The 57671-nt window shown below is 61.3% G+C and carries 49 protein-coding genes and 2 pseudogenes (2 of these 51 running past the window's edge); 17 read left to right on the forward strand and 34 right to left on the reverse strand.

Annotated elements, in window-relative coordinates; translation table 11 throughout:
• Both AC0NID_RS29630 and AC0NID_RS29635 read right to left on the reverse strand, forming a co-directional pair.
• Positions 1 to 375: the beginning of a class-III pyridoxal-phosphate-dependent aminotransferase gene (locus AC0NID_RS29630; protein ID WP_473457022.1), read on the reverse strand. It extends 918 nt beyond the left edge of the window; 375 of the gene's 1293 nt are visible here — the first part of the coding sequence; the start codon lies at positions 373 to 375; the stop codon falls past the left edge of the window.
• Positions 368 to 1393 carry a phosphotransferase enzyme family protein gene (locus AC0NID_RS29635; RefSeq protein WP_473457021.1) on the reverse strand — a complete coding sequence of 342 codons (1026 nt, stop codon included), beginning with the start codon at positions 1391 to 1393 and terminating at the stop codon, positions 368 to 370. Before AC0NID_RS29635 ends, AC0NID_RS29630 begins: the two co-directional genes overlap by 8 nt.
• Positions 1394 to 1696: 303 nt before the next feature.
• Here AC0NID_RS29635 and qhpR (AC0NID_RS29640) point away from each other — a divergent pair, with 303 nt between their 5' ends.
• Complete coding sequence (gene qhpR / locus AC0NID_RS29640) at positions 1697 to 2764, forward strand: AraC-like transcriptional regulator QhpR (protein ID WP_473457020.1); 1068 nt, start codon at positions 1697 to 1699, stop codon at positions 2762 to 2764.
• Positions 2765 to 2788: 24 nt separating this feature from the next.
• On the opposite strand, the gene fabG is transcribed toward qhpR (AC0NID_RS29640), so the two are convergent.
• The 7 genes from fabG to AC0NID_RS29675 all read right to left on the reverse strand — a co-directional run bounded on the left by fabG (position 2789) and on the right by AC0NID_RS29675 (position 10590).
• Positions 2789 to 3571: a 3-oxoacyl-ACP reductase FabG gene (fabG, locus tag AC0NID_RS29645; RefSeq protein ID WP_473457019.1), complete on the reverse strand. Its 783-nt coding sequence runs from the start codon at positions 3569 to 3571 to the stop codon at positions 2789 to 2791.
• Positions 3572 to 3588: 17 nt separating this feature from the next.
• Positions 3589 to 4404 (reverse strand): ABC transporter permease, encoded by an 816-nt coding sequence (locus AC0NID_RS29650; RefSeq protein ID WP_473457018.1) that lies wholly within the window; start codon positions 4402 to 4404, stop codon positions 3589 to 3591.
• 3 nt (positions 4405 to 4407) lie between these two features.
• Positions 4408 to 5265, reverse strand: coding sequence for an ABC transporter permease (locus tag AC0NID_RS29655; RefSeq protein ID WP_473457017.1), 858 nt, complete (start codon positions 5263 to 5265; stop codon positions 4408 to 4410).
• A 13-nt stretch (positions 5266 to 5278) separates the two neighbouring features.
• Positions 5279 to 6343: an ABC transporter ATP-binding protein gene (locus tag AC0NID_RS29660; RefSeq protein WP_473457016.1), complete on the reverse strand. Its 1065-nt coding sequence runs from the start codon at positions 6341 to 6343 to the stop codon at positions 5279 to 5281.
• A 90-nt stretch (positions 6344 to 6433) separates the two neighbouring features.
• Complete coding sequence (locus AC0NID_RS29665) at positions 6434 to 7597, reverse strand: ABC transporter substrate-binding protein (protein WP_473457015.1); 1164 nt, start codon at positions 7595 to 7597, stop codon at positions 6434 to 6436.
• A gap of 261 nt (positions 7598 to 7858) precedes the next feature.
• Positions 7859 to 8299 (reverse strand): diol dehydratase small subunit, encoded by a 441-nt coding sequence (locus AC0NID_RS29670; protein ID WP_473457014.1) that lies wholly within the window; start codon positions 8297 to 8299, stop codon positions 7859 to 7861.
• Positions 8296 to 10590, reverse strand: coding sequence for a propanediol/glycerol family dehydratase large subunit (locus AC0NID_RS29675; protein ID WP_473457013.1), 2295 nt, complete (start codon positions 10588 to 10590; stop codon positions 8296 to 8298). The genes AC0NID_RS29670 and AC0NID_RS29675 overlap by 4 nt, the downstream gene beginning before the upstream one ends.
• Positions 10591 to 10811: 221 nt before the next feature.
• Here AC0NID_RS29675 and qhpR (AC0NID_RS29680) point away from each other — a divergent pair, with 221 nt between their 5' ends.
• The 3 genes from qhpR (AC0NID_RS29680) to AC0NID_RS29690 all read left to right on the forward strand — a co-directional run bounded on the left by qhpR (AC0NID_RS29680) (position 10812) and on the right by AC0NID_RS29690 (position 13536).
• Entirely contained in the window at positions 10812 to 11990 is a 1179-nt protein-coding gene (gene qhpR, locus AC0NID_RS29680; protein WP_473457012.1) for an AraC-like transcriptional regulator QhpR, read from the forward strand.
• 251 nt (positions 11991 to 12241) lie between these two features.
• Positions 12242 to 12961 (forward strand): hypothetical protein, encoded by a 720-nt coding sequence (locus tag AC0NID_RS29685; protein ID WP_473457011.1) that lies wholly within the window; start codon positions 12242 to 12244, stop codon positions 12959 to 12961.
• A 329-nt stretch (positions 12962 to 13290) separates the two neighbouring features.
• Complete coding sequence (locus AC0NID_RS29690; RefSeq protein ID WP_473457009.1) at positions 13291 to 13536, forward strand: DUF982 domain-containing protein; 246 nt, start codon at positions 13291 to 13293, stop codon at positions 13534 to 13536.
• A gap of 448 nt (positions 13537 to 13984) precedes the next feature.
• Here AC0NID_RS29690 and AC0NID_RS29695 read toward each other — a convergent pair whose 3' ends face one another.
• The gene (locus AC0NID_RS29695) at positions 13985 to 15268 is read right to left on the reverse strand and encodes a glycosyltransferase (RefSeq protein WP_473457008.1); all 1284 of its coding nucleotides are present in this window, start codon (positions 15266 to 15268) and stop codon (positions 13985 to 13987) included.
• A gap of 371 nt (positions 15269 to 15639) precedes the next feature.
• Here AC0NID_RS29695 and AC0NID_RS29700 point away from each other — a divergent pair.
• A pseudogene (locus AC0NID_RS29700) lies at positions 15640 to 16126 on the forward strand (transposase); the annotation flags it as partial.
• Between the two features lie 6 nt (positions 16127 to 16132).
• Here the strand turns inward: AC0NID_RS29700 and AC0NID_RS29705 are convergent.
• The 3 genes from AC0NID_RS29705 to AC0NID_RS29715 form a co-directional block, all read right to left on the reverse strand.
• The gene (locus tag AC0NID_RS29705) at positions 16133 to 16297 is read right to left on the reverse strand and encodes a hypothetical protein (protein ID WP_473457007.1); all 165 of its coding nucleotides are present in this window, start codon (positions 16295 to 16297) and stop codon (positions 16133 to 16135) included.
• A gap of 140 nt (positions 16298 to 16437) precedes the next feature.
• On the reverse strand, positions 16438 to 16833 hold the full coding sequence (locus AC0NID_RS29710; RefSeq protein ID WP_473457006.1) for a DCC1-like thiol-disulfide oxidoreductase family protein: 396 nt from the start codon (positions 16831 to 16833) through the stop codon (positions 16438 to 16440).
• Complete coding sequence (locus AC0NID_RS29715; protein ID WP_473457004.1) at positions 16820 to 18541, reverse strand: hypothetical protein; 1722 nt, start codon at positions 18539 to 18541, stop codon at positions 16820 to 16822. The genes AC0NID_RS29710 and AC0NID_RS29715 overlap by 14 nt, the downstream gene beginning before the upstream one ends.
• A 668-nt stretch (positions 18542 to 19209) precedes the next feature.
• Here AC0NID_RS29715 and AC0NID_RS29720 point away from each other — a divergent pair.
• Positions 19210 to 21360 (forward strand): GDSL-type esterase/lipase family protein, encoded by a 2151-nt coding sequence (locus AC0NID_RS29720; protein ID WP_474033364.1) that lies wholly within the window; start codon positions 19210 to 19212, stop codon positions 21358 to 21360.
• 411 nt (positions 21361 to 21771) lie between these two features.
• On the opposite strand, the pseudogene AC0NID_RS29725 reads toward AC0NID_RS29720, so the two are convergent.
• From AC0NID_RS29725 to AC0NID_RS29745, 5 genes and pseudogenes are all read right to left on the reverse strand, one after another.
• Positions 21772 to 22601: pseudogene (locus tag AC0NID_RS29725) on the reverse strand (IS5 family transposase).
• A 191-nt stretch (positions 22602 to 22792) separates the two neighbouring features.
• Complete coding sequence (locus AC0NID_RS29730) at positions 22793 to 23803, reverse strand: alpha/beta hydrolase (RefSeq protein ID WP_473457002.1); 1011 nt, start codon at positions 23801 to 23803, stop codon at positions 22793 to 22795.
• A complete protein-coding gene (locus AC0NID_RS29735; RefSeq protein ID WP_473457001.1) occupies positions 23800 to 24342 on the reverse strand; it encodes a flavodoxin in 543 nt (180 codons plus the stop codon). Before AC0NID_RS29735 ends, AC0NID_RS29730 begins: the two co-directional genes overlap by 4 nt.
• Positions 24343 to 24393: 51 nt before the next feature.
• The gene (locus tag AC0NID_RS29740) at positions 24394 to 25383 is read right to left on the reverse strand and encodes an aldo/keto reductase (RefSeq protein ID WP_473457000.1); all 990 of its coding nucleotides are present in this window, start codon (positions 25381 to 25383) and stop codon (positions 24394 to 24396) included.
• 14 nt (positions 25384 to 25397) lie between these two features.
• On the reverse strand, positions 25398 to 26402 hold the full coding sequence (locus AC0NID_RS29745) for an aldo/keto reductase (protein WP_473457091.1): 1005 nt from the start codon (positions 26400 to 26402) through the stop codon (positions 25398 to 25400).
• 305 nt (positions 26403 to 26707) lie between these two features.
• On the opposite strand from AC0NID_RS29745, the gene AC0NID_RS29750 reads away from it, so the two are divergent.
• Positions 26708 to 27595 carry a LysR family transcriptional regulator gene (locus AC0NID_RS29750; protein WP_473457089.1) on the forward strand — a complete coding sequence of 296 codons (888 nt, stop codon included), beginning with the start codon at positions 26708 to 26710 and terminating at the stop codon, positions 27593 to 27595.
• Here the strand turns inward: AC0NID_RS29750 and AC0NID_RS29755 are convergent.
• The 4 genes from AC0NID_RS29755 to AC0NID_RS29770 form a co-directional block, all read right to left on the reverse strand.
• Positions 27560 to 28273 carry a DUF4405 domain-containing protein gene (locus tag AC0NID_RS29755; protein WP_473456999.1) on the reverse strand — a complete coding sequence of 238 codons (714 nt, stop codon included), beginning with the start codon at positions 28271 to 28273 and terminating at the stop codon, positions 27560 to 27562. The genes AC0NID_RS29750 and AC0NID_RS29755 overlap by 36 nt on opposite strands.
• Positions 28274 to 28283: 10 nt before the next feature.
• Positions 28284 to 28766: a cytochrome P460 family protein gene (locus tag AC0NID_RS29760; RefSeq protein WP_473456998.1), complete on the reverse strand. Its 483-nt coding sequence runs from the start codon at positions 28764 to 28766 to the stop codon at positions 28284 to 28286.
• Between the two features lie 78 nt (positions 28767 to 28844).
• Positions 28845 to 29297 (reverse strand): (R)-mandelonitrile lyase, encoded by a 453-nt coding sequence (locus AC0NID_RS29765; RefSeq protein WP_473456997.1) that lies wholly within the window; start codon positions 29295 to 29297, stop codon positions 28845 to 28847.
• A 44-nt stretch (positions 29298 to 29341) separates the two neighbouring features.
• On the reverse strand, positions 29342 to 29704 hold the full coding sequence (locus tag AC0NID_RS29770; protein ID WP_473457088.1) for a carboxymuconolactone decarboxylase family protein: 363 nt from the start codon (positions 29702 to 29704) through the stop codon (positions 29342 to 29344).
• Between the two features lie 447 nt (positions 29705 to 30151).
• Between AC0NID_RS29770 and AC0NID_RS29775 the strand changes: the two genes are divergently transcribed.
• Entirely contained in the window at positions 30152 to 30586 is a 435-nt protein-coding gene (locus AC0NID_RS29775; protein ID WP_474033484.1) for a tyrosine-type recombinase/integrase, read from the forward strand.
• 717 nt (positions 30587 to 31303) lie between these two features.
• On the opposite strand, the gene AC0NID_RS29780 is transcribed toward AC0NID_RS29775, so the two are convergent.
• The gene (locus tag AC0NID_RS29780) at positions 31304 to 32374 is read right to left on the reverse strand and encodes a class I SAM-dependent methyltransferase (RefSeq protein ID WP_473456994.1); all 1071 of its coding nucleotides are present in this window, start codon (positions 32372 to 32374) and stop codon (positions 31304 to 31306) included.
• A 149-nt stretch (positions 32375 to 32523) separates the two neighbouring features.
• Here AC0NID_RS29780 and AC0NID_RS29785 point away from each other — a divergent pair, with 149 nt between their 5' ends.
• Positions 32524 to 33555, forward strand: coding sequence for a GlxA family transcriptional regulator (locus AC0NID_RS29785; protein ID WP_473456992.1), 1032 nt, complete (start codon positions 32524 to 32526; stop codon positions 33553 to 33555).
• Between the two features lie 213 nt (positions 33556 to 33768).
• On the opposite strand, the gene AC0NID_RS29790 is transcribed toward AC0NID_RS29785, so the two are convergent.
• From AC0NID_RS29790 to AC0NID_RS29835, 10 genes are all read right to left on the reverse strand, one after another.
• Entirely contained in the window at positions 33769 to 35415 is a 1647-nt protein-coding gene (locus tag AC0NID_RS29790; RefSeq protein WP_473456990.1) for a GMC family oxidoreductase, read from the reverse strand.
• Positions 35412 to 36926: an FGGY-family carbohydrate kinase gene (locus tag AC0NID_RS29795; RefSeq protein WP_473456988.1), complete on the reverse strand. Its 1515-nt coding sequence runs from the start codon at positions 36924 to 36926 to the stop codon at positions 35412 to 35414. Before AC0NID_RS29795 ends, AC0NID_RS29790 begins: the two co-directional genes overlap by 4 nt.
• A 26-nt stretch (positions 36927 to 36952) precedes the next feature.
• On the reverse strand, positions 36953 to 37795 hold the full coding sequence (locus AC0NID_RS29800; RefSeq protein ID WP_473456986.1) for a class I fructose-bisphosphate aldolase: 843 nt from the start codon (positions 37793 to 37795) through the stop codon (positions 36953 to 36955).
• On the reverse strand, positions 37768 to 39498 hold the full coding sequence (locus tag AC0NID_RS29805; RefSeq protein WP_473456984.1) for a glycerol-3-phosphate dehydrogenase/oxidase: 1731 nt from the start codon (positions 39496 to 39498) through the stop codon (positions 37768 to 37770). The genes AC0NID_RS29800 and AC0NID_RS29805 overlap by 28 nt, the downstream gene beginning before the upstream one ends.
• Positions 39499 to 39516: 18 nt before the next feature.
• Entirely contained in the window at positions 39517 to 40512 is a 996-nt protein-coding gene (locus AC0NID_RS29810) for an aldo/keto reductase (protein ID WP_473456982.1), read from the reverse strand.
• Positions 40509 to 41489, reverse strand: coding sequence for a sugar-binding transcriptional regulator (locus AC0NID_RS29815; protein WP_473456980.1), 981 nt, complete (start codon positions 41487 to 41489; stop codon positions 40509 to 40511). The genes AC0NID_RS29810 and AC0NID_RS29815 overlap by 4 nt, the downstream gene beginning before the upstream one ends.
• 29 nt (positions 41490 to 41518) lie before the next feature.
• Positions 41519 to 42508: an ABC transporter permease gene (locus AC0NID_RS29820; RefSeq protein ID WP_473456978.1), complete on the reverse strand. Its 990-nt coding sequence runs from the start codon at positions 42506 to 42508 to the stop codon at positions 41519 to 41521.
• A 19-nt stretch (positions 42509 to 42527) separates the two neighbouring features.
• A complete protein-coding gene (locus AC0NID_RS29825; RefSeq protein WP_473456976.1) occupies positions 42528 to 44069 on the reverse strand; it encodes a sugar ABC transporter ATP-binding protein in 1542 nt (513 codons plus the stop codon).
• A gap of 85 nt (positions 44070 to 44154) precedes the next feature.
• A complete protein-coding gene (locus AC0NID_RS29830) occupies positions 44155 to 45186 on the reverse strand; it encodes a substrate-binding domain-containing protein (protein WP_473456974.1) in 1032 nt (343 codons plus the stop codon).
• Between the two features lie 279 nt (positions 45187 to 45465).
• On the reverse strand, positions 45466 to 46809 hold the full coding sequence (locus tag AC0NID_RS29835; protein WP_473456972.1) for an SGNH/GDSL hydrolase family protein: 1344 nt from the start codon (positions 46807 to 46809) through the stop codon (positions 45466 to 45468).
• Between the two features lie 232 nt (positions 46810 to 47041).
• Between AC0NID_RS29835 and AC0NID_RS29840 the strand changes: the two genes are divergently transcribed.
• A complete protein-coding gene (locus AC0NID_RS29840) occupies positions 47042 to 47167 on the forward strand; it encodes a hypothetical protein (RefSeq protein ID WP_473456970.1) in 126 nt (41 codons plus the stop codon).
• Between the two features lie 554 nt (positions 47168 to 47721).
• On the opposite strand, the gene AC0NID_RS29845 is transcribed toward AC0NID_RS29840, so the two are convergent.
• Entirely contained in the window at positions 47722 to 48819 is a 1098-nt protein-coding gene (locus tag AC0NID_RS29845; protein WP_473456968.1) for a nucleotidyltransferase family protein, read from the reverse strand.
• Between the two features lie 563 nt (positions 48820 to 49382).
• Between AC0NID_RS29845 and AC0NID_RS29850 the strand changes: the two genes are divergently transcribed.
• The 7 genes from AC0NID_RS29850 to AC0NID_RS29880 all read left to right on the forward strand — a co-directional run.
• Positions 49383 to 50798: a DUF1254 domain-containing protein gene (locus tag AC0NID_RS29850; protein WP_473456966.1), complete on the forward strand. Its 1416-nt coding sequence runs from the start codon at positions 49383 to 49385 to the stop codon at positions 50796 to 50798.
• A gap of 16 nt (positions 50799 to 50814) precedes the next feature.
• Positions 50815 to 51843: a DUF1254 domain-containing protein gene (locus tag AC0NID_RS29855; protein ID WP_473456964.1), complete on the forward strand. Its 1029-nt coding sequence runs from the start codon at positions 50815 to 50817 to the stop codon at positions 51841 to 51843.
• Between the two features lie 207 nt (positions 51844 to 52050).
• Positions 52051 to 52812 carry an IS5 family transposase gene (locus AC0NID_RS29860; RefSeq protein WP_473456962.1) on the forward strand — a complete coding sequence of 254 codons (762 nt, stop codon included), beginning with the start codon at positions 52051 to 52053 and terminating at the stop codon, positions 52810 to 52812.
• A gap of 604 nt (positions 52813 to 53416) precedes the next feature.
• On the forward strand, positions 53417 to 54136 hold the full coding sequence (locus AC0NID_RS29865; RefSeq protein ID WP_473456960.1) for a DUF4956 domain-containing protein: 720 nt from the start codon (positions 53417 to 53419) through the stop codon (positions 54134 to 54136).
• The gene (locus AC0NID_RS29870) at positions 54114 to 54917 is read left to right on the forward strand and encodes a polyphosphate polymerase domain-containing protein (RefSeq protein ID WP_473456958.1); all 804 of its coding nucleotides are present in this window, start codon (positions 54114 to 54116) and stop codon (positions 54915 to 54917) included. Before AC0NID_RS29865 ends, AC0NID_RS29870 begins: the two co-directional genes overlap by 23 nt.
• 53 nt (positions 54918 to 54970) lie before the next feature.
• A complete protein-coding gene (locus AC0NID_RS29875; protein ID WP_473522318.1) occupies positions 54971 to 55879 on the forward strand; it encodes an esterase-like activity of phytase family protein in 909 nt (302 codons plus the stop codon).
• A gap of 206 nt (positions 55880 to 56085) precedes the next feature.
• Positions 56086 to 57671: the 5' portion of a sensor histidine kinase gene (locus tag AC0NID_RS29880; protein ID WP_473456956.1), read on the forward strand. It continues 76 nt past the right edge of the window; 1586 of the gene's 1662 nt are visible here — the first part of the coding sequence; the start codon lies at positions 56086 to 56088; its stop codon lies beyond the right edge, outside the window.

The following is a 57671-nucleotide window of genomic DNA, read 5'->3' on the forward strand; positions in this document are numbered from 1 at the left end:
GATGGCCTCGGCGCCGCCGGAGGCATACATGGTGTAGTGCAGATCGCCGCCGCAGATTTGCGCCAGCCTTTCGGCCAGTGCAGTGCGCGCCTGCGACGGAAAGTGGTGGTTGCCCATATCGAAGCGCTGGGTGCCTCGATTGAGAATTTCGATCAGCTCCGGATGCCGGTGACCGATATTGTAGGTGCCGCCGTTGAGATGGAGATCGATCAGGCGTCTGCCGTCCATATCCCACAGCAGGTAGCCTTCACGCCGGTCGATGACGAGGTCGACGCCCATATCCTGCCAGGCCTGGGTCTTGCCTGGATTCCAAAACGTTTTCGACTTGGCGATGAACTCGCGCTTTTGCGGGCTCTGCGGTTTCGGATCAGCCATATTGGGCTCCGGGTCCAAACGACGAATACTTGCTGAGGTAGCGTTCGGCGAGTTCGCAGGTGCCGGTGCTGTATCCGGGACCCTCGCTGCGGGCGAGCTCGGTCTCGCTGTGCGATCCCATCCACGCAAACAGCGTCATGCGTCGCATCAGGATGAAGGTCCACAGCTCATCCTCGTCCTCCCTGGGCACAATGCGGTGGCGGCGATAGCCTTCTTTCCAAGCCTCCATCAGTTCCGGCACGTCGGCGCGATCTTCGAAGAAGCTCACCGCAGTTGCGGCGTCGTAGAGGAACCAGCCCAGGCCGCAATCGTCGAAGTCGATGACCCGGACGTCTCCATCGTGAACAAGGAGATTGGCGAGCCGAAAATCTGCGTGAATGAGACCGTAGCGCTCGCGAGCTTGGCCGAAGCGCTCAAGACGCCGCTCCATAAGATCGACGGCTCGCTGCAGCAACCGGATGCGATCCGGCGTGCAATCCGGCCCGTCCTGCCAACGCCCCCAATTGGCCCGAGCACCGAGGGAGTGCTCGAAATCCCAGCACAGGCGATCGAAATATGACGGCCGCTGCCAGATCTGACTGTGATTGTGACAGCGCGCCGTCACCTCGCCGAGCGCACGGAAGGCTGGGACGAGATTGTCCTGAGGCGGCTCGACACCGTCGATGAATTCGAACAGCACGCAATTGCGTGCCATGGCCAGAGTTGGGTGTTCGACCCACTGGATGTCGGCCCCATCATTGCCAGTGATGGCCTGGGGCGTGTTGACGCCAGCATCGGCCTTGAGGGCACGCATCCATGCGAGCTCACTGCGGATACCGTCCGTGCTGTGGTAGGCATGGCGATGGACCCGCAGGATTACCGGGCGCGGGCGAGCCGGAGGCTCAACGCGATACGTCCAGTTTTCGGAGTGATTGATCAGGGTGAGGCCGGCCCCTTCCAGGCCCCAGCGCGGCAACGCCGCAACGGCCAATTGGTGCGTCGCCTGCAACAGCTCTTTCGTTGTGAGCGCGCCGCTCATGCATTGTTCTCGCTTCGGCGATGAAGAGAAGCGGCTCCGATCAAGGACGTCTCGCCCGGCTCCACTGCTCTTTGGACGAATGTCCCTGATTTGTCTCCCACGCTAGACTGCCGTCAGGCAGCGTGCTTGACCGGTGAGGCAGCGATCTTGACACCTCGCGCAAAGAGCCCGGGCACCCAACGTGGACAATCACAAGTCTCGCTTTGCGCTGGCTGGGTCTCGGCCTTGGGTCATTTCCCTTGAAGCTGGCGCACGGGTCGTGCAATTATTTGATCGATCCATAGCTTGGCCAGGACGTTGGAAGTGACATCCGCTCTGCTGGAACGAGAGTCTGCAGCTGCAAGGAATAGCGCGCCGATCGTGCTCGCCGCAGCAGCGACAGGGCTTGTCGACTTCATCGAGGCGCAAGGCGGCGATGTGGATTCGATCTTCGGCAATTCCGGGATAGCCCCGGACATGGCCGGCGCGCCGACCCTGAAAGTCAAGCTCGCCTCCTATTGCCGCTTGTTCGAGGAGGCCGCAAAGCAGGTCCGCTCCGGACATTTTTGTGCCGGGAATTTCGGTCTCTGGTTCGGCCAACAGTTTCAGCCGCGCGACCTCGGCATGTGGGGTTATGCGGCAATCTCCGCGCCCACGCTGGGCGCGGCGCTCGACAATCTGGTGCGGCTGTTTCACCATCATCAGGAATCGTCCTGGATGCAACTGGCAAAGCACAGCGACGGCCTGATGCATCTCGAGTACCAGATCTACTCCTCTGAGATCGTCGAACGCCGCCAGGATGCCGAACTGTCGCTCGGCATGTTTGCAAACGTGATCAGGGATTGCGGCGGGCCGAGATGGTCCCCGGTGGAAGTTCACTTTGAGCACCCGCGACCGGAATTCTCAAAGGAGCACGAGGCCGCCTTCGATGCGCCGGTCCACTTCAGCCAGCCCACCAATGCACTGCTGTTTCGACCAGAACTTCTGGACCGGGCCATGCCCGGCAGAGATCTGCAATTGATGAGCATGATGGAGACTTGCCTGGAATCCCTCGGCTCGCATCGGGCAGGCGATGAAGGGCTCGTCGATCGGGTCAAGACCGCGGTTCGAACCAACCTGCCCAATGGGTATCCAAGCCTCGACCGCATTGCGCATGAATTGCGCGTCACCGCCGCCAGCATCCAGCGCGACCTTACAGAGCAGGGCATGACCTACAAGGACGCGGTCGAACTGACGCGGCAGACCATGGCACGGACATATCTCGACCAACGCCAACTTCCGCTAACCGAAATCGCCTTCCTGCTTGGTTATTCGGAGCTTTCTGCCTTCACGCGAGCCTTCACCCGCTGGACCGGCGTCAGCCCGAGCACCTATCGCAAGCGCGGTCACTGAGGCGGCCGGCAAGAACCAGGTTCGTCACATCTGCGAAAGCGCATCGGGCGATTCCGGCAGAATCTGGCCGCCGTCGACGATGATGGTCTGTCCTGTGATGTAGCGGGCCTCGCGGCTAGCGAAAAACAATGCCGCGTGGCCGATGTCCTCTACATCCCCGAGATGGCCCAGAGGTACTGCCGCGGCCATGCCCTTCATATAGTCCGGCCCAAGCCCCTCCAGGCCCTCGGTCACGATGTTGCCGGGCATCACAGCGTTGATGGTGATGCCATATTTCGCCAGTTCCATGCAGGCGGTTCGCATGAAACCAAGCTGCCCCGCCTTGGTCGCGCCATAGTGGCTCCAGCCGGGAAAGCCGGTCACCGGACCGGTGATCGAGGACGTGATGACGATGCGTCCCTCTCCGGTTGTCTTGAGGTACGGCACGCAAGCCTTGACCGAGAGGAAGGTGCCCTTGAGGTTGGTGGCCTGGACTTCGTCCCACATCTGCGCGCTCATGTCTTCGATCGTCGCCTGTGGGAACATGCCGGCGTTGGCACATAGGACATCGACCCCGCCGTAGCGGTCCACGGCGGCCTTCGCCATCGCTTCCATATCCTCAAGTCTCGTCACATCAGCGGAAAATCCGCTGGCCGTATGGCCCATCTCAGTCAGCTGCCTCGCTGCGGCTTGCGCCGAAGCGAGATTGCGACCGACGACCAGGACCTTCGCGCCATGTCTGGCAAAGACGCGGGCGATACCCTTGCCGATGCCTTTGCTGGCGCCTGTCACGACGACCGACTTGTCTCTGATTGATTCAGCCAACATCGCACTAACCCTCCAACTCAATGGCCGCCATCGGCGTTTGCGCGGCGGCGCAGGACGATAATGATGAGATAACCCAGAAACAAAAGCAGCGCGGCGCCAAGCGTGGACACGGTGCCCAGCACGGGCACGCCTGGCGTATAGCCGGCGACCATCTTGGCATACAGATACTCCGGCAGAGTGGTGTCCGCGCCGGTGGTGTAGAGCGAAAGCGGGAAATTGCCCCAAGAGAGCAGGAAGGCGAACAAGGCGCCGGAGAAAATGCCCGGAAACAACACAGGCAGCGTCACTTCCCGAAAAACCTGCCACCGCGTGGCGCCGAGATCGAAGGCTGCCTCCTCCAAGGCCGGATCGAACGAATAGACCTGGATGGAGATCACCAGTGTGCAAACCGGTATGATCCATACCAGATGAGCAAATACAGCGGTCTGCCATGACATGGTGAAGCCCAGCGCGTTGAACCACAGCAGCAGTGCGAGGCCGAGCACCGTCTGCGGAAAGAAGATCGGCAGCAGCACGATCTTCTGATAAGCGGAGCGGCCTTTCCATTCATATCGCGCAAAGGCCAGAGCGCCCAACAACGCGATCACGACGGCGATCAGCGTGACGCACAACGCGATGCTGAGGGAGGTCCTGAAGAGCTGGTGCACTTCCAGCGAGGCGAATGTCTTGTACCACCAATCGAGGCCCCATTTGGTGATGGGAAACATGAAATAGCGGCTGGACGTGCTTGAGGCGAGCAGCAGGCTGATTGCGGGCAGGTACATGAAGACGATGACCGCGAGAGCCCATGTCCAGATCAAAGCGCGCCGCACATGATCACCAGGGCTGTCCATCGATCACCTCCGGCCCAGGATGGAGTCGAGGTCGAAGCGTCGCAGCACCACCAGCACCAGCGCGCCAACAACCAGCATCAACAGCACGGAGAGCGCGGCTCCCAGCGGCCAGTTCTGCGCGTAGGTGAACGCGATCTCGATGTCATGTGTGATGGGTATGATGCGCTGACCACCCAAGACTTTGGCCTCGGCAATGGCTCCGACCGCCAGCACGAAGGTCAGCAGAAAGCCGATGACGATGCCGGGCATCGCGAGCGGCAGATCGATCTCCTTGAAAACCTGCCAACGTGTGGCGCCGAGATCGAAGGCGGCGTCGCGGGTCTGTTGCGGCACCATGGAGACGCCGAGGGTCATCGGAAACAGCATGAACGGCAGGTATACATAGACCATGCCGAGCAGCGTCAGGCCGGTGGTGAAGAGAACGCTTTCCGGCTCGTAGCCGAAGGCGGTCTTCAGTGTGCCCAAGAGCACACCGTTCTTGATGAAGAACAGGATCCAGCCATAGATCCGCACATTCTCGGAGACGAACAGGGGCAGCGTGAACAGGAGTGTTATCAGGGTCGCATATCTTCCGAACACGCGCGCCAGACCAAAGGCCACGGGATAGCAGACAAAGGCAAGGATCACGACCGTGAGTGCGGCCAGGCCGAGCGACCACAAGAAAGTGATGTAGCTCGATGAATTGAAGATTTCGACGTAGTTCGCGAAGCTCCAGTCTTGCCAGAGGCTGAACGTGCGCGTCGGCACGAAGCTGAAGCCGATGACCGCCAGCAGCGGGGCGACAAAGCCGCAAAGCAAGAAGACAATGATGGGGATTGCGTGACGCGCCCCGGGAACGAAAATCTCGCTGAGCGTCTTCATCAGCGCCACCACTTCAATCGGTCACCAGGATGCTGTCGCGCGCATCCCAGCCGATCAGCACGGTGTCGTCTCGCTTGCCCAAAAAACTCTGCTGCCGCAGCTTCTCGATGATGAAGACGTGGTCGCCGACCCGCACCTGGTACTGAATGCGCGAACCGAGGACATATTCGTTGTAGAGCAGGCCTTCGAGACAATTGTCCGCCTCGGCCCGGCTGGCGACGAAGCGCAGCGATTCCGGGCGAACCACCACATAGCCGGAGGCAAAGCCAGGCGGAACCGGCGGGCTCTTGAGTTTCACACCGAGGTCGGCGGCGTTGACATGGCCAGGCTCATCGGTGGTGACAGCAATGACGTTGACGTCGCCGATGAACTCGGAAACGAATTTGGTGCGCGGGGCGGAATAGATCTCCTGGGGGGATCCAACCTGGACCAGCTTTCCCGAGCGCATGACACCGATCCGGTCACTCATCACCATCGCTTCTTCAAGGCTATGGGTGATGTAGATGAAGGTCTTGCCGGTTTCGCGGTGGATGTCCTTCAGCTCCTTCTCGAGCGTCTTCCTGAGCTTGTAGTCGATGGCCGAGAGCGGCTCGTCAAAGAACAGAATATCTGGTTCATATGCGAGCGCCCGTGCCAGCGCGACGCGCTGGCGTTCCCCACCGGAACACTTTGTGACATTCTTGCCGTAATAGGTTTCCGGCAGCCGCAATTGGGCCATGAGCTCCAGCGCGCGAACCTTTCGCGCCGTGGAATCGACCCCCTTCATCTTGAGTGAGAACTCGATGTTCTGGCCAACCGTGCGATGTGGAAACAGCGCCAGCGACTGGAACACCATGCAGGTCGGCCGCTTGTTGGCGGGCAGCTCGTTGATGCGTTTGCCACGCAGCAGGATATCACCTGAGCTGGCGAATTCCATGCCCGTCAACATGCGCAGCAGGGTTGTTTTGCCGCTGCCCGAAGGGCCGACGATGGTGAAGAACTCGCCCTCTTGGAAGTCAAGATCAATGCCGTCTACAGCAACAAGCCCGCCAAACGCTTTGGTGAGATTGCGCAGCTGCAAGATTGGTAGGGCAGCCATGGACCTCGCATTCCACAGTGAGAAATGGATCGGGTCGCCCGACTGGAAAAGCTTGGGCGACCCGGCAATCAGTGCCATATCACCGGAGCGTCAGCCGCCGGAGGCTTCGCGCTTGGCAGCGCTCATGATATCGAGCAGCTTGTCGTAATCCGGCACGATGTCATATTCGACGGAACGCGACATCTCCTCCTCGAGGCTGTCCCACTGGATCACTTCGAGCTCTTCCTTTGTGAAGAGGTCGAAGCAGGCGGGATTTCCCATCTGGGTGACCGGATTGAAAGTTCCCTCGGCAAAGGCGACCGTATGCGACATTTCCGGCGACTGGACATATTCAAGGAAGTCTTCAGCATGCGTCGAAAGATCGGGGTTGTTCACCACCGAAGTGATCTCGATCCAGGAGATGCCGCCCTTGCCGCCCGCCATCGGGCCTTTGAGCGGCGTGACGGCGCGGATGTTGAGATTGCCGTCGGCACGCGCAGGCGAGCAGGAATAGGTGCCGCCGGTCAGGTAGAAATCGATCTCGCCGGAGACCAGCGCCTGGTTCATCGTGGCTAGATCGCCGACCATGCGGGCACCCTTGAACACGCGCTTGGCGGTCTCGGTGTATTTCGTCACTTCCTCATCGGTGTGCTCCCGAAACGGATCGAACCCTGCGATGCAGCACAGATCGAAGACGTTCCAATCATCCGAAGCCTGCACACCGTACTTTTTGTCGTTGGCGGCATCGTTCCAGAGATCCCAGCCCTGGTCCTCTGCGGTGGCGCGGCTGATCTTGTCGGTATTGACGACAAAGCTGTAGGGGCCGAAGCGCTGTGCCATGCCGAGCAGTTGCTGGCCGGCATCGTCCATGGCCCATTTGTAGGGCGGCTTGAAGTCCGGCAGCATCTTGTCAAAATACGGCTCGAAGCGGGCGCGGTCGATCGGCTTGATCAGCTTTTCCGGGAACATGATCTTTCGCGCCCACGGATTGTTGACGTTGATCAGGTCCCAAATATTGGTCTCGCCCGCGCGCAGGCGGTTGATCATCGTCGGATCATTGGTCAGCGACTCGGCGCGCACGGTTGCGCCGGTCGAGGTGCGGAACGGGTCAAGCACCTGGGCAGAGTTATAACCTTCCCAGCACAGAATGTTCAGCTCGTTGGTGCGGGCCGCCGCAGCAGGGCGCAAGCCGGCTGCGGCGCCGACAGCCAATGCGGCCGTCGCTGCCGCGGAAGTCTTCAGAAAATCGCGTCGCGTGTGCGAGAAATCGCTCATTGAACCCTCCATTGGCGCGATCCTGGGACTCACCCTCGATCCCCATCGGTCGCTTTTTTATCAACCATGCTGACCGCAGCCTCGCGCCGCAGTTAGCGGTCATTATCTGCCTTGGATCGCCTGCCATTCGCGTGCAGGTTCTTGTTCTTCGGTAGCTTTAGCTCGCTTGACGATAAGGACCGCCGGCCGGCCAGTCTTGACATTAACGCCGGTAATCTTGACAGCCTGGCAAACGGAGGCCACGGCTAGCCATCTGCAGCCTCAGAACCGGTAGGAGAACAGGCCTCGCCGTTCGTAGACCTCCGCCGCTTCCTCGACAAAATCCGCCATGCGGCTTGCACCGTAGGCAGTCCGCAGAGTCGCTGCGGCCGAGAGCAGCGCCATCTTGTCGCGCGCGCGGCCTGGCCGCAGCAGCTCATAGACCTCGAGCACGACATCCTGCGGCACATCGATCAGTTCGGCCGCGCGTCGGAAGTTGCTGCCAAGCGTTGGCCGGCCGGCATCGTCTGCGATCTGTGCCTGGTCGAGCAGCGCCTGTGCCGTGATGCGCAAGTCGGCGAGTTTCACGTCGCCCGACTCGACCGCTGCCAGCGTGAGATCGTCGAGCGACTTCCCGTTCGCAGTTTTCACCCAGTCGGGACGTTTCTCGGCGAGCGGATAGTCGATGATGCCAAGCGGACGTTTTTGATCCTCGTCAGTCATCCCGCCCTCTCCAGATCAGTTATCTCTATGTCTTCCGGCGGAGCACCCGATTGCGTCGCCGCTGTTTCAATGGCGTACAGAAAGGCCACCTGAGCATGATATCGCGCGCCCAGCGCGATCCCCTGGCTCGGGACGACCACGGGTTGGGGCATGTCTCCTCGAGCATAGATTGCAGCGTTCTCGCCCAGCGCCCTGTAATGCGCCAAAGTCGTGACGGGAGCGTTGGAAAAAAGCTCTAGGTTGTGGTGTGGAAGCCGGTCGGCCTGATGGATCACCGCTGTTCCCTTTGCCTGGATGCCGATGCCGATGCCGGAGCCAGCCAGGCGCGCCGCTGAAAGGCCAAGGAAGGATGTATCGGCAGTGTGGCGCATGCGCACGACACGCGGCACGCAGCCATTGGCGCGGATGCCGTCCGAAAGCGCACGCAGCACGGCCGACAGCGGATGGCCGGCCAGCGTCTGGTACAGCTTAACGCCAAACGCCGGGCTGACGCCGATGACGATCTCGTTTCGCGGCCCGTTTTGCCCCGCCGGTCCCAGCGTCTTGTAGGCAATGCGTCGTGCTTCGGCGCCGGCGAATGCGGCCTCGGTGCGAAGGACTTCATCGCGCGTAAGGACATTGCGGATGGCGCCCAGTTCCTTGCGCCGCGCATCATTGAGACGATAACCCGTGCCGGGGCCAGCATAATCATTGGGGTCATTGACCGCGCTGATGACGTGGCCGTCACGCACCACCGCAGCCGTCTGGAGGTAATCGCCGGAGACGCGCAACCGCACCACATTCAACAAGTTCTGTGCCTCCTCGCGGAAGCCGCGCCTCGCCAGGGCCTTGATCACGTCGAGCACGGTGATACCGCGCGCTTTGATGCGGTCGCTGATCAGAGCCACGTCGCGCGGTGTATAGCTGTCCGTGTCGTTGGAGCCCGACGCGACGGCGACGCTCAGTTTCATTGCAGCTGTCGGGGCGCCGAGCTCGAGTTCGGCATAAACCGCCGTCAGCGCATCGATGGCCCGCCGGCGAAGCTCCAGCGCGCCGGCTTCATCGATGGATGTCAGGCCGCCATCGGCTTCGAAATCGCGCTGCAGGACGAGAAAATCCTCCATCTCCTCACCATTGAAGGAGGAGGGATTGAAGGAATTGTCGTATTTCAGAATAGACCCCATGCCGGAGCAGACCAGATCAGAGCCGGCAATCAGGAACGGCAGGATCTTGGCGCCAACTCGGATCTCGGATTCCGAATGCCGCGCGTCATTGCCCGTGGCGCATTCAAGGTCGAGCCAGACGGCGATCAGGTTCTCCGCCATCAGCTCGCGCACACCGCCAGGCATGCTGGAGGCAAGTGGGGCACCGTCTATGCCGCCGTTCTGGGTGCCCTGAACACCCATCGCGCGCTGCAAGCAAAGGCAGCGGGCCTCCAGGTAGAGCAGTGACTTCGATTCGTGAAATCCCATCAGGAGTTCCGAGGCAGCTCCTGAGGTGCAGCGCATCTTTATCCCGCGCGATGCGTAGGCCGCGGCCAGAAATCCCTTTGACCACGGCGTGTCGTCGCCGTCGGTGAAAGCGCGCTCGGTACCATAGACCGAGACCGTTTCTGCGTAAGATGTGAAGCCGGCCAGGCCGATCTGCAGTTCCTCGGCTTCTTCGCTCGCGCACTGGAACAGCGTGCCCCAGCGCCCCACCGCCGCACCCACGGCGCAGGCAAGCGCGTTAGACCAGGCATTGCGGGCGACACGCATGGTTGTCTCGATTTCATCGAAGCCGAATGCGACGGCGATCGCCGCATCCGCAGCCAGCTGAAGCGGGTCATCCTTGGCGTTTGTGACATGGCCTTGGTTGCCCGGAGTCTTGCGTGTCCGCATCTTGGAAAAAGCGAATGCCAGCTCAATGGAGGAGAGCTGCCCCACAACCTCTGCCAGCTTGGCGGGTGTCAGCCCGTGGGCGAGCTCGGCAAGCTCCGTGCGAGGCACTGAAACGTCGATCAGCATGCGCGCGATGTGCGCCGAATCCATCGCCATCGCCGTCTCGGTCCGTGCCAGATCCAGGTGATGATTGGCGATGAAGTGGTCGATCATGTCAAAATCGGCGGCTGCCGTGCCGTCCATGCTGACGATCCGGCCGCGTTCGACGATCAATCCGGGCTTCGGGTCGCGCGCGCCACGGAAGGCGGCAAAGCCGTTCTCGGCATCCTCGACCGCAAACTTGTCGAGCCGCAACGGCCGCTCGTCCCAATCCGCGAACCGCTGCCACCGGTTGGCGCCGTGATGCGGCTCGGGCCGGATGTCTTTGGTCATCGGCGTCTGCCCTCCTCAACGTCGGCGCAGCGCCGCGCCTATACGTCAGCTCTGGATCGCTGTCTCTGGCATCGTCTTTGCATATACTTGACCACACGCCGCCGGCTTGACCGGAAGCGTATCAGTTTTGACAGGAGGCGGTCACATCGCCTTGCGGCACCAGAGCTGGCATGCCATCATTTGCGATCCGCAGCCGATGTTGACACTTGTCGAGGAACAGCATGGCTCTGGCCGAGCCCTCATCATCAGCTGCGTTGCAGGGCGGCGCGGTCGCGCCCGTGGTACTGGCGGCTGCTGCGGCTGGCCTGACCAGTTTCATTGGGTCGCAAGGGGGGGACGCAGACGAGATCTTCGAACATTGCGGGCTGGCGCTGGACATGGTCACCGCGCCGACGCTTCATCTTCGGCTGGACACTTTCTGTAACCTGTTCGAGCATGCTGCGGAGCGCACCGGATGCGACAATTTCGGCCTCCTTTTCGGCCAGCAGTTTCAGCCGCGCGATCTTGGCATGTGGGGATATGCAGCGCTCTCCGCGCCCACCCTTGGATCGGCCCTGGAGACGCTAGCCGATCTTTTCGGCTACCAGCAAAGCTCGTCGACGATGCGCTTCAGGCGCGAAGATGAGAAACGCGTTCGGCTGGAATATCAGATACTGACGCCCTCAATCGTAGCTCGACGTCAGGACGCCGAATTGTCGCTGGGTCAATTTACCAACCTCATTCGCGAATGCTGCGGCCGCAATTGGTCACCGGCCGAGGTCCAGTTCGAGCACCCGCGCCCTGCCGACTGGCGCCAGCACGCCCTCGTATTCGGCGCACCGGTCTTCTTCGGCTGCCCCAGCAATGCGATCATTCTTGAGTCCGAACTTTTGGACCGGCCGATGCCAGGACGTGATCTCAAATTGCTCTCGATGATGCGTCATTGCCTGGAGATCGTCGGCTCACGAGGAGAGACGGACTCATTGTTTGACCGGATCCGCAGCACCGTACGCCAGCATCTCCCGAACGGCTCGCCTACACTCGAGGCCATCGCAGAGACGTTGCGCACGACGCCAACCGCAATTCGCCGCACTTTGGCTGATGAAAGCCTGAACCTGCGAGAAGCGGTTGACGCGGTGCGCTTTCAATTGGCGAGGCACTATCTACTCCAACGCCACTTACCGTTGACTGAGATCGCATTGCTGCTCGGCTACTCCGAGCTTTCTGCTTTCACGCGCGCTTTCACTCGTTGGGCCGGCACATCTCCGCTGGGGTACCGCAATGGGTGTCTGCGGCACAGTGCCATGGACATCGAGGGCCGAGGTGAGGCCTTCAAGGCCGGAACTTTTGTCGAGAAGCCTGCGAACGAACGCGTGCTTGCAGATTTGGCGAGTTCGCTGGCCACGCACCGCGCACCCTGATCACTTGGGCCGTTGTTCTCTTGGTTGAGTCGTCGTGCCGAAAGGGGCGGCGGACTTTTGCTTTGACGGGCACAAGCCCAATAGGCTTTCTCTTGCGTTCTTTAAATTTGATTCGAAATAGGTCGCTGCCCGTAAGGCATGATCGCAAACATTGGTGCGTGTTAGCAATTCAGAAAGTCTCCGAGTTCGTTATCCCTAATGTAGCAAGCACTGAAACTGCTGCTGTCAGGTAACGAGCGAAGGAGAGTCTCATGGCAAATTTCGTGAAGAGTTTCGCCACAGCTTTAGCCAGTGGTGCACTTATTTTATCTCTGTCTTTCCCTGCCAGCGCGGGCGGCATTAGCGTCGGCGCAGGCGCATCGGTTGGAGGCGGAGGCGGTATTGGCGTCGGCGCCGGCGCATCAGTTGGAGGCGGAGGCGGTATAAATGCCGGCCTCGGCGCCTCGGTCGGCGGCAGTGGCGGCGTCAATGCGGGAGCCGGCGCTTCGATCGGCGGTAGCAGCGGGGTGAATGCGGGAACCGGCGCCTCGATCGGCGGCAAGAAACGCATTACCGCGGGTGTCGGCGCTTCGATCGGCGGCCGAAGCGGGGTGAATGCCGGCGCCGGTGCATCGATTGGCGGCAGCAAGGGCGTTACCGCGGGTGCCGGCGCTAATGTGGGTGGTACTGGTGGTATCACTGCCGGCGCAGGCGCAAATGTGGGCGGCACCGGCGGCATCACAGCGGGTTTGGGTGCCAATGTTGGTGGGACAGGCGGTGTGGGCGTGGGCGTCGGTGTTGGCGTTGGCGGCGGAACTCTCGCTGGAACCGGGACGGCTGGAACACCCGGCACTCGCGGCGCGAGCGTGGTCGCGCAGATGTCCAACAGCCAGTTACTACGGATGAAGAAGCGCTGCGTCGACGTGCTTGGGAGCGGCGGCACATACGATCGCGACCTACGTGAGCTTTGCTTGCTGATCTCGCGCCGCTGAGGAGACTGTTTCGCGAATGCGAGTGTCGCATCGGCCGCGGAGGCTTTGACAACACTCTGCTGATCTCAGCGGGCCAGCCCGCCACCGGCAAGGTGGCGGGCTATGGCAACTCTTTTGTTCGTCCCTGCGGTGTTCGTGAGACTGAAATGGACGGTGTCAGGCATGGCTGCAACGATGCGAAGGCAGCCCTTGAGCAGCTCAAGACGTGGACCCGGAGAGGGCCTCGCTGGCGGGCGATCCGATTGACCCTCACGTGATACGAATGGCTTTTGAGGCCGCTGCCAAGGAAGGAAGCCAACGTGTCATCTTTCTCCTGACTAGGAAGTCTTATGGCTATCCATTGGTTTCACTCTCCGGTCTATATCGAAACCGACCGACCTGGGTTCACCTACGTCTGCACCAATGTCGAGAGTGCCGCTGTGGAACTCATGAAGTGGACCACGCGGGGACCCAAGTGGAAGGAGGCGGTCGAGGTCTGCATGGCTCTCATTGAAGGCGAGCGCACGACCGACGACGTGAGGAAGGCATTCGAGGCCGCTGCCGAGGAGGAGGGGTTGCTGCGCTCCTCTAAATAGTAGCTCGATTGCTGCCGCTGTTCCTTGACCATGCGCCTTGGTGCCGAGGAAGACCTTCGGGCCTTCGGGCCGCCTCGCTGCAGGATTTTCAGGGAAGAGGTTGAAGACCGCGCCACATTGAGCGGCCCGACGGCCGCTCAAAGGATCGAGAGGCCGTCGGGCCTAACCGGCGAGGGTTTTAGCGGCGGGGCAGCGCCGGCCGGGGAGTCTTATAGGCCCTCCATGCGTTGCTGCTAATTTAGTAAAATTGTCATGTTCCGTTCCCCCCCGCCGTCAAATCGGATGAGCCTGGAGGCGACTCCATGCCTAAAACGAGTGTGGTAGCCGGGCGTCGGCCAGGTGTGGCCTGCTTCTTGCTATGGCCATGCAAGCTGGCGGGCTTCTCAAACCGTCAGTGGCGCCGTGCCATCGGGTGCTGGCTGCCGCACCCCCTAAGGTCCCGCAGCCGTTACTTTGCGGGGTCGCTGCGCGTCGCCACCGCGTCCTTGACGGCATTCGCAAGGTTGGCGAGGATTCTCCATTCCTGCTTGAGACCTTCGAGCGTCGCCTCAAGTGAGCGAGTGCCGAGAGCTCGGGTACCGCCATGGCTCGCGACAGCGCGCGAATAGAGATCGACGGTCTGCTGCGCGGTCGAGGATCGTGAATAGGAGGCCGCAGTCAGTCTGGCTTGTTCTTGCAACATCGCTCGACCCCGTGGCGTGATCGCGCGGACCTTGGCGAGAGCTTCGGAGAATTGGGCTGGGGAGGCATCGGCTGACAGGAGGCGGCCGTTCTTTCCGTTGCGTACCACTTCACGCACTCCAGGTTCATCAAGCCCGACCACGGGAACGCCGGCTGCCATCGCCTCGACGAGCACGAGACCCTGGGTTTCGGAACGCGACGAGAAGGCGAAGACGTCCATGGCGGCATAGACGTCGGCCAGATCGGCGCCTTCGACCACGCCCAGCAGATGGCATCTATCCTGAAGGCCAACATCGTCCAGCATCCGGCGCATTTCGGACGCTGACGAACCCTCGCCGGCGACGATAAAATGCGTGCGCTCATTTTGCGAAAGCAACAGGCAGACTGCTTCGGTGAGGTATGTCAGGTTCTTCTCCGGCGCCAGCCGGCCGACGTGCCCGACGATGAAATCGGTTTCCGCTATTCCCAGGCGGCTCCGCAACCTCTGCCGATCTCCGTTGGAGAACCTGGCCAGATCAATCCCTGTCGGGATTACGGCGATCGGCTTGGTGACATCGTGGTGGCGCAAGAGGTCGGCAATGCTGAGCGTTGGGGCGATGATATGGTCGCACAGATCACAGTAGCCGACCGCGAGGCTGAGCACGAGCCGTTGGAGGACCGGAGCGTCCTGGGCAACGTAGTGTCCGTAGAGTTCGTAGCGGGTGTGATAGGTGAATATGGCCGGCAACGCTCGTGACGCGGCGGTGCGAAGGGCGGTGTCGCCGAGAAGAAACGGGTGGTGCGAATGGATAATATCCGGCTCGAAGGCACTCAGCGTCTTTTCGAGGGAGCGGGTGAACGGGATCGGCACTGAAAAATCGCTCCCGTTAAAGTTCTGGATCGCAGGAACGCGAAGGATGTCGCTTTCCGATCGACCTGCTTCCGCATAGTCCGGCGCGACGATCAGGACCGCATGCCCCAACTCACGCAGCGTCTGCGACAACCACGCGACGCTGTGTGCAACGCCGCCGACATGCGGACTGAACGTGTTGGTAAACATCACAATGTTCATGCAAGGCTTATCCAGTACCGCGTCCATCGATCAAAAGGGCGCGGCCGCCTAAGAAACCGCCGCGTCCGGCCTGTCGCGCTATCGGATTTCGACCATCGTGAACCTTGCGACACTGCCGATTCCAAGTCTCATTGCGCCTGTAACGTGCTTCGGCGCTTTTGCTTTACGCGTTTGTTGCACGCGTTCGCGCCTCTCCTCCGTTATACTGGATTGCGTATAAATCAGAAATATACGCCAACGCGCATATTGAAAGCCTATACTGCCCAGCATTATTTTCTGGCTGCTGGGTGCCACGGGCGGACACGCCAAGAACTTCAGCCTCTTTTTGTCGCCCGGCGGTGGCTATCGAATGAGGCTCCCTATGATCCGCCGGCCAGTTCGCCCTATGTGCAAAAGCGTTGCCCGGCAATCCATATGATGGCCACACGCTCGAAAGCGTCATCCCAGACATGGAAAAAGCCATCGGCAACGAGATCAGCCGCAACTGCGGCGCGGCGATCAGAATGAGATCTCTCCCAGATCGCCGCGCTATAAGCATCCTCGCCGACGCCGGCTATCGCGGCCACAACGCACCGCAGAGCCACAAGTCCAGGGTCTTCACCAGCGGTCAGAAACGCCGCGTGACCCAGCCGTCAAGCGCCAGATGCGCCGCCGCCCGCGATCGAGCCCGTGATCGGCCACGTCAAGGCCGAGCACCGGATGGGCCGCAATTCCCTCGCCGGCCACCAGGGCGACGCCGTCAATGCTATCCTGGCCGCTGCAGGCTACAACTTCTCCCTCCCACCCAACTGGTTCAGGCAGCTTTTGTGGCTTCTCATCGCCGCCCTCCGAAGCCCGCCCAAACCCATCCCAGGCTGAAAAGCCTCAATGTTCACGGACCACGAGCAAGTCGCGCCAATTGTTGCCGTTGCTCGTCGCCGAATGAACAACCGCTCCTCCGACGAAGCGGTCCTTCCCCACCAGGCGACGCAGAAGGGTGGTGATGAGCAGACCTTCAGGCTGAGTGGTGGCGACGATAGGGCGGATCACGGGCAATCTTCGACATGCCTTCCTGATCGCAGAAATCCGTCACCTCTCGGTTAACTTTGCGGTGCCCTCAAACAATCCCGCTATAAATACGCCACGAAGTTGAAATCTGATCAGCTTTTTGTGACGTCTCTGAAAACGTTCTACTTTGCCTTGTTGATCTTCTTGCGGCCCAGAATCCTAAGCACAAGATTTCTTCCGGATCTTAAAAACGGGTAGAGAATGCGCGCCCTGTCTGGATCAGAGAAGACGCGAGCCATAAACCGATTGGCGAATGAGGACGAGCCGCTGGCAAGTGACAGCATGTGCATGCACTGAGCACCATGATACCAGCGTCCGCCGATTAGCGCGGCCATGCCGTCGTCCAGATCAAAACGGTCAAGCACCTCCAGAGCCTTTGGATCATCGGACCGGGCATCCACCAGCTGGACATGTCCGAAGGCCTGACGAAGCCTGATCATCTTGACGTACTGGCTGCAGAACGGGCATTCGCCGTCATAGACGATCGTGACGCCCTCTCGGGATTCACTGACGGACATCGATCCTGGGCCCCAAGGTTTGAGTCATGACTCGCCGAACGATCTTGCCATCTGCGACATCCAGGCAGACGGTATCGACCACATATCGATATGCCACGACGGCGCGAGAGTCCTGCGCCTCAAAATCGCGGTGCAGGAACGTCATGGAATAGTGATGGTGGGGATAGAGGTTGTAATCAACCGCAATAACCGAGTTTGCCAAATTCTCGGCGCGATTGTGCTGCCCAAGAATAAACAGCGCCGGGCGGGCCGTATCGTAGTCAGGCGGCGTAACTGGCTGTTCGACTGGATAGGCGCACTCGTTGGTAAGTTTCATGACCTCATAGTTGGACGAGGCAACTTCCGAGGACTTTGGCTGCACGTCCCTTATCCCGATCTGGCCGAAAGCTGAGGTCGGAACGTGGCCGGATTCGTGACGATACTCATGAAAGCTGAAGTGGCGGGCATAGAGCAGGTAGGAGGCATCGCGAAAGAAGCTTGGGGCGACCCGCACCCAGTCACCTTCTCCCGTGAGGGCCTCGAAATGTGCCTGCCGGATCTGCCTTGAATCGTACCAGCCGAGCCGCGCGTTATAAAAGACCACGTGGCCGAATATCGTGACAAGGATCCCGGTTACGATGGTGATTGTGGAGAACGAATTTTCCTTCATTCTCGTCAGAGCCGCAACGATCAGACTGTTCAAGATGATCCAGTGCAGAAAAAGGGCGCCGCTCAGAAGGAAGATCCCGATGTGCATGAGATCAAAGAACGCGGTCAGGCCGATGAGCCACCGTCGGCGCCAAAACGCGAGAAAGCATAGAAGCTGAGCAGCAAGGATGACGACATTCATCGGAATCTGGACAGCTCTGAAGGCTTCGTAAGCAAGAGCGAGCAGGGATTCAGAAAAGCCGAGCGGGGCCGCGCCCAGGCTGTACCCAGCCAGCATCATGGAGCTGGTCGGGTTTTCGAGGACCCAGCTCAGGGGCCCTCCGTCAAGCGTGATCTTGGCCATCCCGGACATGAAGTAGTTGCCGAAATGGGCGCCGATCCCGGCAAGAAGCAGTATGCCGGCAGCTTGGGCTGCGAAATTCCTGGTTCCGAGTTCGTCAAGGCTGGATAGGTTCCTGGTGACGGGCTTCAGCCGGCTCACACTCTGCAGCAGGCTCAGGACTATCAGGCCACAGGCCAGGAAGAGACCGACCTCAACCAAGGGCGCATAATCGTTGCGGCCCAGTTCCGCGGCACCGGAGACTGCCCGCGTGACATCCTTGTGGAAGGCGAAATAGACCATCGGGAAAATGGCGAAGGATGGCCGTAGGATCGACAGAAAGCCTGCGGCAAGCGCGATCAGGCGTGCATATTCGAGCGCATTGCCCAAGGCCTCTGCGCGGGCCGCGTCGGCAATGCTGAGTTCGTCTCCAAGCCCAAAGCCGAAGAGGCCGAGCGTTATCGCCAGGCCGACGACGATTGTACGAGCAGGCCGCGCCTCGGAGGGATAGCGTACGAATGCAAAAGCGCAGCATAGCACGGCCAACCCGATCGCGCCGGCCGTGGCAAAGGCAGGATCGTGCCAGGCCACCCGGGAGGCCGCTTTTTCGTAAAGCAGGATCGGAACGAGTCCGCACAGGAACGGGAAAAAGAGAAAGGCTGCAAGAACCCAACGCTCAACCGGTGAACGCACGATGCCGACTGACGGCCAAGGCGGGGCGCTGCCCGCTCCGATGCTCATGCCATGCATCTCCCGTCTTCCGGCATTTTTCGCCTACCTCTTCGGTTTTCGGTACCTTCCGGTGACGGGATGAGCCCTGTCGTGGCCGGATATTCCCGACATCCCGCGTGTATGGTACATATTGCTGCACCGCAACAAGGCAACCATACCACGACGTAGGCGTACCAAAGCATTGTCTAATTTAGGCATAACTAACGCGACAGTGTTCGACCGGCCAGCCTCATCGTGCCGTAGTCGCTCAGGAGGTGTTGCAGGCTTAAAAAAGTGTTGCCGAGCTACCCAAAATTGTGGCAAATATCATGTTGCACCGCATCAATATGCGATGCAACATTGAAATTGCCTCGCTTACCTGCATGAGGCCCGATCGTATCGGCTTCGGCTGCACCGGACCAGCGTTTGAAGAGGCCATACACAATGGTTCTGGACATCCAAGTCGAACAGGCCGTCAACGAATGCCGGCAATTCCGTCCATTTGATAGTATTCTCAAGCGCAGTCCGGCCGTATTCCCCGGAGGCCGCATAGGACGGAGAGCCAACCTACGCCAGTGATACCCAAGGAACTAGTCATGTAGGCTTCTCACCAACCCCGTCCAGCGCTTCGTACCGCTGTGCCCTTTGGTGGGTGACTTCCAGTTGAGCATGCCCCTTTGCCAAGAGGAGAGACTGCTGTGACTGTATTCTATGACAGCAACCGTGCAGATGCGTTCGTCGGCGCAGGCAGCTTGGACGGCGTAAGCTACAAGGCGTCTTCCCGCGGAGTCATTGCCGATTTGGCCTCCGGGCATGCGTACAAGTTGCTTTCAATACTGCCGCTCGGCGACTCCATCACATATGGAGTGATCGCCAGCTCGTCAGATACCGAAAGTGGCGGATATCGGAAGTTCATGCTGGAACGGCTGGACGCCCTCAACGTCAAGATCAATTTCGTCGGTTCCCTGTCCAATGGGCCCGCCAGCATGCAGGATCGCGATCACGAAGGACACCGCGGCTGGACGCTGAATCAGCTGAACGGGATAGACAACGGCATTGTGGCGGCTACCAAGGCCGACGCCGCGCTGCTGATTGCCGGAACGAACGACAGCGCGACCGATAGCGTGCCAACGATGCTGCAGGATTTGCGCAACCTGTTGCTCAGCTTGAGTTCGAGCGATCCTGCCTTGACCGTCTTCGTCGGTTCCTTGCCTCCCATTCGCGTCGGGCAGCAGTCACAGGCGCGTGCGGACCGCGTCAACGCCTACAACGATGCAATGCCCGCTCTGATCTCTGAACTGGCCGCCCAAGGGCATAAGGTCATCTTTGTCGACATGCGTGATCTGACACCAGATGACATCACAGCACCGCCGCTTGATAGCGGACTGCATCCGACTGCCGGGGGATATGCAAAAATCGCCTCATATTGGATCGACGCCTTGGAACAACACTTCGGTCTGGACGGGACCGGCATCGGAAGTGATCGCGATACCTTCACCAGCATTGAAAATCTTACTGGCTCTTCCTTTGCCGACCAACTCGGAGGAAACGAGGGAGCCAACGTGCTGGATGGGCTGGCGGGCGATGACGTGCTGGAGGGCCGCGGCGGTTCCGACCAGCTCATCGGCGGGGTCGGCGCCGACACGCTTGTCGGCGGCGCGGGTTCTGATGTCTACTATGTCGACAACGCCGGCGACAAAACCCTCGAGAATACCAATGGCGGCATTGACGAGACGCATGCTTATACAAACTGGACCCTGGCCGACAACGTCGAAAACCTCTTCCTGAGGTCGGCTGCCAATCTGGCGGGAAAAGGCAACGGGCTTGCCAACGCCATGGTGGGCAACGGCGGAGCGAACACGCTCGAAGGCCTCGGCGGCGGCGATCAGCTGGACGGTCGAGGCGGGTCGGACCGGCTCATCGGCGGCCCTGGCGCCGATATCCTCACGGGCGGAACGGGAAACGACAGCTTCTTCTTCGCCGCCGGCCACGGCCACGACACCATCACCGACTTCGATTTCTCCGGCGATGATCTCCTGGAGATTTCAGGCTACCAGAGCTACAGCGAACTCCGGCAGGTCGGGAGCGACACGCTGGTCGTGTTTTCCGACAGTGACACTGTTCTACTGGAAGACGTAACCAGCACCTCCCTGAGCAGTTCGGATTTCATCTGGAAGGATCCATTCAATGAGCCGCCGCCGGGGTCAATCGTAGGGGACGACGGCAACAATACGCTTACGGGCGGTTCCGGTGCGGACGTCATTTATGGAATGGACGGCAGCGACATCTTGGACGGAAAAGCGGGCGCCGACACGCTTGTCGGCGGCGCGGGTGCTGATGTCTACTATGTCGACAACGCCGGCGACAAAACCATCGAGAATACCAATGGCGGCATTGACGAGACGCATGCTTATACAAACTGGACCCTGGCCGACAACGTCGAAAACCTCTTCCTGAGGTCGGCTGCCAATCTGGCGGGAAAAGGCAACGGGCTTGCCAACGCCATGGTGGGCAACGGCGGGGCGAACACGCTCGAAGGCCTCGGCGGCGGCGATCAGCTGGACGGTCGGGGCGGGTCGGACCGGCTCATCGGTGGCCCTGGCGCCGATATCCTCACTGGCGGAACGGGAAACGACAGCTTCTTCTTCGCCGCCGGCCACGGCAACGACACCATCACCGACTTCGATTTCTCCGGCGATGATCTCCTGGAGATTTCAGGCTACCAGAGCTACAGCGAACTCCGGCAGGTCGGGAGCGACACGCTGGTCGTCTTTTCCGACAGTGACACTGTTTCGCTAAACAGTATCCCTGCCTCAAGTCTTTCAAATGGCGATTTTCTGTTCGTGTAGAGCAGCGATAGGAGCCCCAGGACCGTCGCGCGACCGTCATGATCCCGAAACCGCCGATCTGGAAGAGCGCGAGAATGACACCTTGACCGAAACCGGACCAGTAGGTGGGTGTATCCTGAACGATCAGCCCGGTCACGCAGACGGCCGAGGCGGACGTGAACAAGGCTGTCAGCAGCGGTCCTCTCCTCCGTCATGGGAACCTCCTGTCTGATGATTGAGAAGACCCCAATCGTCAGCCAGGACCGCAAACCTACAAATGCACGGCGTTCAGATCATTGCTGCACCCTCGCCACGGGCGCCAGTGCCGCGCGAGCGGCTTCGTCCAAGGGGTGGGAAGCCGTCAGTCTGCTTCCGGAAAAAGAAACTAGAATAGCCGCCGTTTGCTTAGTTAGAGCCTGACTCGAAACTCGGTTAGGCACGACGCGGAGCTGCCATGCGGCGAAGTATGAGGCGGATCGACGCGATGAAGATCCACGCCTCGGCGCTGGCGATGGTCGCCTCGAAGTCCTTGGCGAGCCGGCGACAACGTCCCAGCCAGGCGAAGGTTCGCTCGACGACCCATCGTCGCGGCAGCACCTCAAAGCCTTTGGCCGTGTCGGAGCGCTTGATGATTTCGATGGTCCACGTGCCCAGATCGGCCAGAGCCTGCGTCAGTTTTTCTCCGGCATAACCGCCGTCGGCGAATAGATGGCGCAACCACGGGTAAAGCTGTCGAATGGAGGCGATGACCCCGACTGCCCCATCCCTGTCCCGGATATCGGCCGTATGCACCGTCAGCCCGACCAGGTGCCCCTCGGTGTCGGTGATGATATGGCGCTTGCGGCCTTTGATCTTCTTGCCGGCGTCGAAGCCACGCAGACCGGCAACGTCCGTGGCCTTTGCCGATTGGCTGTCAATGACGCCGGAGCTGGGGTTCGCTTCGCGACCGAGGGCGGCGCGAGCCGCCGCCACCGGGTGGAAGTTGATGGTCTTCCACGGCCCATCGTCCCGCCCCATAGAAATAGCGTTGAACCGTCGAAACCGGCGGGAACCGCCTAGGCAATGCCCGCCACTGGCAGCCCGTCCAGGCGATAAAGAGGAGCGCGTCCACGACCGCCCGCAATTCGGTCGTCCGCGGTCGTCCCGTCGCCTTCGCTCCCGGCAGGAACGGCTCGATCAGCCCATTCCTTGTCCGTCAACGCATTTGCATCCCGCTGCCCCGCGCGGCAATATTGCCGGCGGGTGGCCTCCGTCCAACCCATGTTGTGACCTCGCTCAAGTCTAGACAACTCAAGCGAATCACAACGGACGGGGCCACTCAACCAGTTCCCGCTCAAACCAGAGTTTCGACCGAAACCCTTCACCATCCCGGACATTCAGGGCAAATCTACCGCTGCCCGAAACCTGACGTCCCGTTGACACGAGGCTTGAACACGCGGCCGCGGACGTTTCCCTAGCGCCTCAATTTCTCCCAGAACGCTGCAGCGTCCTCTACCCACCCCTCCGCGCTTGTGCCGGTGCCAAGGCCGAACCCATGGCCGATTCCGGGAAACACCCTGAACTCCACATTTGTCCCGTTGGTGCGGAGTGCGGAGACCCGGCGTTCCATGGCTGGGGGCGGAGCAATGCCGTCCTGTTGCCCGACCACTGCGAAGGTGGGCGGTTCATCTGCGGTGTGATCTTGATGGGAGGTATAGGCCATCACCACCGTCGAGGGCTTAGGAAGGTCGTCGCCGCCGAACCGTGCCGTGCCATGCGATCCGATGGATGCGACCATGCGGGCGCCGGCGGAGCTTCCCCACAGGGAATAGCCCTCCGTCGACACCTGCAGCTCCTCCGCGTTGGCGAAGATGTAGCTGAGGGCGAAGGCCAGATCCTCGGTCGCCACGGCGCCTCGCTGGCCGACGCGGTACTTCAGGACGAAGGCATTGTATCCGAGGCTGCTCAGGACATCCGCGTATGGGAATCCTTCGTGGACTGATCCGACATAGGAAAAGCCCCCGCCGGGCGCGATGACAGCGAACGGTGCTCCGGCTCGGCCGCGATAGAAGAACAGCCCGGTGTTCTCCCGCGCCGAAGCGTCCTGCTTCTGACCGTCGGTGTAGAAATCATAAAACACCTGACGGCCGGCAGCGACGTCGTCGATCATCCGATTGACGGAAGACACGACGAGATCGGGCCAGACGTTGCTGTGATACGGAAGCAGCGAGCCGATCTCGCTCAGCGGCATCGAGGGGTCGGCTGGCCTGTCGTCCCACGGCAGCAGCAGGCGGGCGTGACCGGCGAACGCCGGATGCGCCATGAGATCGCCGATCGTGCTGGCGGTCGACAACTGGTCAGCCGCAGCGACCGGTCCTTTCACAGCGCGGTTCACGTCCGTCCTGTCTTGCTTGCCCTCTTGCGCCTGCATCGCAGAAGCCTGAAACAGCAGCGAGACCGCAACGACGAGAGCGCTCAAAATCATCGGCCGACGTCCAGCCCATCCAGCCACTCCGTGACACGCTCGACCGTCTGGCGTTCCTGCGGCCGCTCCAGCACAAAGCCGTCGACGAGGCGCGCCTGCGGTGCGTGGTCCGCGACCACCGTGAGGCTGTCGCCCGTTCCAAAGCCGCCATGCGTAATGAAGGGCACGATCGTCTTGCGCGCCAGATCATGTACGGCGAGGAAGGAGCGGATCACGGGCGGTGCGGTGCCTCCCCAGATCGGGAATCCCAGATAGAGGGTTTCGTAGGCGGCGATCCGGCCGACTGTCGCGGCAAGCGGCGGCTCGAATCCGCGATCGCGTTCCTGCCGCGCCTGCTCGACGGTCTCGAAATAGTCGTCGGGATAGGGATCGGCTGGCACGATCTCGAAAGGGTCCGCCTCAAGCGATCGTGTGATCCGGCCGGCGATGACGCGTGTGTTGCCGCTGCGGGAAAACCAGGCGACGAGCGCACGCCCATCCGACGGCGCCGCCGACGCGACGCCACTCGTGGCTGCGAGCGGCAGGAGCAGAGACGACATGAGGACCTCCCTTCGGGTCGGCGACGGCAGGCGTTTCACGGTATGTCCCTCCTAGAGGTTCGTCATCTTCAGCACCGTGTCCGGCAGGCGTGCCCCATGCACCTCGACCCGCGACAATGCCGCGTCGATCACGGTGAGATCGTCATCCGTCAACACAAGGTCCACGGCGCCAAGGTTCTCTTCCAGACGGTGCAGCTTCGTCGTACCCGGGATCGGCACGATCCAGGGTTTTTGCGCGAGCAGCCAGGCCAGCGCCACCTGCGCCAGCGTCGCCTGCCTGCGGGCCGCGACAGGCCTGATCGCATCGACGAGATCGAGGTTCGCCCGTCGTGCCTCTTGGGCTAGCCGGGGGACGAGGTTGCGAAAATCGCCGGTCTCGAATTGCGTGTTCGAATCGATCTTGCCGGACAGGAATCCCGCGCCAAGCGGCGTGAAGGGCACGAATCCTATGCCTAGTTCTTCCAGCGCAGGCAGAAGCTCGGTCTCCGGGCCCCGCCAGAACAGCGAATACTCGCTCTGCACGGCGGTGACCGGCAGGACCGCATGAGCGCGCCGGATCGTCCCGACACTCGCTTCCGAAAGGCCGAAATGCTTGACCTTGCCGGCCGCGACGAGATCCTTCACCGCGCCGGCCACGTCCTCGATGGGCACAGCAGGGTCGACCCGGTGCTGGTAGAGCAGATCGATGCGATCGGTCCGCAGCCGCTTGAGGGAAGCCTCGACGGCCGCCTTCAAATGTTCTGGGCGGCTGTTGACGCCACTGCCGCGCGCGCCGGTCACCGGATCGATGTCGAAGCCGAACTTCGTCGCGATGACCACATGATCGCGCACCGGCTCCAGCGCCTCGCCGAGCAACGTCTCATTGACGAGAGGCCCGTAGGCCTCCGCCGTGTCGAAGAGGGTGATGCCTTTTTCGTGCGCGGCGCGAAGCAGCCGGACCATCTCCGACTCCTTCGGCGCGGCACCATAGGTGCCAGTCATGCCCATGCAGCCGAGGCCAAGGGCCGACACCTTCAGGGTGCCGATCGAACGGTATTGCATCAGTATCGCCTTCGTCAGTTCGGCTCGGGCGCTTCGACGCCCGAAAAGGCGAGCACCGCGTCGGGAAGCCGCTGACCGCGCACCTCGATCGCCGCCACGGCGGCATTGAGTTCGCCGATCTCGGCCGCGCTGAACGTGACGGAGGCGGCGCCGATATTTTCCAGCAGATGCGGCATCTGGGTCGTACCCGGGATGGGAACGATCCACGGCTTCTGCGCCATCAGCCAGGCGAGCGCGATCTGTGCCGGCGTGGCTTCCTTCTTCACGGCCCAGTCCTTCAGCAAGGTCACCAGCGCGAGGTTGGCTTCACGGTTGTCGGGCGAGAAGCGGGATTCGATACCGCGGATGTCACCTTCAGCAAACCGCGTCCGCTGGTCGATCGCGCCGGTCAGGAAGCCGACGCCGAGCGGGCTCCAGGGCACGAAGCCGATGCCGAGTTCCTCGCAGGTGGCAAGCACTTCGTCTTCCGGACCGCGCCACAGCATCGAGTATTCGTTCTGCACGGCGGCGACGGGAAGCGCGGCATGCGCGCGCCGCAGGGTCTTCAGGCCCATCTCGGACAGGCCCCAGTTGAGAACCTTGCCCTCGGCCTTGAGGTCGCTGATCGCACCAGCCACGTCCTCGATCGGGACTGTGGGATCGACGCGGTGCTGGTAGAGCAGATCGATGCGGTCGGTCCTGAGCCGCTTCAGCATGCCCTCGACCGCCTGCTTGATGCGCCCGGGCTGGCTGACCAGCCCCGGGCGACGTTCGCCGGTCTCCAGATCGACGTCCCAGCCGAACTTCGAGGTGATGACTACCTCATTGCGGAATGGCTCGATCGCCTCGCCTAGGATTCGCTCGCACTCGTGCGGGCCGTAGGCCTCGGCGCAGTCGAAGAAGGTGACGCCGCGCTCATGGGCCGTGCGGATGATGTTGAGCATCTCCTCCCGAGGCGGGATGATGGTGTGGTATGTTCGGTGCATGTTCTGGACGCCGATGCCGACGCTCGAAACCTCAAGCGTGCCCAGGGTCCGCATACCGAGCGGCGAGCCGCCCGCAGCCGCGGTCGCTCCGCTTGACTGCGCCAGGACGGGCGCGGCGCTTGTCGCGAGGAGGGGAGCGGCGGCCAGGCCGCCCGCGACGCCGAGGAGGCTCCTGCGGCTCATCTTCATTTTGGCGGTCATGTCTTCTTCCCTTCCAGGTCTGGTGGTCACCGCACCGCGTAACCTCATGGGGGCGACGGTCCAGGATCAGTGTTGGTAGGTCGAAGATAGTGCGTGCCGAACTCTGCGATAATGCGCTATAATCGGCATGTGGTGTTTAGGTGGGCTAACGAATGAGTATGGACTTCAACAATCTGGCTGCCTTCGCCGCCGTCGCGCGGGAGAAGAGCTTTACCCGCGCTGCCGCGAAGCTCCGCGTCTCGCCCTCCGCGCTCAGCCAGACGATCAGCAGCCTCGAAGAGCGGCTCGGCATGCGGCTGCTGACGCGCACGACGCGCAGCGTCTCCTGCACCGAGGCGGGCGAGCGGCTGATGCGGACCGTGGCGCCGCGGCTGGGCGAGATCGAAGTGGAACTGGCGGCGTTGACGGAACTGCGCGACAGGCCGGCCGGAACGCTGCGGATTACCGCGGGCGAACATCCCGCCATCAGCGTGCTGCAGCCGGCGCTGAGCAAGTTCCTGCCGGACTACCCGGACGTCAAGGTCGAGATCATCGTCGACAGCGCCCTGACCGACATCGCCGCCGAGGGCTACGATGCGGGCGTGCGCATGGGCGAGCAGGTCGCCAAGGATATGATCGCGGTGCGCATCGGTCCCCAGATGCGCATGGCGCTCGTCGGCTCGCCCGACTACTTCGCCCGCCATCCGTCGCCGAGTGAGCCGCAGGATCTGGCGGAGCACAATTGCATCACGACCAGGATGCCGACCTATGGCGGCCTGGCGACCTGGGGACTGGAGCGCGACGGTCGCGAGGTGAAGGTTCGCGCCGACGGCCAACTGGTGTTCAACAGCCTCTCGATACGTGTCCAGTCGGCGCTCGATGGGCTAGGCCTCGCCTATGTGCCGGAGGACCAGGCTCTGCCCCATATCGCCGAGCGCCGCCTCGTCCGGGTTCTGGAAGAGTGGTGTCCCTATTTCCCGGGCTATCACCTCTACTACCCGAGCCGGCGTCATCCGTCTCCGGCGCTCACGCTACTGGTCGACGTGCTTCGCTACCGGGGACCGTAAGGTCCTGATCCGCGCGAGACTGTCCAGCCCGAGCTTTGCGTAATAGGTCAGTGCGATGAAGAGACCTGCAATGGCCAGCCAGTGCAGGAAGAAGCCCGCGACCGAATCCTCGAAGTTCCACCAGTCGAGTGTCATCTGCATGGACAGCTTCGTGCCGAGGGCCTGGGCCCGGGAACTCCACAGGCCGTAGGCGGCGATGAGTGTCGTTGCGAGCCGCATCGACCAGGTCCGGACGATGCTCGGACGCGTGATGCCGAACCATCCGCGGGCGACGCCCATCAGCATCGGCCACCTCAGTCCCAGATGGATCGAGACCAGGATCACCGCCCAGTAGGACGCAGCAATGTGGATCTGGCGCACCGTGAATCCGCCATAGGCCGACATGATCGATGAGAGAGCGTTGGAGATCAGCACGCTGGTGAGCAGCAGGACGAACATCGACGCCAGCAGCAAGGCCGTCGCCGTCAGGTTGAAGAGCCCGCGCCGCTGCCGTCCCCTGGTCGCCGCATTCGCAAACCAGCGGCGATTGAAGACATTGTGCAGGATGAGCAGGAGGAACAGCGCGGTCCCCGCTACCTCGTGCGTGACATTGCCGAGCCACCAGTAGGACAGACAGAAGAGGAGCAGCGCCGCGGCGACGAGATCGAAGCCGAGCCGCATGAGGAAGATGCGGGACATGGGCGACGTTCTACTCGACCGGCGTGCCGTCGAAGCGGGGAATGCGGTTTGCCGTGAACAGGAAGTCGCTGCCCGACTGGCTGCTGTGGCACGACTGGCAGCGTGCGGTGTTCTCGTCCATGTTCACCGAGCGGTCCGGCCAGAACCACTGGAACTGCCAATCGTCGGTGCGGCGGGACTCGTCATAGTCGAGACCCCAGTCCGCTCCCTTTTCCATGACGAAGTAGCGATAGACCTCGTCATTCCGGTAGTCGACGAGAACGAAGTGGGTGCCGTCCGGAATGGGCTGCCTCTGCTTGACCGCCTCGATCGCCTCGGGCGTCGTCATGATGTGCTCGGTCACCTCGCCGCGCCGCACGGTGGTGTAGTGGACCAGTGCCTCAAGCTCCGGAAACTGCACCCGTGTCGTCTCCGCATGGACCTGCCAGCCCACGAGTGACGCGGCGCAGGCGGCAAGCGCGGCAACCGCCGCGGGATAGGCGTATCGTCTCATGCGCAGGGTCCGCTTCATTCAGGTTGGTTAGGACGGATCGCCGTCCGGCGACCCGCAATAAGGACGCCATCAGCGCCCCTACTGTTCGTCGGCGACCTGTTCCATCCAGTCCACAGTCTTGCCGTCGAGCGCTTCCGAGAATGCGATATGGCTCATGCCGACATCGGCGCACGCCCCATGCCAGTGCTTGGCGCCGGGCGGGATCCACACGGTGTCGCCCGGCCGGATCTCCTGCACCGGTCCATCCCAGTGCTGCACCCGGCCGACGCCCGCTGTGACGATCAGCGTCTGGCCCAGCGGATGCGTATGCCATGCCGTTCGGGCACCCGGCTCGAAGGTGACGGTGCCGCCGCTGATCCGTGCGAGCCCGGCGCCCTTGAACCGCGAGTCGACGCGCACCGCGCCGGTGAAGTTCTCGGACGGCCCGGCGGTGGACGGCTGCGACCCCGCGCGGGTGACGACGACTTCTGTGTCCGCGTTGGCTGGCATTGCGATGGCGACCATGGCGGCGGCGAGTATTGCGGGTTTCATGAGGGCTCCGGTCGGACTGTGACGCGGTTGGGTTGATCGGAGCGCTATTTCTCGAAGACTTCCTTGGCGATCGCGACCGCCGAGACGGCGCTCGGCCAGCCGGAGTAGAACGCCATGTGGGTGATCGCCTCGACCAGTTCTTCCTCGGTCACGCCATTCTGGCGCGCCAGGTTGAGATGGGAGCGCAGTTGATCGGGCCGGTTGAGGGCAATCAGCCCGGCCACCGTCACCAGGCTGCGATCACGCTTGGACAGTTCAGGACGCTCCCAGATGTCCGCATAGAGGATGCTGTCCGTCAATTCAGCCAGCTTCGGCGCGGTTGCGCCCATCAACTGCTGTGCCCTGGACTGCGCCTGCGGCTCAGCGGCGACCTCTGCAGCTGGCGCATCGGACTGGGCGTGGGCCATCGTGGACATACCTCCGGCGGCGACGAGGGCGAGCAGCGTGTTTCTGGCGACGCGATTCATGGCGATTTCCTTGCGAGGGCATGGCTGGATCGGCAGCGAACGACATCAGTTGCATCTGTGCGCATGTCGCCCGGACTGCGATCGGCGAGCGTTGTCTGCCAGAGAGATAGACCCTTACGCATTCTGCGATAAGGCACGGTTATCGGCATGCGTCTGTAAGCTGAGCTAACGAATCCGCGAGCGCGACTTGCGTCCCGGCCGGAATTCGCGGCAGTGCTTCGAAAGCTTTCCAGCGCGACGGTGACGGAAGTTGCTCGATTGTACAGAAGCGATCCGGACGGCGTTGTCATGGCCGATCGTAAAATGGGTGCCAGGAATAGGTTTCGCTGCCCGCCGGTGCCGACCGGAGAAGAGGTCAAACGGATAGAGCAGAATACTACGGGAGTAATGTGGTCGGCGCTATTCAGCACGGCCGCCAAGACGGGGCTGCGTGGGGCGGAACTCCGCGCTCTGAAATGGCAGGACATCGATCTCGCCAAAGGTGTGATCCGCGCACCTACTCCTAAGTGCCGGGCCCCATATCGCCGGGTGTCGATTGGGCCAAACGCAATCAGTGTTCTTGAGGCTTGGTGGAAGGAAGCAAGGGATCCGGAAGGATCCGTATTCTGTATTAGCGGCGATCCTCTGTCGCAATTCGCAATGACGAAGGCATTCAACGCCGCCCAGATGGCCGCAGGCGTCGTAGGGTCCTTGGGGAAGCCAAAGTATGTTATGCACTCCCTGCGTCTTCACTCCTGTGTAGAAATGGCGCGCCGCGGTGCCAGCGGCAATGAGCTTGCACGTCTCATGGATACTCGGCCTCTCTTTCCAGAAGAAAACTAAGGACTCGAAGTTACCGATCCCGCACCAGAGTACCTAAAGGGAGTCGTGAATGCGATCGCTTGTGCTGCCCGCGAGCCAGGTAACAGCCCTCTGCAAGGGAGCCGCCCGATCTGGCTTCATTGCCGAAGTCAGAATGGGCGATGTCGTGGTGCGCCTGATGCCCGCCGAGGGCTCCTCTCAGGACGACAACGACATAGGCCCGGAAGCATTCAAGACCTTAGACGAATATAAGATCTGGAGGGATCGGAGCCGTGCGGGCACAGCTTAAGGGTATTCACAAGGTCAAGCGCCGTTAGAAAACGATGGAATAGAAGTCGCTACCAACCGCGACAGCGGCCAGGGCATCGGCCCCGAAGATGACTGAAACCATTGCGGCGTCGGTAACGGTCATCCCCATGTTGACGAGCCCGATGAGCATGATCGGAGCGGCGAGTTTCAGGAGGGCTTTCCCTTCCTGAATGCAGAGGCCGCGATCGACATTGTCGCAGGCCCAGTCGAACGGGCGGAATCCAGGTGCGCGAGGGCCATTTTCGGGGTCTTCAGGAGACGGAAGGTGAAGGTGGCGGCGTCCGGTCGGTGTAGCCGGACGCCGTCGGACGTCATTCGGAGCGACTTCACCTTCGGCTCGAGCGCGTTGTTCGAATGGTAGAGCGGGGCATTTCGCTGGTCGGGGTCATCGGACGTGTCTGTTGAGTTCGGTCGAAGGGATGCGGCGCCTCAGCGCCGCACCTCGAAGATGAGGTTGAAAGGCGTTTCCGCGGCGCGACGGAAGTGCGTGAAGCCCGCCTTGCGGAACACTTCAGCCAGCCGTGCCTGGCCAGCCTGCGCGCCGAGCACCATGTGACCGCCCTCCGAAATCGCGTGCGCGGTGCAGATCACGGCCGAGGCCGAGTAGTAGAGCTGCGCGACCGGGTTGAGGTTGTCCTTGACGTGGTCGTGCGCGAACGGCTCGACCAGCAAGACGGTACCGCCCGGTGCGAGGGTCTCGGTCGCATGGCGTGCTGCCGCGATCGGATCGCCCAGATCGTGCAAAATGTCGAAGAAGCAGATCAGGCCGTAGCCGCCGTCCGCATAGTCGTCGGCCCGGCTAAGCGCATACTCGACGCGGTCCGATACGCCCGCCGCGGCCGCGTTCCGCCGTGCTTCGTCAAGCGACGCAGGATGCGTGTCGAAGCCATGGAAGCGCGAGTTCGGGAACGCTTCGGCCATGAGCAGCGTCGAATGCCCGTGACCGCAGCCGACGTCGGCAACCTCAATGCCGGCCTCCAGTTGTTCCACCACACCATCAAGTGCGCGCAGCCATTGCGGCACCAGATTGGCGCGGTAGCCGTTGCGGTAGAAAGCCGCCGAGCCACAGGAAAGCCGGCCGTCATGCTCGCCCCAGGCGATGCCCTTGCCAGTCCGGAAGGCATCGAGGGTCTTCGGTTCGTCGAACCACATCGACGCCGGCACGTTCCAAGCATGCGGGATATAGACAGGGCTGTCCTCGACGGCCAACACCATCGCATGCTCAGGCAGCAGTTCGTAAGTGTCGCTGAGCCCGTGATAGGCGATGTAGCCGCCTGCGGCCTGCGCGTTCAGCCATTCGGCGACGTAGCGCTCTGCGCAGTCGGCCCGCTTGGCGACTTCCTTGGCGCTCAGGGGGCCAGCCCCGGCCATGGCCCGGTAGAGACCGAGCTTGCTGCCCAGGCTGACCATCACACCGGTGTAACCGGCCGTCAGATCGCCGAAGGCGCGTGTCGCGAAGGCTTCAAGCCTTGCCTGATCGATCTTTGGTGTATCCAGCATTGCACTGTTCCTTCGTGGAGTTGGTTGCGTTCAGATGCGGCTGTGGTGTAGGCCGTTGGGTAGCCTGCGCGACAGAGCCGCTCTCGCCCGCAATCGGTCCATTCGTGCCAAGTCGGGTGCTTTCTCGTGGCACGGCGCGAGGGGCCATCATGTCCAACCACGCGAACCAGAACGGATCGGCCCAACTGCGGGTTTGCCTCGTCGCTCTGCCGGATGCGGTTATCTCGACCTTGGCCGGAATCTACGACGTGATGAATGGCGTCTCGATGATGGGGATCGCTACCCCCGGCACCAAGCATCCCTTCAAGGTAGAGATCGTCGGCGAACAGACGGGCCCGCTCCGACTGGCAAGCGGCATGCCCATCGATGTGCAGCATTCGGTGGATGACGTCGGGGCCTGCGACATCGTCATCGTCCCGTCGGTGCTGCTTAAGCCGGGGGGCTGGGAGACGGGTCGCTACCCGCGTCTCGTGGAGTGGATAACGCGGATGCACGATGGCGGCGCAAGGCTATGTTCGGCCTGCTCGGGCGTCTTCCTGCTGGCCGAAACCGGGCTGTTCGATGGCAGGGACGCGACCGTCCATTTCGGCTACGCGAACCAGTTCTCTGCCTGTTACCCCGCAATACCGATCCATCCCGAACGCGTGCTGGTGATCTCGGGCGCGCGCGAGGACCTCGTCAGTTCGGGCGCATCTAACACCTGGCACGACATGGTGCTCTACCTGATCGCCCATCACATCGGGGCGACTGTCGCGCAAGAGGTCGCGCGCATGTTCGCGCTGCAATGGCACCAGGACGGACTGACGCCCTACATGATCTTCGAGGGTCGCAACGACCACGGCGACGCCGAGATCCAGAACGCCCAGGAGTGGCTTGCAACGAACTTCTCGATCGGCAATCCGGTCGAAGCGATGATCAAGCGCTCAAGGCTTGCACAACGCACGTTCAAGCGGCGCTTTGCGGAAGCGACAGGCCTTGCGCCGCTCGCCTATGTGCAGCGCCTGAGGATCGAGGACGCCAAGCGCCGACTCGAGCGAACCGGCACGCCGGTGGACGAGATCAGTTGGCGTGTCGGCTACGAGGACGCCGCCTTCTTCCGGCGGCTGTTCAAGCGTATCACGGGGATGACGCCCGGCGCGTATCGGCGACGGTTTCAGATACCGGAGTTTGCGCGAGGGTAGGTCGTGTTTGGGCAATCCGCAGGCTGCAGACTGAAAGCAGCGCGTCCATCTGGATCGCTGCTCGGTTATCGACAAACTCCGCAAAAGCTTCCGGGGAACGTCAGATCGATGATGACCAACCCTAACCCTGCCAGACTGCGTGGTCTGGAACGGCACGTCGCCTCATGGGAGCGAGGCGACGGCACAACAGCGGACGCAGGGCTGCCGTCTGCCTCAGCTCGGATGCGCCGCTGAGAATCCTTCTCGCGATTTGTGGTCCTGCAAGATCATATCCGACGCCTTCTCCGCGATCATGATCACTGGCGAGTTGGTGTTGCCGGAAACGATCGTCGGCATAATCGAAGCATCGACGACGCGCAGGCCAGAAATGCCATGCACCCGCAGCCGGCCGTCGACCACGGCCATCGCATCTGCACCCATCTTGCAGGTGCCAACCGGGTGGAAAATCGTAGTGCCGATATCGCCGGCCTTGCGGACGAGATCTTCGTCGCTTTCATAGTGTGCCCCAGGCAGCATTTCCTCAGGCGCAAAGCGGGCAACGGCGCGCGCCTTCATCAAGCGGCGGACATGGCGAAGCGATGCTACGGCCACGGTCCTATCTCCCGCCGTAGACAGATAGTTCGGCCGGATCTTCGGGGCCGTATGCGGCTCGGACGCTGCTATGTGGACGGTGCCGCGGCTTTCCGGTCTGAGGCAGCAGACCGAAACCGTGACGGCGGGGAAGCGATGCAGCGGCTCGCCCAGCCGGTCGGTGCTCAACGGCTGGACGTGATATTCGAGGTCGGGCGTCTCCAGGCGCGGGTCGCTTCTGGCGAAGATGCCAAGCTGGCTCGGCGCCATCGACAACGGCCCGGTGCGACGGATGGCGTATTCGACGCCCATGGCCGCGCGGCTGAACAGATTATGGTAGCGCTGGTTTAGTGTCGAGGCATTGGCGACCTTGAAGACCGTGCGGATCTGCAGATGATCCTGCAGGTTCTCGCCGACGCCTTTCAGCGCGTGGCGAACCGCAATCCCGGCTGTGCCAAGCACGTCAGGTCGGCCGACGCCGGAAAGCTCGAGCAGCTTCGGCGAATTGATCGCGCCAGCGGCAAGTATCGTCTCGCCTGCCTGCGCACGGTGCAACCGGCCGCCCATGCGGAAGTCAACGCCTGTGACGCAAGCTCCATCGAAAACCAGGGTTTCGGCCTCGGCGCCGGTCACGACGCGCAAATTCGACCGCCAAAGCACGCTCCGCAGGAACGCTTTGGAGGTGTTCCAGCGCACGCCCTTCCTCTGGTTGACCTCGAAATAGCCCGACCCCTCGTTGGTCCCACCGTTGAAATCCTCGGTCCGGGGGATGCCGAGTTCCTCGGCAGCATCGCGGAAGGCATCCAGGATCGGCCAGGACAGGCGCTGGCGCTCGACGCGCCATTCGCCGCCGGCGCCATGGAGCTCGTTTGCGCCACCAAAATGATCCTCGGACTTGCGGAAATATGGGAGCACGTCATCCCAACCCCAACCAAGGTTTCCGGCTTGTCGCCAGCCATCATAGTCGGCTGCCTGGCCGCGCATGTAGATCATGCCGTTGATGGACGAGCAGCCGCCCAGAAGCTTGCCGCGCGGATAGTTGAGCGCACGACCGTTCAGCCCGGCCTCCGGCTCGGTCTTCATGAGCCAATCGGTGCGCGGGTTGCCCATGCAATAGAGATAGCCGATGGGAATGTTGACCCAGTGGTAGCGGTCGCTGCCGCCGGCTTCCAGAAGCAGCACGCGCACGGCCGGATTGGCCGACAGTCTGTTGGCCAGCACGCAGCCGGCTGAACCGGCGCCGACGATGATGAAGTCGTAGTATCCGAAATCGGCAGCGGCCTGTTTCAATTGGATGTCCGTTCGCTTGCGATCCTGTCCCATAGCGGACCCATGGCCTGGTTGATCTCGCCATACAGACGATAGCGCTGCTCATAAGCCGGTGCGATTTCACTGTTGGGCTGATAGCAGCGGTCGGGCGCGGTCATGGCAGCCGCGCCCGCAGAAAAGTCGGCAAACAAGCCGACGCCCGCCCCAGCCGCAATTGCAGCGCCCAGCGCACCGGTCTCGCGGCTGCGCGCTACCGTGACCGGCACGCCCAGCACATCGGCGAATATCTGCGGCCAGACGGCGCTGCGCGAGCCCCCGCCTGAGAGAACCGCCTGACTGACAGTCGCTCCGGCTCGACGCAGCGTCTCGATATGGCGGCGATGTTCGAAGACGACGCCCTCGAACAATGCGCGCAGCATATGCGCCCGCGTGTGCCAGCCGGCGATGCCGTAGAAACCCGCACGCGCCTTGCCATTCTGCTGCGAGCCGTAAAGGAATGGGTGATAGATCGGCATGTCTGCGGCTGGATCGACGGAAGCGACAAGCTCGCTGCAGATCTCGAATGGCGATGCGCCTGCCGGCGGCGCATGCTCGAAGAACTCACGCACGATCCACTCGAGATTTGCGGCCGAGGTGGCGCTCGATTCGATGGCCAGGTAGCGCACCGGATCGAACGTCGACAGCATGAAGATCGACGGATCGCGGATCGGCTCTGCGGTGATAACCTGGTTGATGCTCCAGGTGCCCGCAATGATGGAGGCGGCTCCGGTGCTGGTGACGCCCGAACCGACGGCGCTGGCGACGACGTCGAACAGGCCCGCCACCACGGGCGTGCCCGCCCGAAGGCCGGTGGCGGCGGCGACGTCGCGCGTGATATGGCCGGCAATGTCGCAGGCCTCCAGCACGTTCGGTAGCAGTTCCATGCAATCGTCGAGACCGTAGGCGGCCAGCAACTCACGCTCGTAGCGCCGCTCGGACATGTGCAAAAGCCCACAGCCCGACATATCCGAGGTCTCGCTCGAGCGCGCCCCGGTGAGGCGGTTGACGACAAAATCCTTGCACAGGAAGACGGTGCCAATTCGGGCAAAAAGCGCCGGGTCATGACACTTGAGCCACGCCAGCAGAGTCGGCGTCTGCGCCGCCCAGGGCCGTTGCAGGCAGTGGACATAGGTCCGCTCGCCAACGCCTGCGGCCGCCCATTCGCTGACGATGCCGATGCCGCGCGTGTCGAGCGACTGGATGCCGAGCAGCGGGTCGCCGCCGCGGTCCAGCGCGTAGAGCCCGTTGCCGTGACCGGCGCAGCCGATCACCACGATGTCGCCTGGATCGACACCCGACTGGTCGAGGCACTGACGGATGACCTCGACGGCGTTGCGCCACAATTCACCGAGGTCGCGCTCGACGTGACCGGGTTTTGGCATGCAGGAGCGGCCGTCCCGGGCGGCGAGCGCGAGCTCGCGACCGGCGGTATCGAAGATGATGGCCTTTATGACGGTGTTACCCGCATCAAGACCCAGAATGTATTGCTGCATTGACGCTCCTCCCAAGCTGCCAAGGGTTACTCTTGTCGGTAGAGCTCCCAAGCCGCCGCGCCGTCCGCATTCTCATGGATGATCGCCATCAATCCTCTCACGACGGCACGAGGGTTGGCATGCTGGTATATGTTGCGGCCATAGACCATGCCTGCCGCGCCTTGCGCCATCAGCGCCGCCGACTTTTCGAAGACGGCGCGCAGATCCTCCCTGCCCCCGCCGCGCACAAGCACCGGACAGCGCGCCGCCGCCACGACCCGGTGGAAATCGTTCGGATCGGTGGTCGGATCCGCCTTGATGATGTCGGCGCCCATCTCGCTGGCGAGCCGGGTCAGGGTGACGATCTTTTCGGGGTCGCCGTCGACCATGTAACCACCGCGCTCCGAGTTGGGCAGCATAGCCAGCGGCTCGATCATCAGCGGCAAGCCGTATTTTTCGCAGTCGGCGCGAACGCGGGCAATGTTGTGAACGCATTGCCGGAACAGGTCCGGCTCATCGGGCAGCATGAATAGATTGACGACCACGCAGGCCGCATCCATTTCCAGCGCGCCGATCAGCGGCTCGGCTTCGTTCTGCAGGATGGCCCACATCGAGCGATGTCGGGTTTTGTTATATGGATTGCCCATGTCTATGCGCATGACCAATGCTGGCTTGTCCTTGCCAGGCAAGGATTGCAGCAGATCGGCCTGGCCATAGTTCATCTGAATGGCGTCCGGTCCCGCGGCGACGAGCTGGGCGACAACGCCGGCCATGTCTTCGAGCCCTTCCAGAAACGACGGCTCGTTGCACACGCCATGGTCGATTGCGACGTCGAGACAGCGCGCTTCACCGAACAACCGGTTCATGCGGACTTTCTTGCTGATGCGCATTCGGCGCTCCTTCCTTCGACTTTTCGGGATTCGAGATCGACGCCGTGCCGGCGTTGCAACAGGGCGAGGAAATCGGTGCGCTCGATTGCCTTGCGCGCGCCGTTCCAGTTCTTTTCGACAGCGAGAATATCGAGAACCGCATCGAGAAGATCGCTCGAGAGAGCTCCGGTAATGGCGATCGTCGTGCGGCGGAGCATAAGGTCCTCCAGCTGCTCGACAAATTCATTGGCGATGAGATATTGGATCTCCCGGGCCGAGTAGTCGCCGCCGGGCAAGAGTTCGTCATGTCCCGCTGCCATATAGGCGGCGACGGCATCCGCCACGGTGCCGTAGCGCTCAAAGAGGCTCCGCATCCGGTCAAGCGACAGACCGTGCGCCGCCGCGCGATCTGCGCACCATTTTGCGGGGGCAACGGGAAAATGCCGGCCGCCGCCGATCGGCATGTTTTCAGTGCCGACGATGCGCTGGCGGCACAATCGCTCAAGCACGATATCGGCTGCCAGTTCGCCGAACGATCGGAAGGTTGTCCACTTCCCGCCGATCATGCACAGCGTCGGCGGCAATGTACCGGCGCCCTCGACAAGCTCGCAGAAATGATCGCGGGGAATGCGCCCGGTAAAGCTGTCTTGGCTTATCGGTAGCGGCCTGACCCCGGTGAACTGATAGACGATGTCGGTATCGGCGATGTCGATCTTGGGAAACACGAAGGACAGGGACTGCAGGATGTATTGGCGCTCGTCTTCCATGCAGCACGCCTGGTCGGGATCGTCGAAACGGATGTCCGTCGAGCCGACCAGCACGTTGCCGAGATAGGGGAACAGGATGCAGATCCGGCCGTCCTCGTTCTCGTAGTAGATCATGTGACCGTCGAGCGCCTCATGAAGCTCGCGATTGTCGACGACCAGATGCGAACCCTTGGTGCCGCCCATAAGCTTTGGCGCAATGGCTCCGATCGCCAAATTGGTCAGGTCGATCCAGCCGCCTGTGGCGTTGACTACGAGCCGCGGCGTCACGGCGATGGTGTCGCCAGACAGTCCGTCGTTAAGCATCAGGCCTGCGTCGCCGAGCGATACGCGTGCATAGTTGAGCGCTCGCGCGGATGGTTTGTCCTGCATGGTGTCGCGCAGCATTTCGGTACCCACCCGCTCGGGGTGGCTGACCCAGGCATCATAGTATGTCGCCGAATTGCGAACAGCTGGATTGATTGCCGGCCAGACCTTGAGCGTTTCAGCGCGGCTCCTGAATTTGTGCGTCGGGACGATACGCCGCGGGGCGGTGAAGAAGTCATACATCGCAAGGCCGGTCTTGATGACCAACGCGCCGCGCCGGCCTGGGCGACGGCTTAATCCAAGGAAGCGGAATGCGCCATTTGCTATGCCTGAGAACAGGTCGAAGATAGGCACCGTGGTCGGCAGCGGCGCGACGTAGTGCGGCGCGTTCTTCAACAGCCGATCGCGTTCGAGCAGAGATTCGCGGACCAGCTTGAACTCGCCGTTTTCAAGGTAGCGCAAGCCGCCATGCACCATGCGTGAGAGGGCTGCGCTGGCGCCGGAACAATAATCGCCCTTTTCGGCAAGCAGCACATCGATGCCCTGCAAGGCGAGTTCGCGAAATACGCTGATGCCGTTGATGCCGCCGCCTATGACGAGCACGTCAACAGCGGGGTTATCGCGCAAGCCGGCGATCGTCTGGATGCGATTCATGTCAGGACGCGCTTTCGATCACGCATCGATCGCCACAAGATGCCCGGCCACCGCCGCATCGACGGCGCCCAGCTCGGAAGCACTCAGCGAAATCTCCCCTGCCCTGGCGTTGTCGACCGCCTGCTTCGCGCTCCGCGCCCCGCACAACGCGAAGGTGATGCCGGGCTGCGCCAGCGTCCAGGCGATGACGATCTGCGCCATGGTTGCCTGGTGGGCCTGCGCGAGCGGGTTCAGGGCATGCTTCAAAGCGGCCACCTTGCGCCGGTTGGCCTGGGAGAAGCGGGGATTGTCTTTGCGCTGGTCATCGCCGCTGAACTCACGCGTCGGATCGATCGCGCCTGAAAGCAGGCCCAGCGCAAGCGAAGAGTAGCTCAGGACGGCGACTTGATGCTGGCGCGCGACCGGCAGCAATGTCTGCTCAATCTCGCGGTCCAGCATCGAATACCGTTCCTGGATCGCGTCGAGCTGGCCAGCTTCTATATACTGCTGCAGCTCGGCGGCGTTGAGGTTGCTTGCGCCGATGGCGCGGATCTTGCCAGCAGATTTGAGGCGTTCGAGCGCTTCCATCGTTTCGGCAATGGGGGTGGTCGGGTCCTGCCAATGGGTGATGTAGAGATCGATATGGTCGGTGCCGAGGCGCCTCAGGCTCTGCTCCACTTCATAAGCAATGCCGTCGGCGCCCAGATATCGGTTGACCGGCCTTCCGTCCTGATCGAAGAAGTAATTGCCCTTTTTCGAATGCCAGTTCAGGCCGCATTTGGTGGCGATGACCGCGCGCTCGCGCCGGCCCTTGATGGCCTTGCCGACGATCTCCTCGCTGCGGCCGAGACCGTAGGCCGGCGCGGTGTCGATGAGCGAGACCCCGGCATCGATGGACGCCTGGATCGCGGCGATCGATTCGGCTTCATCCGTGCCACCCCACATCCAGCCGCCGATGGCCCAGGTGCCGAGGCCCACTGCCGAAGCAACAACGCCGGACCTGCCGATGCGACGGGTGATCTGTCGAGAGTTCATGCTGCATTTCCTTCGGCGAGTTCGAGGATCTTCAAGCCAGTGGTTTCGTCGGTGACGAGGGTATCGAGGTGAGAACCGCGCATGGCACTGAGGATCGGGACCACCTTGCTTGCACCGCTTGCGACCCCGATCGACCGTGGAATGGTCGCGAACTCCTCGAGCGTCAGCGAAACGAGTGAGTGGTTGAGGCTGTAGTCCGCGAGCTTGCCGTTACTGTCTATGAGATGGGCGAGCAGCTCGCCGGCCGCGCCCGAGCGTTCGATAGCCAGCCGGTCGGCACTCGAGGACGGGTGCAGATCGTAGTAGCTCGAATCGTCGGTCAGGATGGAGCCGATGCCGACGACCGCAAGCGTTGCTTCCCGCGCCTTGCTAAAGACGTCCGAAACGGCCCGGACGCCCATCAACATGTCGCGTTGATCCGGGCTGTCAGCAAACAGCGGCGCGTGAATCTGATAGGCGCGCCCGCCGAGTTTGTCGGCCATCAGCGAGGCGACATGATTGACATCGGTGTAGTGCTTGCCCTGGACCAAGCCAGTCGCGGGAATGACCTCGACGTCGTAGCTGCGGCTCGGCTTGAGGCCGGCGACGACGGCGCTCACCCCCTTGCCCCCAGTAATGGAAATCGTATCGCCGTCCTTGATCGTCTCAAGCACCAGCCTGGCCGCGGCCTCGCCGACGCGCTGCAGCGCAGCCTGCGGATTATCCGAAACGAAAGGAACGACGACGGCCCTTTGGATTCCACCGAGCGCGACAAGACGGGCTTCGATGTCGACCAGTTGCTCGACCGGCGACTTGATCTTGATCTCGACAAGCCCGAGTTGATGGCCGCGTTTGATCAGACGATTGACGGTTGCATGCGAGATGCCGAGCTCCTTGGCGATTTCAGCCTGCGTCTTGGCTTCCATGTAATGAAGCACAAGCGCCTGATACATCTGGCGGACGATCGTGATATCGTCTCGCGAATTGGTTGGTGCCATGATGGGGTGCTCAACTCTCGCGCTGCGGCTCAGGATTTCCTGCTGTGCAGAAAGTGGTCAATCGATACCGCCGCAAGCAGGATGCATCCCTTGATCATATCCTGCCAATAGACGGAGACGTCGAGCAATATCAGCGAACTTGTAACGACCGAGAGCAGCGCCATGCCCAGTATGGCGCCGAAGATGGTACCCGAGCCGCCATTGAGCGATGCCCCGCCGATCACGGCCGCGGCGATGATGTTGAGCTCCATGCCCGCGCCGAAGGTCGGGGTCGCGGCGCCAAAGCGCGACATGTAGATGACGCCGGCAAAGCCCGCCAGGGTCGAGCAGAGAACCGTGACCCAGAATTTGACCTGCTTGGTCTTGATGCCCGAAAATTGGGCCGCCTTCTCGTTGCTGCCGGTATAGAACACCTTGCGGAAGGCGGTGGCGCGCCGAAGCAGTAAATCGAAGATGGCCACGACCACCACAAAGATGACGATGACATAAGGCACATTGCCGAAGCTGCCTTGGCCGATCGCCTTGAACCCGGGCGGCAGGGTGAACAGCGACAGCGGGGTTCCCTTGGTGATGACAAGGCAAAGACCGCGCACGATCACCATCGCCGCCAGCGATGTGATGAAGTGATTGAGCCCGATGACGGTCACGAAGAAGCCCATCGCCGCGCCGACCAGCGCGCTGGCAGCTATGCCGATGAGGCTCGCGGTCCACGGGTCCAGTCCCATCAGGAACAGCGCGCCTGACACGACCATGGAGAAGCAGACCACCGATCCGACGGAAAGGTCGATGCCGCCGACGATGAGGAGTATCGTCATGCCGACCACGACGATGCCTTCAATGGAGAAGCTCATCAGCATTGCCCGGAAATTTCCCCAAGTCAGGAAATGCGGCGAGGCGAATGTCATGGCGATGCAGAGCGCCAGCATGATTGCGATCAGCCCCGTCTCGCGCATTGACCCCAGCCGCAGCCGGCTGCGCCCGCCTAGCCCGGGGGCGCTTGCCTTGATCCCAGCGTCCATGAGGGTTCCTCCGGTCTGTCTAAGCGACATTGTGAGCCTGCCTTGCGCTTGACGGTAGCCGCCGGACATCCGAAGCCAGCAGCATGATCGCCTCTTCGCTCAATTCGTCCGCCCCGAGTTCGCCGACGATGGCGCCTTCGTGTATGACAAGCACCCGGTCGCTGAGGCCGATCAATTCCGGAAGCTCGGATGAAATCACGATGACGCCGACGCCCCGCTCGGCGAGATCGCGAAGCAGGCGATGAATTTCCACTTTGGCGCCAACATCGACACCGCGTGTCGGCTCGTCCAGAATGACCACCTTGGGACCGACCGAAAGCAGCCTGGCGATGGCTACCTTCTGCTGATTGCCACCACTGAGCGTCGACACCTTTGTCTCGATGCCGCCCATGCGCACACCGTGTCGCTCCACCAGCTCGGCGGCTTGCCTAGCCTCGGCGCGGCGATCGAGCAGCCCAAGGGGCGTGGTCAGTTTCCGAAGGTCCAGCGCGGAGATATTCGATGCAATCGAGAGGTCCAGGAACAGACCCGACGCCTTGCGGTCCTCAGACAGGTAGACCAGGCCGGCGCGCACGGCATCGCTGTAGGTCCTGATGCTGACCGGTTCGCCATTGAGTTCGACCGATCCCGACACTTTCGGGCGCAAGCCGCAGACGGTCTGGACCATCTCGCTGCGGCCGGCGCCAATCAGCCCGCCAATGCCAAGAATTTCGCCCGCACGAAGCGCGAAGCTGACACCGTCGCGACCTTGGCGATAGGAGAGATCTGTGACCGACAGCACGGAGCGGTCGGTGCGCCGTTCAGGCGAGAGCTTTTGCGGATAGAGCTGGGTGATTTCGCGCCCGACCATCTTGCGCACGACATCACTGGCAGTGACCGAAGCGACAAGATCGGTCGCTACATATCTGCCGTCACGAAAGACCGTGACACGGTCGCACAGGTTGAAGATCTCGGCCATGCGGTGGCTGATGTAGATAATTGAAATTCCGCGCGCCTTGAGATCGCGCACGATTGCGAAAAGGCGCTGCGCCTCGGTCTCGGTCAGGGCGGCTGTCGGCTCGTCGAGCATCAGCACCCGGCATTCGAGCGCCAGCGCCTTGGCGATTTCCACAAGCTGCTGGTTGGAAATCGAAAGGTCGGCGACCGGCATGTCGACCGGGATCGGCGCCAGCAGGTTCATGATCTTCTGCGCATCGGCGTAGAGCCGGCGAAAATTCATCAGCGGCGCGCGCCGATTGTTGATGGCCGCCATGAGAATATTCTCGGCGACAGTGGCATCCTGGCACAGCGCGATTTCCTGGTGGACGAGGCCTATGCCAAGCCGCTGCGCAGCCGATGGCGATGCGATGGTGACGTCCTTGCCGTCGAGGCGAATGGTGCCTTCGTCGGGTTGCACTATGCCGGCGATGATATTCATCAGCGTGGACTTGCCGGCGCCATTCTCGCCACAAAGCGCGTGAATTTCGCCCCGCCGCAGCGTGAAACCGACCCCCGTCAGCGCTTGGATGGCGCCGAAGGATTTCGAAATGTCGCGGATTTCAAGAATGGCGGCGGCAGTCACTGCGTCCCCCTGCAGCGTTGATATTGACGATCGCCCTGTCGACGGGGCGCGAGCGCCCCGTCCGGTTCGAGCATCTCAGAAGACCCTATTCCTCGATGCCTTTGGTGCCGCGCCGCTTGAGGTAGGCGTCCCAATAGAAATCGTCGGCATTGTCGGCAGTGACGATGGAAAAGCCGTTGTCGACGAAAGGCACGCCCATGCCGTTGAACCCCGACCGCCGGGCGTCGTTCATCGGATCGATCAGCTCGGGGTGCTTGGCCAGCCACAGCAGCATGAACCCCATGTAACCCTGCATGCCCTGGTTGGGGTTGACCGAGCCAAAGATTTCGCCGGCCTTGATCATGTCGAGGATCTTGGCATTGACGTCGGCCAGCATCACTCGGATCTTGCCGCCGCCCTCCTTCGCGGCCTGCGCGGCGCCGATTGCCGAGTTGGCTTCCGGCATGAACACTGCGCCCAGGTCGGGATGGGCCTGGGCGAGGCTGAGCACCGCCTGATAGGCCTTCGTCGCATCTTGGTTCGAGGCCGCGCGGCCGACGAGCTTCATCTCGGGCCATTTGGCTTCCATGCGGGCGATGAAGGCGGCGATGCGCTTGTCGTGATTATCCTGTCCGGGGTTCTCGAGCACCGCATATTCACCCTTGCCATCCATCGCCTTGGCAATTGCATCGGCGGCATAGGTGCCTTCGGCGACGTTGTCGGAGGTGATGTAGGACACGCGTTTGGAATTGGGCGAATCCGCGGCGAATGTGACCACTGCCGTTCCCTGTTCTATGGCCCGATTGATGGGCTCGATGAAGGGGTCGGAGTTCATCGGGTGCACCAGGATGCCGGCCGGCTTCTGAGCCAGCGCCTGGTCGAAGGTCGCTATCTGCTTATTCACATCGTATTCGGGCGTTCCGGTATATTCGGTCTCGCAACCGAACTGCTGGCCAGCCTGCTTGAACATCTCGTAGACCGGGAACCAATATTCGACCCCGGAAACCATGACGTTCATGACGTATTTTTCACCCGGCTCGCATTTGAACGGGTTGGCGGCCTGGGCTGCGGTGTGGCTGGCCGCCAACACAGCGGTGGTAGCTGCCGACATGGCAAGCATGCTCAAAAATTTGCGCAAGAGTCCTCCCCCGGCCGAAGCCTGGTCAATTGGGCGGCCGGACACTCGGGTGCCGCCGCTTGTGGTTGATGACACCGAACCTCCTCCCGAGGCTCAGCGGTTGATCATTCGCAGCAGTTCGCCCGACTGTCAATAAAATTCATTCACAGAAATATATTTCACATCTGCCTGTAGGACTTGGGCAGCATGCAAACCGGCGATCTGCAGGCCGGCACTCAGACAAAAGGGCGAACCGACCTCGCCGCGGTGCCTGAGCAGCGCGGCAAGGTCGGCAGCGGGCTATTTAGCTGGTGCCAACAGGAGCTCGAGATCGACCGCGTCCGCCATCGCCTTGTATCCCGCGTCGTTGGGATGGAGATTATCGCCGCAGTCGTAGTCGTCGCGCAGGTATCCCGGCTTGGCCGGGTCTTCCATCACCTTGTCGAAGTCGATCACGCCGTCAAAGCCGCCGCCGGTGCGGATCCATTCGTTAACCGCGGCGCGTATCTTTTCCTTCTCGGGTGTGTAGTACCCTTCGGTAGGCAGCCCTTTGAAGGTGTCGGCGAAAGGGGTCAACGTCGCACCCACGATGCGTACGCCATGGGCATGCGCGCGGTCGATGAGTTGTTTGTATCCGGTGATGATGTCTTCGGCGGTCGGTTCCTTGTCGTCCGGCGTGATTGCGTTTTCGCCGGGCCAGCCGATATCGTTGATGCCCATCATCACAACGATGGTCGAAACATTGGGATGGCTCAGGACATCAGAATCGAAACGTGCCAGAGCATTGACACCCATCCCGTCGGTCAACACGCGATTGCCCGAAAAAGCTTCGTTGACCACCGCGACCTTGCGGTTGGCCTCCTGCAAACGCTTGGCGACATGGTCGGGCCAGCGATTGTTGGCGTCGGGGGTCGAGCAATTCCCATCCGTGATGGAATCCCCGAAAAACACGACCGCCTGGGAATCCGGCGCGGCGTCAACCCATATATCGCTCAGGAAAAGGCGGGATTTGAGTGTGCTGTCAGCCTTGAACGCGGCGTCGTTTGTAAAATTGCCCGGGCCGGAGATGTAGGCGGTCTGCACACCATCCCAATGCACCGACGAGAGCGCCGTCTTCTTCGGCAGGAAGATGCTGACGGAGATGTCGGAAAGCGCTTTTGCCGGGAGGGCGACGGGGTCGCTGAGGATTGGGGCTCCCGGCGGAATGACCACGGAACTCTTGCCACCCCATGTGATCGGCTTCAGGGTCGCCTGTTCGACGGCGCCGTCCTTGGCTGCTATTGCTACGCTGCCGGCTCCGATGGTCAGCGGCTTGGCGCTGAAAGCGTTCGACAGGACGACCCGGACGCTGTTGCCTCCGACACTGATGCGGGCAACTTGGCGGACGGTCTGGTTCTCCAGCACCTCCGGCACTGCGAAAGGCGCAGGAAGATCATCCGACCAGCGCGGAGCAGGCGTGGCAGCCCAGGTGGTGATCCAGTTTCCGGTTTCGGCGCTCTGTGCCCCGAAACCAGCCATTGCTGAACCGGCTACCGCAGCCGCACATGCCAGGATGGCCTGACGTCGACGCGGTTTCCTCCCTGCTGCGGAAAAAAGCGCCGATGAAACTTCACCTGCAAAAATAAATGGCCTGTTGAGCCGCATTTTCATCTCCTCCTCGAGACATGCCTGTAATGCCGCCGCCGGCCTTATTATGACGGGCTGCATAGGAAATGAAATTAAACTTCCGTGGCGATGTCGGACCAGCGTCAGGAGCAAGATGTCCGGGGGTGGCACAGGGATGCCGCCGGAAAGCTGATCCGAGATGGTTGCCCGGAACCGGTCTCGGCAAGACACGTTGCTAGGTCAACGAATTCCACTGAAAAGGATCCGTGCCATGGCCAAAGATCTACCTCGCGAGGAAGAGCAACGCGGCACCCGAAGGGTCTTCATGTGGGGCGCCGTGATCGCCGCAGCGTTCTTTGTCGCCCTAATGATCATATTCATTCTCGGACCGTCCTGATCAGTCAGGCGGGAGCGTGCCTCTTGCCGGACGTAGCGCACACGGGCTCCTGAACATCATTAAACGGGCGTTCGACGATTCTGATGGCGCCACCCCGGATGCCCTCGACGCCGCTGAACAGGCGATCGACCAGGCCAAGCTTATTCGCTGTCGCGGCAAGAGGAAAACACGATGCTGCTTTCCTCGATGGTGATGACGATCCGGCTTCCCTCGCCAAACGCCACTCCAGGTTAACTGTCATTGAGGCCACTGGTAAACTCGGTTTGAGGATCGGAAACCCCACCCTCAGCCAGAAAATCCTTCTATTTTCAATTTCATAAGCCACCCTCCAGCAGCCCATAATTCTGGGCTCGTAAACCCCGTGAATGGCAGATATTTCCCGACATCACACCATGGTTCCACACTGCCTTTTAGCGATTTTTGGACATGGACGAATACACGGCGAACAGACCTCAACAGCTACGGTATACTCCCTCGTACCCGATCCTGATCAACGAGGGTCTTCCTCAATCCAAGCGATAAGGGGGGCTTGCGGGCCTCGCCCTTTTTGCTGACTACGACGTCACGGCCGGGTCGAAGCCGTCCAGCTCCTCGCCGATCTCGACAAGGGCCTTTCTGACTGTGTCCTCAACTTCCTGTCGTTTCTTCGGCGGCATCAGGCCCAGCCCCTTCAGCATCGCCTCGCGCCAGTGCTGCCCCCTCCCCCACGCTTCCGAGAACGCTGTTGCAAGGTCGTCCTTGCGCCGGGTCGCCTCCAGTGCCTCGACAAGGAGGCTGGCCTGATAGACATCTTTTTCGCGCTTGGCGACGCCGTTTGCATCTGATTGCCTGCGAGAGGCTACGATGAGCTTGTGAACTGCATACCGTTCCGGCGACGGCACGGTTACAGGCACCCCTGACCGATGCAGCATCACGGTCCGGATGGGCTCGTGGATCAGGAAATCGAGGAAACGCAAGGGCTGCGCCGAAGCTCCGCCCAGTGCCGGCATCGGACTAGCATGGTCGGTGCGGTCATCGGATCCCCGGTTCGGCGTAAGGAACTCGACCTTGTATCTCATTGCATTCTCGAATTGCGTCGTGTGTCCGGGATCCGATCTGTGGGGGATCTCCCTGAAGGTTGGGTCAATCTCTCTCAAGATTTCCAGGATCGGCGGCAGGCTGTCTTCGACTGACGACGAGATCGAGTAGTGCTGCGCGAAATCGGCATCGCCGGTTTGCAATGAAGCACCGGGCAACCTTACACCGAGATGTCCCGCATACGTCTGGAAGGCAACCGTACCAACGAGCACGCCTCTTAGGCGGAAGAGTCCTGCTGCTCCCATGGCTTCAACGACATCGCCAGTGAACCGATCGGGTGCAGTCAGCCCTGCTTCGCGAGTCAGCGTGGAGACGAGTTTCCGTCGGCTGCGGAGGTCTTCCTTAATCTCTTGGAAGGCTTCAACGCGTTTCGTGATCTCGGGGTCGTCGGACGGGCCGACATACTTCCGCGTTTTCTTGGGTTGGGTTTCCTCAAAATACCAATAGCCCCGCCCCTTCACCGGAACCCGGACGAAATTTCCTGCCGTGGAGAAGTCGGTTTCGAACGATGCATCAAGGCAGCGCTGAACGAGTTCCGCATACATCGTGCGATAAACGAGATCGACCGTCTTCATGCGTCGGCTCCGTTATAAGAAAAATGAGTTTCTCTTATAACGGCATAAACTCAAGCGATGCAAGCGACGTTATAAGAAAATTGCAGAGGTCTTATAACGCTGCCGCATCACCTGGGGTTCAAGCAGACTCCTCAGGCCGAGATGCAGCGACACCAGCTTTTTCCGCGCCATAGACAAGACCAGAGGAAGCTGGTTTGCACGGACTCACGGCTAGGCGAATACGGCTGATTAGGCCGTGAACTCATAAACACGTCTCGCGGTGGGCTGACGAGGGGCCGCTTTAGGCTTGAAGACTTCCGGAATGCGCAAAGGGCCGCCCTGAGTTTGCCCATCGAGTCATGGGAGGTTCGAGCAGCGGCATCGATCGATGCCGAACTGGCCTTCGCGGTCGACCATCAGCGCCAGCCACGCGCACTGCGTCGACTAACCATGGGGAGGAACAGTCGCAGGCCACCTCCGAGCATACCTGTCGGTTCCTTGCGGGACTAATACTTTCGGCTATGATTATGATCTTCCGCTGTTGCTTAAGCGCAGTGGATTGCCGCGAGATGAGGAGGCCGCTTATGTGGTGGTCGATTTCAAGAAGGTGCCTGCTGCTCAGCGCTGTGATCGTGTGCGCGGCATCGATCGGTCCGGAACGGGCCGCCGCCGCGGTATCGACGGAAGAAGCGCGCGCGATCGCGAAGGAAGCCTATGTCTGGGGCTTCCCGCTTGTTGACAGCTACCGCATCCAGCACTCGTATTTCGTAGACACTGGCAACCCCGAGTACAAGGGCGCATGGAACGAGATCCACAACACGGCGCGGGTCTACACGCCGGACGACAAGGCGATCCAGACCCCCAATTCGGACACTCCCTACTCCTTCGTCGGCGCGGATCTGAGGTCCGAGCCATTAGTGCTGACGGTGCCTAAGGTCGACAAGGAGCGGTACTACTCGCTGCAGTTCATCGACATGTACACGTTCAACTTCGCCTATGTTGGCAGCCGCGCAACTGGTAACGACGCAGGAAACTTCCTCCTTGCGGGACCGAGCTGGAAAGGCCAAAAGCCGCCTGGAATCAAGGAGGTGATCCAATCGGAAACAGACTTCGCGTTTGTACTCTACCGCACCCAGCTGCTCGGTCCGGGCGACATCGACAACGTCAAGAATATCCAGACCGGCTACAGGGTTCAGTCGCTCTCAGCCTTCCTCGGCCAGCCGGCTCCGCCGCCACTACCGGACATCGAATTCATCGATCCGTTGAGCCCGGCGGATCAGAAAACATCGTCCGCGTTTTTCAACCAGCTTAACTTCATCTTGCAGTTCTGCCCGACTCATCCCTCTGAGACCGAGCTCAGGGCGCGCTTCGCCCGGATCGGCATAGAGCCCGGCAAGGCGTTCGATGCGGCGGCGCTCTCGCCCGAGATGCGGAATGCGATTGAGGAAGGGATGGCGGACGCATGGGCGGAGTTCGAGAGCTACAAAAAGAGCGATATCGACGCCGGAAAGATTTCGAGCGCCGACGGTTTCGGCGCACGTGCGTTCCTCGGCGACCGCTACCTCGACCGCATGGCGAGCGCCGTGCTCGGTATTTACGGAAACTCGAAAGATGAGGCTATCTATCCCGCCTACTTCACCGACGCTGAAGGCCAGCCGACAGCCGGCGGAAACCGCTATACGTTGCGTTTCGGGCCGGATCAGCTGCCGCCGGTCAACTCCTTCTGGTCGCTGACCCTCTACGCACTTCCGGAGAGCCTGCTTTCGGCCAACAAACTCAACCGCTACCTGATCAACTCGCCAATGCTGCCGCAGTTGAAGAAGGACGCGGACGGCGGTCTGACGCTTCACATCCAGCACGAGTCGCCCGGTGCGGAAAACGAGGCCAACTGGCTGCCGACGCCCAGCGGTCCGTTCTTCATGATTATGCGTCTCTATTGGCCGAAGCCGGAAGCGCTGGATGGCAAGTGGAAGGCGCCGGCGCTTGTGCGGGCGCAGTGAACATCAGGAGGCAAACATGACGAACAGGGTGAGGTCAATTGTGCTTGTCGCAGCCATTTCGGCGCTGGCTTTGCAAACCGCGAGAGCGGCCGACGTTGAGCCGGTGACGGTCGACAATTTTGTTCGCGCGGAGTCAGACCTCTATCTGGGCGGAATTCTCAAGGAAAGCGGGACCATAGGTAAATTCCACCACAGTCGCGAGCCGGCGCCGATTGACGGCCAGACGGTCATTCGGCTGAACCGCGACACACTGTACTCGTCTGCCGTGTTCGATCTCGACGTTGGCCCGGTGACGATCACGCTGCCCGACGCGGGTGACCGCTTCATGTCCATGCAAGTGATCAGCGAAGACCACTATGTGCCGGAAGTGAACTATGGCGCAGGAAAATACACGCTCGACAAAGAGAAGGTAGGCACCCGCTATGTTGCCGTGGCTATCCGCACGCTTGTCGATCCCACCAAGCCCCAAGACCTTAAGGAGGTCCAGGCGCTGCAAGATCAGGTGATCGCAGAGCAGGCGAGTGTCGGAAGCTTCGAGGTGCCTAATTGGGATCCGGCGAGCCAAAAGAAGGTGCGCGATGCGCTCTTGATTCTCGGCTCCACAATACCCGACTTCAAGAGGGCGTTTGGCACCAAGGAGGAGGTCGACCCGATCCGGCACCTCATCGGGACCGCGGCGGCTTGGGGCGGCAATCCCGACAAGGACGCCATCTATCTCAATGTCTCGCCGCCCAACAATGACGGCACGACCGTTTACAAACTGCACGTCAAAGACGTGCCGGTCGACGAATTTTGGTCGATCAGCCTCTACAATGCCGAGGGCTACTACGAGAAGAACCCGAATGACGCGTACTCGCTCAACAACATCACCGCGAAGAAAAGCGAGGACGGCTCGATCGATGTCCAATTCGGCGGCTGCGACGGCAAGATCGCCAATTGCCTGCCGATTATGAAGGGCTGGAATTACACGGTGCGACTTTATCGTCCGCGCGCCGAGATCCTGGACAATAGCTGGACTTTTCCCGAACCGCAGCCTGCGCAATGATTGCGAGGGACATGAAGCGCTGGCGCGATTACCCGTTGATGGCATCTTAGTCGACCATCGGCAGCGTACGCTTGTGGGCAGGAATGCCCTTCGCAATCAATGTTTCCTAAGGGTCAATTTGCGACGTGAGTGAGCGCCGCGGTAAGGGGCCTTTGACCCCCAATCCGAAATTGTGATTCCAACTCCCGAAAAATCGGAGCACGAATCATGCGGTACGAACTGAGTACCAACGAATGGAGTGTCATTGCACCGATGCTCCCGAACAAGCCACGCGGCGTTCCCCGCGACGATGACCGTCGTGTGCTCAACGGTATATTCTGGGTCTTGCGATCAGGTGCGCCGTGGCGCGATCTTCCGGAGAGCTTTGGTCCTCATACCACCTGCTACAACCGCTTCGTTCGTTGGCGCCGGGCTGGTGTTTGGGATCAGATCATGGACGCCCTCGCCAAGGCTCATGACGCGGCGGTGCAGATGATCGATACGTCGGTTGTGCGCGTGCACCAGCACGGTGCCTGTATCGCGGACAATCGCGAGCAACACATGGGTCGTTCACGAGGCGGACTTACCAGCAAGATTCACGCGGTAGTGGACGCCGATGGTCTGCCAGTGCGCCTTGGCCTCACGCCAGGCGAGGCACACGACAATCGCCTTTGCTCGGTTCTCCTGGCGGAATTGCAACCCCGAACGACGTTGCTCGCAGATCGCGGATATGATGCGGACTGGATCAGGGAGTTCGCGAGTCAGAAAGGTGCGTGGGCAAACATCCCTGCAAAACGAAATCGCAAGGGGCCGATCTGCTTCAGTCCATACCTCTACCGAGAGCGTAACCTGGTCGATCGCTTCTCCAACAAGATCAAGCAATGCCGGCGGATCGCCACCCGCTATGACAAGCTCGCTGCCAACTATCTCGCCTTCATCAAGCTAGCATCAATCCGGCTATGGCTGCGCGCTTATGAGTCCACGCCCTAGCGAGCACATTAACTTCGCGATTGAACCAATTCCACACTGCCTTTTTATCCGACTTTGACAATGGTCCGTCTGACGAACGGTCTTCCGCTGCATTCGAGAGGGCAGTTCCGCCCCTTCCAGACCAACGGAAGTAACGGCCGCATTGGGCATGGCGCTGGTTCCTGGCTGGTGGTCTAGGACCAGGCGCTGGATTCCCGTTAGTCCGGCTCGTCACCGCCGGGGCCTCTGCCCTGCAGCCCGTGCCGTTCTTGCGGGAGAAGACAATGCCGCAACAAAGGGGACCAGGCTTTCGAATTGCTGCCGATCCTCCGGTTGAGACGCGAAACCGTTTGCATCGCAGCGTCCCACCGTCGGAATCCGACAGATCAGCCATTAGTCCGTGGTATCCAGACGCCGGCTCTTACCAGACTCTAACCTGAAGTTTGCTAAACTCTAACCCGAGGTGCCCCAAAATCTAGCCAGACTCCCGCGAAGCTTTAGCCGGCTAGCTTCATAAAACTGTCGTCTGATTGTCACACTTGCGAATGCGTTCCGACCGGTCGTTGATCCCAACTCTCAAGCGACGCCGCCGCCGCATTCCGCAGTTTCTGACTTTCCGACAGGAATGGGGGCGGGACTGTCCGTTGTCAATTCAGCGCCGCTTATGGCGTCACGAGAAGCAGGAGCTGAAAATGTACCCCGTTCCACTTATCCCGGCAGCATCGCCGGCCGCGCCGATGGCGAAAACGCGATGAACTCCTTTTTCGCGCAAGCCCTTCAGGACCCGCTGGCGGCTCAGGCGATCAGGTTCGCGCTGAACCTCATTGGAATGACGCTTCTTACCTTCGGCATGTATTACCGGCGCTACCGGGACAAGGAGCTGGTGACGGCGGCCGCGTTGTTCAACATCTTCGTTTTTGCAGTGCTTACTGTCTTGTCTTCGGTGAATTTCAGCGTTGCAGCGGGCTTTGGCCTGTTTGCCATCCTGGCGCTTTTCACACTGCGCTCGGAGCCGCTCAGCAAAACCGAGATGACCTACTTCTTCGGCAGCGTCGCCATCGCAGTCATCTCTTCTGTGCAAGGAACGACGCTGCCTTTTGCGGCGATGATCGTTCTGTTCGTGCTCGTCGGCGCTTACGTCATCGATCATCCGAAGATGCTGCAATCAGTCAGCGGAGCGAAGGTGACGCTCGACAAAATCCACCTGACACTGCTGTCGGACCCCGAAGCAATGCGCGCCGAACTCTCGGAGCGGCTGGGGGTCGCAGTGTTGTCTTATCAGGTTCTCCAACTCGACTACATCACGGAAATGGCGAGGCTCAATGTCTTTTACGGCAAACACTGACGCCCGGCTGGAGCGGGTTTTCGACCCGATCAGTCTCGCTATCCTCAACTCCAAGGCAGAGATGCTGGAGCGTCTGGACAACAAATATGTCGTTGGCGCGGACATATTGCATCGCGCCGCCGCGGAACTGGCACGGCACTTCGATATTCTGGAAATCAAGGGCCGCCGGGCTTTCACCTACGAAACCTGCTACTTCGATAATTCAGACCGGCGCAGCTATTTCGACCACCATCAGGGCCGGCGCCAGCGCGCGAAAGTCCGGATCCGGAAGTATATCGATGCAGGGCTTTGTTTCGTTGAGGTGAAGCTCAAGGACAAGCGCGGCGCCACGATCAAGAAACGGCTGCCTTACGAAGCCGGCAAGTTCGGAATTCTCGACGAGACCGCACTCGCCTACGTCAATGGTGTTTATCTCGACCAGTATCGCCAGGAATTCCCATACGAGCTCTCACGGGTCCTCGACATGCGCTATGTCCGCATGACGCTGGTAGCGAAGGAAGGCGGCGAGCGGATGACGATCGACAGCGGAATGCGGTTTTTTGCCCCCGGCTCGTCGCACGCGATCAACGACGACCACTTCATCCTTGAAACGAAATCCGCCAATGCCAACGGGATAGCCGATCGCATCCTGCGCGCAATGCACCAGCATCCCACCAAGCATTGCTCGAAATATTGCACCGGCATCGCCATCCTCGATCAGGGAACGCGGCACAACAAGTTTCTTCCCGCCCTTCGCAAGCTCGGGAGCGTGCCCGCGCCGCAAAGAGAGTTGTTCGCATGAATGATCGAAACGGAATTCGCCGCATGTTCAGCCGCCTTGCGCGGGCGTCGATAATGCTTGCCGCAGCCGCCGTGACCACGTCGGATGCGCTCGCAGCGACAAACCTTGAAGCCTTGGACAGCATGGAAATCCCTGCGGAGGGCGCAAACGGCGTCAAGATTGCGGAGTTTTCCGGCTTGGCCTGGGATGAGGATGAGCAACTTCTCTACGCCGTTTCCGACGGCGGTGTCCTTCATCACTTTCGCATTCGGCTGGACGGGTCGCGCATTGCAGAAATTCAATCGGTCTTCTCTGCTCCGCTGGCAACGAAGGCTGGCGCGGGCTCCGGGAAGGCTGCCACCAATGCGGAGGGCCTTGCCACTGTCAATGGTGACAATGGCAAGCAGTCCGATACCGAGTTGCTGATCGCGTTTGAAGACGGGCCTGCGATTGCCCGCTTCACGCCACGGGGCGAGCGGATCGACGATATAGCGCTGCCTGGCCCACTGGCTGACGAGAAGCAGTACAGCAAGAAGAACAGCCGCCTGGAGGCGGTGGCGTTCGACGAACGCCATGGCATGCTGAGCGCGCCGGAACGCCCCCTGCGAGGCCAGCCGGAGGACCGTCACACACTTTTTGCGGCTGACGGAACGACATGGTCGTTCGGGGCTTTCCAGTCGGACAGCAGGCTCAAGGCGATCCAGAACCTCCCGGACGGCAATCTCCTGATCCTGGAGCGGACCCGCGAAGAAAAGGGCGGCGCACCAACAGCGCGGCTGCGCTATCTCGACTTCAGCAAGTGCACCTCAAAACGGGAATGCCAGCTTGCCGACCTTTCAGCCGAGCCCGACCCGATGCTGGTCGACAATTTTGAAGGAATGGCCCGACTTTCGGACGATCTGTTTCTCATCGTCACCGACAAGACAAGGAAAGACGCCGAACCGACGACCTTCGTCCTGTTCCGGGTTAAGGCGACGCCATGAAGTTGTGGCATTCGGGCGAGCCAAGTTCTCACCAATTTCTAACCTGAATCTCCCTCATCCTTAATTGCCGGTCCCGTATGATCGGTTCGTGCTACAAAGGCGCCGAGCAATATTTTGCCGACCCGCGAGCCGATTGCACGAAGGCTGGTATCCTGGCCACGTGCGTGAACCCGATCGGTTTCGGGTTCTCAACCCGATGGACACCGATGGGTATCAGGTCTCGCATTCTTCTTTTTCAGCTCATCGTCGTGGCGTCAGTCGTAGTGATGGCCGCTATCGTCTACATCACCATCCGCTCGACGACCTATTACATGGAGCGCGTTCAGTGGGCCAACAACCAGTTGGAAGCTGTCACGGCGCTTACCGTCAACGCCAATCGATATTCCGAGCAGATCGCCGAGTTCCTGTTGATTGGCGAACCGGAGCGCCCCGACTACGACAGCGCCAGCGCCGAACTCGAGGTGGGATTCGATGCGCTCGAGAAGCTGACCAGGGGCGAGGCCGAGTTCCTGGTGGGCAGCAGCGAACAAGAGGACGGCGGCGACGAGATCTTCCGCATCACGCGGATGCGCGCTCTCTATGGAGAAATCAGCAAAGCGACCGCCAAGGCAATCGAACTGCGCAATCAGGGGCGGCAGGAAGATGCGGTCATGGTTTTTCGCCGTGACATCGAGAACCGTTTCGATGCCGAATTCGAAAACATTTTGGAGGCCGCGAGGCGCGATGAAGCGGAAGAGGTCGCGCGCGCTGAGCTTCAGGCGGAAGCATTGTGGCGACGCCTGACGTGGATCACAGCGGGGCTTGCGCTCGCTGCGGTGGTCCTCTGTTTCGTCGCTGCTTTCCTTCTCACCCGATCGCTGATGCGCCCGATTGGCCTTCTGACCCAAGGCGCCGAGACGATCGGGCGGGGTGAACTCGACCACCGGATCGGCTACGACAGCCGCGACGAGCTCGGCGCGCTTGCGCGACGTTTCAACACGATGGCAGCCAATCAGGAGGACCAACGCAAACGGCTGCTTGACGCGCGAGCGGATCTCGAGAGGCAAGTCGCCGCGCGTACGGCCGAACTTGCCGCGGCGAACCAGCGGCTGACCGACCTCGATCGGTTGCGGGTTCAGTTCCTCGCCGACATCAGCCATGAGCTGCGCACCCCGCTCACGGCACTCCGCGGCGAGGCGGAAATCCCTCTGCGCCACGGTTCAAAGCCCGAGGCAGTCTACCGCGACGCGCTTGAGCGGATCGTCACCCAAAGCCTGGAGATGAGCCGGCTCGTCGACGATTTGGTTTTCCTGTCCCGCTCGGAAACCGATACGATCCGCTTCGAGCCCCGTCGAACGGACCTCGTGAGCATCGTCGCCGATGCAGTCCACGACGGCGAAATCCTCGCGCGCGCCAACGCCATTGCGATCAAGGCGGACTACAGGGCCGATCAGATCTGGGTTACTGCCGACGCGCAGCAACTTAAGCAGGGGCTCGTCATACTTCTGGACAACGCCATAAAATACTCACCGCGCGGACGGCCGGTGAACTTAAGCATGACCGTTTCGGATGGGCATGCGCAGATTACGATACGCGACAAGGGGCTGGGCATACCGGCCGAGGAAATACCAAAAGTGTTCGAGCGATTTTACCGCGGCCGAAGCCCGAGGACGTCGCGCCAGCCCGGAAGCGGCCTCGGCCTGGCGATCGCGAAATGGCTCATCGAAAAGCATCAGGGCGAGATTGCGCTGACGAGCGAGGTCGGGTCCTACACGGAGGTCGTGGTCCGCATTCCATGCGCTGACGCAGCCGC

The sequence above is a fragment of the Mesorhizobium sp. WSM4821 genome (assembly GCF_055901555.1).

Coding starts and splice junctions, on each gene's coding strand:
- AC0NID_RS29820 (WP_473456978.1), bottom strand. CDS start 42,508: ATGGACGCTGGGATCAAGGCAAGCGCCCCCGGGCTAGGCGGGCGCAGC.
- AC0NID_RS29835 (WP_473456972.1), bottom strand. CDS start 46,809: ATGCGGCTCAACAGGCCATTTATTTTTGCAGGTGAAGTTTCATCGGCG.
- AC0NID_RS29775 (WP_474033484.1), top strand. CDS start 30,152: ATGTGGTCGGCGCTATTCAGCACGGCCGCCAAGACGGGGCTGCGTGGG.
- AC0NID_RS29875 (WP_473522318.1), top strand. CDS start 54,971: ATGCTTGCCGCAGCCGCCGTGACCACGTCGGATGCGCTCGCAGCGACA.
- AC0NID_RS29785 (WP_473456992.1), top strand. CDS start 32,524: ATGTCCAACCACGCGAACCAGAACGGATCGGCCCAACTGCGGGTTTGC.
- AC0NID_RS29860 (WP_473456962.1), top strand. CDS start 52,051: ATGCGGTACGAACTGAGTACCAACGAATGGAGTGTCATTGCACCGATG.
- fabG (WP_473457019.1), bottom strand. CDS start 3,571: ATGTTGGCTGAATCAATCAGAGACAAGTCGGTCGTCGTGACAGGCGCC.
- AC0NID_RS29800 (WP_473456986.1), bottom strand. CDS start 37,795: ATGCGCATCAGCAAGAAAGTCCGCATGAACCGGTTGTTCGGTGAAGCG.
- AC0NID_RS29710 (WP_473457006.1), bottom strand. CDS start 16,833: ATGTCCGTCAGTGAATCCCGAGAGGGCGTCACGATCGTCTATGACGGC.
- AC0NID_RS29650 (WP_473457018.1), bottom strand. CDS start 4,404: ATGGACAGCCCTGGTGATCATGTGCGGCGCGCTTTGATCTGGACATGG.
- AC0NID_RS29840 (WP_473456970.1), top strand. CDS start 47,042: ATGGCCAAAGATCTACCTCGCGAGGAAGAGCAACGCGGCACCCGAAGG.
- AC0NID_RS29865 (WP_473456960.1), top strand. CDS start 53,417: ATGGGGGCGGGACTGTCCGTTGTCAATTCAGCGCCGCTTATGGCGTCA.
- AC0NID_RS29845 (WP_473456968.1), bottom strand. CDS start 48,819: ATGAAGACGGTCGATCTCGTTTATCGCACGATGTATGCGGAACTCGTT.
- AC0NID_RS29760 (WP_473456998.1), bottom strand. CDS start 28,766: ATGAGACGATACGCCTATCCCGCGGCGGTTGCCGCGCTTGCCGCCTGC.
- AC0NID_RS29715 (WP_473457004.1), bottom strand. CDS start 18,541: ATGAGCATCGGAGCGGGCAGCGCCCCGCCTTGGCCGTCAGTCGGCATC.
- AC0NID_RS29750 (WP_473457089.1), top strand. CDS start 26,708: ATGGACTTCAACAATCTGGCTGCCTTCGCCGCCGTCGCGCGGGAGAAG.
- AC0NID_RS29765 (WP_473456997.1), bottom strand. CDS start 29,297: ATGAAACCCGCAATACTCGCCGCCGCCATGGTCGCCATCGCAATGCCA.
- AC0NID_RS29740 (WP_473457000.1), bottom strand. CDS start 25,383: ATGCAATACCGTTCGATCGGCACCCTGAAGGTGTCGGCCCTTGGCCTC.
- AC0NID_RS29780 (WP_473456994.1), bottom strand. CDS start 32,374: ATGCTGGATACACCAAAGATCGATCAGGCAAGGCTTGAAGCCTTCGCG.
- AC0NID_RS29795 (WP_473456988.1), bottom strand. CDS start 36,926: ATGCAGCAATACATTCTGGGTCTTGATGCGGGTAACACCGTCATAAAG.
- qhpR (WP_473457012.1), top strand. CDS start 10,812: ATGGCTCTGGCCGAGCCCTCATCATCAGCTGCGTTGCAGGGCGGCGCG.
- AC0NID_RS29810 (WP_473456982.1), bottom strand. CDS start 40,512: ATGAACTCTCGACAGATCACCCGTCGCATCGGCAGGTCCGGCGTTGTT.
- AC0NID_RS29670 (WP_473457014.1), bottom strand. CDS start 8,299: ATGACTGACGAGGATCAAAAACGTCCGCTTGGCATCATCGACTATCCG.
- AC0NID_RS29755 (WP_473456999.1), bottom strand. CDS start 28,273: ATGTCCCGCATCTTCCTCATGCGGCTCGGCTTCGATCTCGTCGCCGCG.
- AC0NID_RS29660 (WP_473457016.1), bottom strand. CDS start 6,343: ATGGCTGCCCTACCAATCTTGCAGCTGCGCAATCTCACCAAAGCGTTT.
- AC0NID_RS29665 (WP_473457015.1), bottom strand. CDS start 7,597: ATGAGCGATTTCTCGCACACGCGACGCGATTTTCTGAAGACTTCCGCG.
- AC0NID_RS29730 (WP_473457002.1), bottom strand. CDS start 23,803: ATGATTTTGAGCGCTCTCGTCGTTGCGGTCTCGCTGCTGTTTCAGGCT.
- AC0NID_RS29675 (WP_473457013.1), bottom strand. CDS start 10,590: ATGACCAAAGACATCCGGCCCGAGCCGCATCACGGCGCCAACCGGTGG.
- AC0NID_RS29685 (WP_473457011.1), top strand. CDS start 12,242: ATGGCAAATTTCGTGAAGAGTTTCGCCACAGCTTTAGCCAGTGGTGCA.
- AC0NID_RS29855 (WP_473456964.1), top strand. CDS start 50,815: ATGACGAACAGGGTGAGGTCAATTGTGCTTGTCGCAGCCATTTCGGCG.
- AC0NID_RS29850 (WP_473456966.1), top strand. CDS start 49,383: ATGTGGTGGTCGATTTCAAGAAGGTGCCTGCTGCTCAGCGCTGTGATC.
- AC0NID_RS29635 (WP_473457021.1), bottom strand. CDS start 1,393: ATGAGCGGCGCGCTCACAACGAAAGAGCTGTTGCAGGCGACGCACCAA.
- AC0NID_RS29690 (WP_473457009.1), top strand. CDS start 13,291: ATGGCTATCCATTGGTTTCACTCTCCGGTCTATATCGAAACCGACCGA.
- AC0NID_RS29655 (WP_473457017.1), bottom strand. CDS start 5,265: ATGAAGACGCTCAGCGAGATTTTCGTTCCCGGGGCGCGTCACGCAATC.
- AC0NID_RS29770 (WP_473457088.1), bottom strand. CDS start 29,704: ATGGCCCACGCCCAGTCCGATGCGCCAGCTGCAGAGGTCGCCGCTGAG.
- AC0NID_RS29745 (WP_473457091.1), bottom strand. CDS start 26,402: ATGCGGACCCTGGGCACGCTTGAGGTTTCGAGCGTCGGCATCGGCGTC.
- AC0NID_RS29870 (WP_473456958.1), top strand. CDS start 54,114: ATGTCTTTTACGGCAAACACTGACGCCCGGCTGGAGCGGGTTTTCGAC.
- AC0NID_RS29805 (WP_473456984.1), bottom strand. CDS start 39,498: ATGAATCGCATCCAGACGATCGCCGGCTTGCGCGATAACCCCGCTGTT.
- AC0NID_RS29695 (WP_473457008.1), bottom strand. CDS start 15,268: ATGAACATTGTGATGTTTACCAACACGTTCAGTCCGCATGTCGGCGGC.
- AC0NID_RS29815 (WP_473456980.1), bottom strand. CDS start 41,489: ATGGCACCAACCAATTCGCGAGACGATATCACGATCGTCCGCCAGATG.
- AC0NID_RS29735 (WP_473457001.1), bottom strand. CDS start 24,342: ATGTCGTCTCTGCTCCTGCCGCTCGCAGCCACGAGTGGCGTCGCGTCG.